Consider the following 55637-nt stretch of genomic DNA (forward strand, 5'->3'; position numbering starts at 1 on the left):
CCCGGCCGGATCGACAGCATCATCCCGTAACCTCGGCGCGTGCCCGAGCTCGAACCGGTGATCGACACCGCCCTCAGCCCGGCGGACCGGCTCGCCCTGCTCGACCAGGCCGCCGCGCGGCACGTCGAGGGGCAACGGCCGCCCAACACCCTCAAGGCCTACGCCCAGGACTGGCAGGTGTGGCAGGACTACACCGCCGAGGCCGGGATCCCGCCGCTGTCGGCGTCCGTCGGGGCGCTGACCGGGTTCGTCGTGTGGCTCGAGCGCGGCCGGACCCTGCGTCCGGACGAGCGCGCGGTGCCCGAGGTGCCGGAACGGGCCGCGCCGGCGGCGCCGTCGACGATCGAGCGGCGGCTCACCGGTGCCCTCGCCGGGCTGCGGCACCACAAGGTCGTCGTCGATCCCGAAGCGAGCCGTGCCGCGTGGCGGGCCCTCAAGGGCTACCGGCAACGGCTGGCGCGCGAGGGGATCCAGCGCGGCCGGGGCAAGGCCACCATGGTCACCCTCGCCGACCTGCGCGCGATGTCGCGGGCCTGCCCGGACACCCTGTCCGGTGCCCGCGACCGGGCGATGCTGCTCATCGGGTTCCCGATCGCCGCCCGGTGCTCCGACCTGGCGAACCTGCTGGTCACCGACGTCGAGCCGGTCGACGATCGCGGGCTCCGCGTGACGGTCCGGCACGGCAAGAGCACCGGCGACATGGTCGTCCCGCGGCGCGAGAACGCCGACACCGACCCGGTGCGGGCCTGGCACGCGTGGCGCTCGGGGGCGGGGATCGCCGAGGGGCCCGCGTTCCGGCGGGTCGACCGGCACGGCAACGTCGGCGCGCCCGCGCTGACCACGACCGGCGTCAACCAGATCCTTACCCGCGCCGGGACACGGGCGGGCCTGCCGTACCCGGTGACCGGCCACTCGCTGCGGTCCGGGTTCGCCACCGAAGCCCGTCGCGCCGGCGCGGACGACGTCGCCATCGCCGACCAGGGGCGCTGGGTGCGCGGCAGCCGGGCGCTCTACGAGTACATCCGCCGGGTCGACCAGTGGGACGACAACGCGGCGGGCGTGCTCGACCTCTGAGTCACCGGCTCAGCCGAGCCTTCGTGGCGCCGACGACCTCGCCGTCGAGCCGGGCGAGCCAGCTGCCGCAGACGCAGCGCACGTAGTCGAGCCGGTGGGTGACGGGCTGGGCCGCGCTCGCCGGCAGTTCGGCGAGCGGCCAGCCGCAGCGGGGGCAACGGTTCCGGTCCATGCCCCGATCGTGGTGTAATGACTTAGTGCACTTCAACCCTTACGGCGGTCCGGCCGCGCTCGTGGCCGCCGACCTGGTGAACGCGGGCTCGGCGAGCGAGCTGCTCGACGGGATGGTCCGCAACGGCATGTCCATCGCGGCGCTCACCGACGACGAAGCCACCCGCATCGGCGAGTGGGCCCGGCGGCTCGAGCCGGTGTTCGCGGCCGGCGCCGACGCGCGCCCGGCCCTGGTCAACGACCTGCTGGCCGAAGCGGCGTGCCGGCCGTACATCGCCACCCACGACGGCAAGCCGCCCCACCTGCACTACTCGGCCGAAGACGCCGGGCCGGTCGGCCGCGTCCGCGCCTTCACCGCGGGCGGGCTCGCCCACCTGGTGTGCGAAGCACCGGACCGCCTGGGGATCTGCGGCCGCGAAGGCTGCGAGACCGCGTACGTCGACACATCTCGCAACGGCCGCCGCCGGTTCTGCTCGACACGCTGCGCGACCCGGGTCCACGTCGCCGACCACCGGGCCCGGCAGGTCACCGCCTAAAGCAGGGCGCGTACCGCGTCCGCGAACTCCGCGGGCGCCTCCTGCGGCACGTTGTGCCCGGCGTCCGGCACGACGCGGTGCTCGTACGGGCCGGTGAAGTACTCCCGGTCGCCGGCCGCACTCGGCCCGGCGATGCCGTCGGCACCGCTCTCCAGGACCACGGTCGGCACGGTGATCTCCGGCTCCGCCGCGATCAGCTCCTCCAGCCGGTCGTAACGCGGATCGCCCGCGGCCAGGCCGAAGCGGTGGCGGTAGGAGTGGATCACGACGTCGACGAAGTCCGGGTTGTGCAAGCTCGGCGCGCTGGCCGGGAACGCCTCGGCCGCGCCGGCCCACGTCGGGGACCACGTGCGCCACAGCAGCTCGCACAGCTCGTCGCGGTGGCGTTCCAGGCCCCGGCGGCCGCGTTCGGAGTGGAAGTAGAACTGGTACCAGTAGGTCCGCTCCCACTCCGGCGGTGCCGGCTCGCCGGAGTAGGCGAGGTTCTGGACGTTGTAGCCGTCGACCGACACCAGCCCGCGCACCCGCTCCGGCCACAGCGCCGCGGCGATGCAGGCCGCGCGGCCGCCCCAGTCGAAGCCCGCGACGATGGCCTGCGGGATGTCGAGGGCGTCCAGGAAGTCGAGCAGGTCCTGGGCCAGCGCCGCCTGCTGGCCGGAGCGCGTCGTGTCCGCCGAGCGGAACCGCGTCCCGCCGAACCCGCGCAGGTACGGCACCAGTACGCGGGCCTCGGGCAGGCGTGCGGCGACGTCGTCGTAGCACCGGACGTCGTACGGGAACCCGTGCAGCAGGACCACCGGTACCCCGTCCGGTGCACCCGCCTCTTCGCCGGCGATGTCGAGCAGTGGCGTGGTCGTGGTGAAGCGCATGGGCGTGATCCTTCCACCCGGCGGCCCGCTTAGACTGCAGACATGAGCAAGCGCTTAGTGGTCATGGGGGACTCGTTCACCGAAGGCGTCGGGGACGACGACCCGGCCGCCCCGAACGGCGTCCGGGGCTGGGCCGACCGCGTCGCCGAACAGCTCGCGGCGCACGAGCCGCAGTTCCGCTACGCCAACCTCGCCATCCGCGGCAAGCTGCTGCCGCAGGTGCTGGCCGAGCAGCTCGAGCCGGGACTCGCCCTGGGCCCGGACCTGGTGTCCCTCTACGCCGGCGGCAACGACCTCATGCGGCCCAAGGTCGACATCGACGCGCTGCTCGCCGACTACGAGACCGCCGTCGCCCGCGTCCGCGAGACCGGAGCCCGCCTGATCCTGTTCACCGGGGTCGACGGGGTCGAAGACCCGCTGTTCCGCGCGATCCGCGGCCGGGTGGCGATCTACAACGAACTGGTGCGCGGCATCGCCGCCCGCCACGGCGCGCTGCTGGTGGACCTGTGGTCGATGCGGCAGCTGTGCGACCGCCGGTTCTGGGCGGCCGACCGCCTGCACCTCAACTCGCTCGGGCACACCGAGGTCGCCATCGAGGTGCTGCGCGTCCTCGGCGTCGAGCACAGGCTGACGAACCCCGTGCCGGCGCCGCGCGAGGTGCTCAGCCCGGCCGAGCGCCGCAGCCAGAACCTGCAGTGGGCGCGGGAGCACGCGCTGCCGTGGGTGCGGCGGCGCGTCAGGGGCGAGTCGTCCGGGGACACGCTGGCCCCGAAGCGCCCGACGCTGGAGCCGGTGGCCTCAGCGCCGCTCCCCCGCTGACGGGCGGAGGCCGTCGAAGAGGATCGACACCGCCCGGTCGCGCAGCCGTGCGTCCGGACCGGCGTATTCGGCGGCCTTGGCCACGCCGATGATGATCGTGATCAGCTCGCCGGGCACGAGGTCCTCGCGGACCGCGCCCGCGGCCTGGGCCCGCGACAACAGGACACCGAGCGCCCGGAGCAGCCGGGCGCCGATGTCGGACTTCTCCTTCGGCATGGTGATCCCGGCGGCGGTCAGCGCCTCGAAGTAGGCGTTCTTCGCACTGGACATCTCGATCCAGCTGGTGAGGAACGTGAAGAACGCGGCACCCGGGTCGGCGGACTCGGCCGCGGCGACCGACTCGGCTTCGTCGGCGAACCGGTGCAGCCGGGCAACCAGTACGGCTTCGAGCAGGGCTTCCTTCGTCGGGAAGTGCCGGAACACGGTGCCGATGCCGACGCCGGCGGCGCGGGCCACCTCCTCGGTGGGCGCTCCGGTGCCCTTGGCGGCGAACACGCTCTCGGCCGCGTCCAGCACGCGCGCCCGGTTGCGCCGGGCGTCCGCGCGCAGGGGTTTCGGATCGGTGCGATCAGGGGCGGCGGGGGTCACCTTCCGATCGTAACCGGGCCGGGTCGTCGAGGGTGTCCAGCAACCGGGCCAGTGCGCGCGGCACGTGGGAGCGCCAGCCGCCGCCCATGATCCGCCGTGAGACGCGCTGGAACTCGTCGTCCGGGTCGAACCCTTCGTGGCTGAGGAAGAGCCGGGTGCCGGTGCCCTCCGGCACCAGCCGCCAGGTGACCGTCCACTGCGGACCCCAGCGGATGCTCAGCTTGCGCTCGGGCTCGACCTCGAGGACCTCGCAGTCGACCGGGCCGCCGGCGAACCCGGCCGCCGGAACCGGCTCGGCCAAGAGGCGGAACCGGTGTCCCACCACGGGTTTGATGTCGTTGGGCATGCTGATCCAGCGCTCGAGCAGATCGGGCTCGGTCAGCGCGCGCCACACCTTGCGGGCCGGGTGGGCGAGGAACTGGTCGACGTGGATCGCCGTCGGGTCGTCGTCGGTCATCGGTCGTCCTCTTCGTCGAGCAGGTCACGCAGGTTGGCCAGCTTGCTCCGCCAGAACCGCTCGTACGGCGTGAGCCAGTCGGCGACTTCTTCGAGCGGGGCCGCGTCGAGCCGGTAGACGCGGTGGCGGCCCTGCCGCCGTTCGGCGACCAGGCCGGCCTCTCGGAGCACCCGCAGGTGTTCCGAGAGGCTGGGCCGGGCCATCTCGAACCGCTCGGCGATCGCGCCGGCGGCCATCGGGCCGTCCAGCAGCAGCCGCAGGACCTCCCGCCGGGCCGGGCTGGCCAGCGCGGCGAACACGTCGTCGTTGACCGGCATCAGCGGGGCACGTTCCCGAAGTCCGTGGTGTGCCGCTGGTCGGTGAGGACCACGCCGGGCTGCGCGCCTTTCGGGGCGGCGTCGGGCAGGGTGAGGAACTGGACGTGGGTGATCGTCATGCCGCGACAATACGTAGGCGATCTCCTACATGTCAACGGGGCTGCCGAACCACCGTTCGAGCGCGGTCCGCAGCGCCTTCCGCTCGGTGTCGTCGGGCTCCTTCGCGTCGGACGCCCAGGCGACGTAGCCGTCCGGGCGGATCAGCAGCGCGGTCGCCTCCCCCGAGGCCTCGCCGCACACGAGGTCGACGCGGTCGGTCCAGCCGCGCAGCTCGGCGCCGAGCGCGCCGGTGAAGTCCAGCAGCAGCGGCCGGGCCGTCCTGGTCAGCTCGGCCAGGCGGGTACCGTCGGCCAGCACCAGGTCCGGGGCCCACCGGCCGTCGAGCGGGTGGCCGGTGCCCGGCTCGTACCGGACGTCGGCGCCGGACATGAGGTCGGCGATGTGCCCGACGACGTCCGGTTGCCGGAGCAGCTCGCCGAACAGCGTGCGCAGCGCCGTGACGTCCCGGCCCGGCGCGACCAGCGCGGACTGCGCCTGGGTGTGCATGACGACGCGCTCGGCGACCGGGCGGCGTTCGCTCTCGTAGGTGTCGAGCAGGCCGGCCGGGGCCCAGCCGTGCACCTCGGCGGCGAGCTTCCAGCCGAGGCCGACCGCGTCCTGCAGGCCGAGGTTCAGCCCGGGCCCGCCGATCGCGGAGTGGACGTGCGCCGCGTCGCCGACCAGCAGCACCCGGCCTTCGCGGAACCTGTCGGCCAGGCGGGTGTTGCGGCCGCGCAGCCGGCGCAGCAGGTGCGGCCCGTCGCCTTCCGGCGGCCCGATCGGCAGGTCGAAACCGAGCACGCGCTCGATACTGGCGCGCTGGTCGTCGAGCGTCATCGGGGGCTCGTCCACGGGCTCCTCGCCCTCGACCCATTCCGTGGTGGTGACGAGCGCCCCGGTCGGGAACGGTGCGTGGACGAACAACCCGGTTTCGGTGCGGTAGTGGAAGAACGGCGGGATGACGCCGTGGCCGGGCACGTTCAGTCCCCCGGACTGGGGGTCGACGAACTCAGCGGGGACGGTCGCGTGCGACGTGCGGGAAAGTGTCCGGTCCTCCGTGACGCCGGGGAAGCCGATCCCGGCGAGCTTGCGCGTGACGCTGCGGCCGCCGTCGGCGCCGACGAGGTAGCGGGTGGTGAGCCGGCCCGGGCCGGCCGGGCCGGTGAAGTCGACGGTGACGGCGTCGGCGTCCTGGGTGAGGCCGGTGAGCTCGTGGCCGTGGCGGACTTCGACGCCGAGTTCGGCGGCGCGTTCGGCGAGCATCGCCGCGACACGCCGTTGCGGCACGCCGAGGATGGTGAGGGAGTTGTGCTCGGGCAGCGTCAGGTCGAGGCGCATGCCCCCGAAGACGAACGCGGGCACGGGCGGGCCGATCGGGCCCGCGAGGCGGTCGTGCAGGCCGCGGCGGTCGAGCAGCCGGACAACCTGGCCGACCAGGCCGTTGGCGCGGTTTTCCGCGGTCGGCTCGGGCAGTCGTTCGAGCACCAGCGGGCGGATGCCGGCCAGTGCGAGCTCGCACGCGAGCATCAGGCCGTTGGGCCCGGCACCCGCGATGACGACGTCTTCCATGGCGGAACTCCTTGCGGTGGCAGGAAAAGGGCACGACGAACCAGCCCGGCGGGTGCCGGGCGCCCCAGGGTTCGGTGAAGGTCAGCGCGGTTCGGGCAAGCCGGCGGCGAGCCGGGCGAACACGTCCCGCAGGAGGGTGCCGAGCGGCAGCGGCGGTTCGGTGCTGAGCCACTGCTGCGTGACGACGTTGAGCGCGGCCGCGACGACGCCGGCGACGAGCCGCGGGTAGATGTCCTTTTCGACGTCGGTGCCGGTGCGTTCGGCGACGACGCGGGCGATCTCGGCTTGGCCCGCGGCCCCGGCCTTGTGGAACTCGCCCTGCAGTGCGGGTTCCGCGACGAGGAGCCGGACACCGGCGAGCCACGCCCGGTCGGGGACGTGCCCCTCGGTGACCGGTTCACCGAGCGCGAACCCGGTCACCGAGGCTTCGGTGACGGCGTCCCAGATCGGCTCACCGGCCGGACGTTCCCGCAACGCCGCGGCGATCGCCCGGGCCCGGTCGTGGTGGCGGGCGACGATGGCCTCGCCCTTGCTGCCGAAGTAGTTGCTGAAGGTCCGGGTGGACACCCCGGCTTCGGCGGCGATGTCCTCGACCCGGATGTTCTGGTAGCCGCGCTCGACGGTCAGCCGGATCGCGGCCCAGCTCAGCGCGGTCCGCGTCTCGTGCTTCTTGCGCTCCCGGAGTCCGGCGCCGTCGGTGTCCACGACCCCACCGTACCGAAACTTGCCGAATCTGCAAAGTTGCTGAATCTGCAGTCTTTACGGGCGCGTGCAGCCGGGCACGGAGGCGGTCTTCCGGGCGAGAGTTCACGCCTCGGTAGCGATCCGCGTCAGAAATCGCCGAATTCGTCGACGAGCGTCACACTGTTGTGTGACATCAGTCACCGGAGGTGTTGCGAGATGGTCCTGGGCGACAACAACGTCACTCACAAGGTCGAACCGGACAGTAAGTCCGGGCGAGTGCAGGTCCGGCGAGCCGCGCTGGCCAGCGCTATCGGTACCACCATCGAGTGGTACGACTTCTTCCTCTACAACACCGCGGCGGCGTTGGTCTTCCCGCACCTGTTCTTCCCCGCGTCGAGTGCCTACGCCGGGGCCATGCAGTCCTTCGCGACCTACGCGGTCGGGTTCGCCGCGCGGCCGGTCGGCGCCGCGATCTTCGGGCACTGGGGTGACCGGATCGGCCGGAAGGCGACGCTGATCGTCACGCTGCTGCTGATGGGTATCTCCTCCGGCGTCGTCGGGGTGCTGCCCGGGACGTCGGCCATCGGGTTCGCCGCCCCGCTGATCCTGGTGCTGCTGCGGCTGGTCCAGGGCATCGCGATCGGTGGCGAGTGGAGCGGCTCGGTGCTGCTCGCGATGGAGTGGGGTGACCAGCGCAAACGTGGCCTGCTCGGCAGTTTCGCGCAGATCGGCGTGCCGGTCGGGCTCGTGCTCGGCACCGGCGGGATGACCCTGCTGTCGGCGACCCTCTCCCCCGACGCGTTCGACTCCTGGGGCTGGCGGCTGCCGTTCCTGGTCAGCCTCGTGCTCGTCGCCGTCGGCCTGGTGATCCGGCTGAAGATCCTCGAGACGCCGATGTTCGCGAAGCTGATCAAGAACCAGCAGACCGCGCGGACGCCGGTGCTCGACGCGATCAAGCACCACTGGCGCGAAATCCTGCTCTCGGCGGGCGTGCGCTTCAGCGAGCAGATGCCGTTCTACCTGTTCACCAGCTACGTGCTGATCTACGTCGTGGCGCGGCACGAGTTCAGCAAGACGTTCGTGCTCAACGCGGTCCTCGTCGGCGCCGCGCTCGAGCTGGCGATGATCCCGTTCTTCTCGATGCTCTCGGACCGCATCGGCCGGAAGAAGGTGTACCTCGCCGGGGCGGTGTTCACCGGCGTGATCGCGTTCCCGTACTTCACGATCCTGGCGCACGGCGACCACGCACTGGTGTTCGTCGCGGTCGTGGTGTCGTTCATCCCGCACGCGCTGCAGTACGGCCCGCAGGCGGCGTTGATCGGCGAGAGCTTCCCGACGCACTTGAGGTACGGCGGCGCGGGGCTGGGCTACCAGCTGGCCTCGGTGTTCGCGGGCGGGCCGGCGCCGCTGCTGGCGACGTGGCTGCTGCACGCGACCGGGACGCCGTACTCGATCTCCGGCTACATCGTCCTGTCCGCGGTGGTCACGATCCTGTGCGTGATCTTCCTGAAGGACCGGTCGAAGGCCGACATCGACGACGTCACCGTGTACCAGCGCGCCTGAACGCCGTGAAGGCCGCCTTGATCCTCAAGGCGGCCCTCACGGACGGACGCGTCAGCGGCGCGGGCCGCCGAACGGGGGTTGCTGCGGGAACGGGCCGCTGCCCGGGTTCTGCTGCGGGCCGCCGAACTGGCCCGGCGGCGGGGACTGCGGCGGCGGGCCCTGGTACTGGCCGCCCGGGGGCGGGCCGGCCGGCGGCTGCTGCGGCTGGGGCAGGGGCTGGCCGCTCTGCGGGGTCGGCGGCTGCTGCGGCGACGGCGTGACCTCGGTGCCGCGTTCCTCGTCCGCTTCCGGCTCGGGCTGCTGCTGCACCGGACGCGGGATCGACGGCCGAGACGGCGTCGACGACGCACCGATCGCCGGGACCTCCTTGCGCGCGACGGCTTCCGCGGCCGCGACCGCCTCGGCGACCTTGGGGTCGCTCTTCGTCTCGAACCAGCTGGAGACCTCTTCGTCCTCGAGGTCGGGCTTCTCCGGGACGTCGTCGTCCTTCGGCGGCTCGTAGCGGAACACGCCGTCGTCGCCGGGGGCCCCGAGCGCACGGGCGAAGCCTTCGAGGGCCTTGCCGTAGTCGCTGGGGATCATCCAGACCTTGTTCGCGTCGCCCTGCGCCATCTGCGGCAGCGTCTGCAGGTACTGGTAGGCCAGCACCTCCGGGGTCGGGCGGCCGGCCTTGATCGCGGCGAACACCTTCTCGATCGCCTTCGCCTGGCCCTGTGCCTGCAGGTACCGCGCGGCCCGCTCACCCTGCGCCCGCAGGATCCGGGACTGCCGCTCGGCCTCGGCGGCGAGAATGGTCGCCTGGCGGGCACCTTCGGCGGCGAGGATCTGGCTCTGCTTCTGGCCTTCCGCCGTCTTGATCGCGGACTCCCGCTGACCTTCCGCGGTGAGGATCATGGCGCGCTTCTCACGGTCGGCGCGCATCTGCTTTTCCATCGAGTCCTGGATGGACGGCGGCGGGTCGATCGCCTTCAGCTCGACGCGCGCGACGCGGATGCCCCACCGGCCGGTGGCCTCGTCGAGCACGCCGCGCAGCTGGCTGTTGATCGAGTCGCGCGAGGTCAGCGTCTGCTCGAGGCTCATGCCACCGACCACGTTCCGCAGCGTGGTGGTGGTCAGCTGCTCGACACCGACGATGTAGTTGGAGATCTCGTACACCGCGGCACGCGAGTCGGTGACCTGGAAGTACACGACGGTGTCGATCGACACGGTCAGGTTGTCTTCGGTGATCACGGGTTGCGGCGGGAACGAGACGACCTGCTCGCGCAGGTCGATCCGGGCCCGCACCTTGTCGAGGAACGGCACCAGGAAGGTGAGGCCCGGCGACGCCACCGTGCGGAACCGGCCCAGCCGTTCGATCACCGCCGACTGCGCCTGCGGCACGACCATGATCGCCTTGGCTACCGTGATGATCACGAAGAGAGCCAGTAAGACGACCACGACGATCGCTACTGTGGTGGTCAAGAGATCTTCCCCTTACCTAGTACCATTCTTGCGCGGTTGACGGTGTTCCGGGCGCCGCCGGCGGGCTCACCGAGAGCTTCAGCTCCTTCGTGGTGATCCCCCAGCGGCCGGTGGTGTCGTGCAGGACCGTCCACACTGTACGGTGCAGGTCCTCCGGCGCGGTCACGGCGCGCTCGGCGGTCGTGAGGCTCCCCTCCTGCCGCAGCGCGGTGGTGGTCAGCTGGTCGATCGCGATCGCCGGGTTGGCGATTTCGTAGGTCGCCAACCGTGGATCGGTGACCGCGAAGACGACTTCGAACTCCGCGAAGACCTCTTTGCCGTCGCCGGTTTCGATCGGTCGCGGCGGCGCGGACAGGATCTGGTCGCCGAGGTCGACACGGGCGCGGACGCGGTCGGCGAACGGCACCACGAAGTGCCGGCCGGGGCCGAGCACCGCGCGGAAGCGCCCGAGCCGTTCGATCACCGCGGCCCGGCCTTCGGGGACGGCAACGAGGCCGAGGCTCACGGTTCGGCCGACACGACGGCGGTGGCCCCGGAGATCTCGACGACGGTGACCGAGGTTCCGGGCTGGATCGGCGGGTGGTTCTCGGAGAGGCTGCGGGCCGACCAGACGTCGCCCGCCAGCTTCACCTGCCCGGCCTCGAAGTCCACTGTGGACAGAACAACGGCTCTGGCGCCGATCAGCGCGTCGATGCCGGTGTGGTGGGTCGGCCCGGCGAGGAAGCGCCGCTTGAGCGCGGGCCGGACCAGCACGAGCATGCCGACGGAGGCGACGGCGAACACGGCGACGTCGACGAAGACGTTCCCGGTCAGCACGTCGGCCCCGGCGCCGAACAGGGCGCCGACGCCGAGCATGATCAGCACGAAGTCCCCGGAGAGGACCTCCGCGATCATCAGGGCGATGCCGACGATCAACCAGACCAGTGCCCAAGCCATGGCTTCATGCTCTCAGATCGCGCCGGTTCGCACCGGCGCCGTGACGGGACGTGACCTTCGCGTGACCTTGGACAATTCGGACATTCAGCCCTCTTCCGTCGGCTCGGTGACGAAGTCGATGAGCCGCTCCACGGCCCCGATGAGCGGGGTCTCGAGGTCGCGGAAGCTGCTCACTCCGCTCAGGACACGTTGCCAGCCTTCGAAAGGTTGCCCCCAGCCGAGCGCGTCGCAGATCCCCTGCTTCCACTCGGTGCCGCGCGGGATCTTCGGCCACGCCTCGATGCCGACCGCTTCCGGCCGCACCGCTTCCCAGACGTCGATGTAGGGGTGGCCGGTGACCAGCACGTTCTCGTCGCGGATCGCGTCGACGAGCCGGGACTCCTTGCTGCCGGGCACGAGGTGGTCGACCAGCACGCCGAGCCGGCGGCCGGGGCCCGTGCCGAACTCGGCGATCCGGTCGGCGAGCACGTCGACGCCGTCCAGGGGCTCCACGACGACGCCTTCGACGCGCAGGTCGTGCCCCCAGACGCGTTCGACGAGCTCGGCGTCGTGCTTGCCCTCCACCCAGATGCGCGAGTCGCGGGCGACGCGGGCCTGCAGTCCCTGGACCTTCACCGAACCGGACGCCGAGACCTGCCGGACCGGGGCCCGCACCGTCTTCACCGGCACCAGCGTGACGGGCTTGCCTTCGAGCAGGAACCCGGCCGGGGCGAGCGGGAACACGCGGTGGCGGCCCTTGGCGTCCTCGAGCACGACGTTGCCGTACTCGATCTTCACCACCGCGCCGCAGTAGCCGCTGGCCGGGTCCTCGACCACGAGACCGGGTTCGGCGGGGACCTCCGGCACCTTCTTGCGGCGGGGGCCGGCGAGCACGTCGTCATACGAGTGGGAGCGCACGACCAAGAAAGTAGCAGCGAAGCGCAGCTTCTCCGTTGAGGGCGGCGGTGGGGCATGGATGGATCAGTGGGGGTCGGCACCCGGGCGGGTGGTGCCACGCCGGTCAGCGGGCCAGTTCGAGGACCGCGTCGGTGAACGGTGACGGCTCGCCGCGGCGCAGCGGCGCGAGCGCGATCAGCGGAGCCATCGCGACGCACCACGCGCGGACGCGGTCGGCGTCGAAGTCCGTCACGTGCGGGGCGAGCGCGGCGATGCCGTCGTCGATCGTGCCGCCGGCGGCCACCGGCACGAACATCCAGTCCAGCGCGTCCAGCGACGGGTCGCCGAGGCCGGGACGCGGGTCGATGGCGACGGCGCCGCGGCCGGGTCCGGCGTCGAGGACGTTCGCGGGGTGCAGGTCGCCGTGGATCAGCGTGACCGGTCCGCTGGTGGCGAGTTCGAGGGCCCGCTGACGGCCCCTCTCAAGGACTTCGGCGCTCAGGTACTCCGCGGCCGCCGTTTCGCGGCGACGGCGTTCGGAGAGGGTGAAGATGAACTCGATGCCTTCGGCCAGCCGCCGGACCTCCCCGCGGGGTTCGGCGCCGTGCAACTGGTCGAGCATCTCGCCGATTTCGGGCCACGGGACGTCGGCGTCCACCTGGGTGCCGGGGACCAGACCCTCGAGGAGGATCGCGTTGACGTCGAGGTCGGCGTCGAGGACCTGGACGACGCGGGAGCAGCCGGCCCAGGCGCTGAGCCCGGTGAACTCCAGCCGGGCGACTTCGGGGTCCGGCGTGAGCTTCAGGACGCGCAGGTCACCGCCGGGGCCGGTGCAGAGGAGCGTGCGGCCGGTGTTGCCGGGGCGGGCCTCGCGGACTTCGAGGTGCCAGCGAGCGGTCAGCCGGCCGACCAGGTCCGGGAGCGCGTCGCACCAGGGTTCGGCCAGTTCCGCGCCGAAGCGGTCGACCAGGCGGGCCCGGGCCGCGGCGTCGATCAGAACAGCGGCCACGGGATCGCGCGCCAGTCGTCGCCCGGCTCGGGGAAGATGCCCTCGGTCAGCAGCAGGTCGGTGCGCTCGGCCAGGGCCCGGATCTCGAACTTGGTGATGTGCTCGGACAGCGTCTTGCCGAGGCCGCCGTCGATCTCCGACCGCAGCTTGCGCAGCTTCTCGACGGTGTCCGGCGGCACCGGCTCGCCGATCCAGCCCCAGAGCACGGTCCGCAGCTTCGGGTCGGTGTGCAGGCAGATGCCGTGGTCGCAGCCGTAGACGCGGCCGTCGGGGCCGGGCAGCAGGTGCCCGCCCTTGCGGTCGGTGTTGTTGACGACGATGTCGAGCACCGCGAGGTCGCGCAGGCCCGGGTGGTCGGCGTGGGCCAGCACCGCGGGCTCGCCGAGGCGGTCGTGGGCGTGCAGCACCGGCCGCCAGCCTTCGGGGACCTCGTCGGGCGGGAGGACGTCGACGAGGTCGTCGTCGGTGGTCTCGACCCACAGCTGGACCATGCCGGGCCCGAACGGGCCGTCGCGCAGCACGGTCGGCGGGATCGCGCCGATGCCGGCGGCTTCGCTGACGATCGCGGTGGCGACTTCGCGGCCGGCCAGGGTGCCGTCGGGGAAGTCCCACAGCGGCCGCTCCCCCGACACCGGCTTGTACACGACGCGGCCGGTGACGCCGTCGAGCTCGATCGCGCAGAACAGCGTGACGTTGGAGGCGTCGACGAGCCGGCCTTCGACGTCGATGCGGCCGTGGGTGACGAGTTCGCGGGACGCCGGGTCCGCCGGGTCGGGCTGGCTGGCGGGGGTGCTCGCCATGGTCAGTCTTCGTCCGCGTCGGTTTCGCGCCGGTAGCCGTTCTGCCGGGGGCAGATGTGCCCGTTCGGGTCGAGCGGCTCCCCGCACAGCGGGCACGGCTTGCGGCCGGCGTTGACGACGCGGTCGGCGCGTTCGGCGAAGGCGCGGGCGGCGGCCGGGCTGAGGAACACGCGGACGGCGTCCGGGCCCTCCTCGGTGTCGTCGAGCACGACCGTCTCGTCTACCTCGCCTTCGGTGATGGCGAGCAGCTCGATGACGACGGCGCTGCTGTCGGCGTCCCAGCCCAGGCCCATCGTGCCGACGCGGAACTCCTCCTCGACCGGCACGGTGAGGGGGTCGACGTCGACGAGGTCGTCGGGGACGTCGTCGGGCACGTCGGCACCGAAGCGGCTGGCGACTTCCTCGAGCAGTGAGCTGAGGCGCTCGGCGAGGACGACGACCTGCTGCTTTTCGATGGTGACGCTGATGGTGCGCACGTCCTCGGACGCCTGGAGGTAGAACGTGCGATCGCCGGGCTCGCCGACGGTGCCGGCGACGAACCGATCCGGCTGGCGGAAGACGTGGATTACGCGAGACATAGCACTGTCGACCCTAGGCCACGGGCGCATGATCGGCATCCGCCGCCCCACCTTCACAGGCCGCTAGCCTCTGGGGGTGTCTCGGATCTCCCCGTACGGAACCTGGTCCTCGCCCATCACCGCCGCCGAGGTGGCCGCCGCCGGCGGCGGCCCGCAGTGGCTCGACGTCGTCGGGGACGAGGTGTGGTGGGCCGAGGCGCGGCCGGGTGAGCAGGGCCGGGTCGCGCTGGTGAAGGCCGTTCCCGGCGGGACCGAGGACGTGCTGCCGCCGCCGTGGAACGTCCGCAACCGGCTGCACGAGTACGGCGGCCGGCCGTGGGCGGTGGCCGGCGGTGTGGTGGTGTTCACGCACTGGGCGGACCAGCGCGTGTACGCGCTGAGCGAAACCGGAGTCGTGCCGCTCACACCGGAGCCCGCCGAGGCCCAGAGCGTCCGCTACGGCGACCTCCGGGCCGGGCGGCCGGGCGAGGTGTGGGCCGTGCGGGAGCGCGGTGTCGGACCGCGGCCGACCGACGTCGAGCGGGAGCTGGTGGCGATCGCCCTCGACGGTGGCGGCGAGCGGGTGCTCGCGGCGAGCCACCGGTTCCTGACCGTGCCGAAGCCGTCCCCGGACGGGCGGCACGCGGCGTGGTTCGGCTGGGACCACCCGGCGATGCCGTGGGACGGCACCGAACTGTGCGTCGCTCCCGTCGGCGAGGACGGCTCGTTCGGGCCGCACCGGGTGCTCGCCGGCGGCCCCGACGTCTCGGTGTGCCAGGTCGAATGGGAGACGCCCACGGCACTGCTGGCGCTGCTGGACCCGGACGGCTGGTGGAACCTGCACCGGATCGGCCTGGACGGGACGGTGGCGAACCTCGCGCCGGTCGAGCAGGAGCTGGGCGGTCCGCTGTGGAAGACCGGTTCGCGGTGGTTCGTCCCGCTCGGGGGCGGGCGGCACGCGGTCCTGGCGTCCGGACGGCTGGCCGTCCTGGACGAGGCCGACGGCTCGGTGACGCCCGTGGCCGGCGAGCTGGCGGCGTGGTCGAGCACCGGGTTCGCGGCGCACGGCGGCGGCGTCGTGGGGGTCGCGGGTGGCCCCCTGCGCGAAGCCGCGGTCGTGCACGTCGGGCTCGACGGCGCGGTAACGGACCTGACGCCGCAGCCGGAGCTGCCCGCCGCGTACCTGCCGGTGCCGGAGGAGCGGATGTTCACGACGGCCGATGGAGACGTCGTGCCGGTGGTCTTCTACCCGCCGTCGAACCCGGACTTCGCGGCGCCCGAAGGCGAGCGTCCGCCGCTGCTGGTGCACGTCCACGGCGGGCCGACCGGCCAGTACCTGCCGGTGCTGGACCTGGAGCTGGCCTACTTCGCCAGCCGCGGCATCGCGGTGGCGGCGGTCAACTACGGCGGGTCGACGGGGTTCGGGCGGGCCTACCGCGAGCGGCTGCGGGAGCAGTGGGGCGTGGTGGACGTCGCGGACTGCGTCGCGGTGGCCGAGGCGCTGGTGGCGGCGGGGCTGGCCGACGGCGAGCGGCTGGCGGTCCGGGGTGGCAGCGCGGGCGGGTTCACCGCCGCGGCGTTGCTGACCACGACGAAGACCTACCGGGCCGGGACGGTGATGTACCCGGTGCTGGACCTGGCCGGCTGGACCGGCGCCGAGGGCGACACGCACGACTTCGAGTCGCGGTACCTGGACGGACTGGTCGGGCCGCTGCCGGCGGCGAAGCAGCGGTACGTGGAGCGGTCGCCGCTGGCGAACGCCGGGGCGCTGGCCGGGCCGGTGCTGTTCCAGCAGGGCCTGGAGGACCGGATCTGCCCGCCCGAGCAGGCCGACCGGTTCGTGGCCGGGCTCGCCGGACGCGGGATCCCGCACGCCTACCAGCGGTTCGCCGGTGAGCAGCACGGGTTCCGGCAAGCTACGACGGTCGTGGCGACCTTGGAGGCGGAACTGTCGTTCTACGGGCAAGTGCTGGGGTTCGAGACGCCGGGCGTGGCGCGGCTGGAGCTGTCCCGGTGAGGCCGCCGCGGCTGCGGGCCGGGGACACGGTGGCGCTGGTGGCGCCGGCCGGGCCGGTGCCGGCGGACCTGCTGGAGAAGGCGCTACCGGTGCTGCGCGGCTGGGGCGTCGAGCTGCGGATCGGGCCGTGCGTGCGTGCGGAGGCGGGTGCGCCGCCGTACCTGTCCGGTTCGGACGCGGCGCGGGCGGCGGAGTTCACCGAGGCGTGGCTGGATCCGGGCGTGCGGTGCGTGCTGGCGGCCCGCGGCGGCTACGGCGTGCAGCGGATGCTGGACCTGGTGGACTGGGCGGCGCTGCGCGAGGCGGGCCCGAAGGTGCTGGCCGGGTCGTCGGACATCACGGCGTTGCACCGGGCGGTGGATGTCCACTTGGGACTGTCCAGTTTGTTCTCCCCGATGCCGGCGAGCGTGCTGTTCGACGACTTCGCGGTGGAGCACCTGCGGCGGGCGTTGTTCGAGCCCGAGCGGAACGTGGTGGTGCGGGGCGGCGGGCCGCTGGTGCCGGGCCGCGCGTCGGGGACGTTGACCGGCGGGAACCTGTCGCTGCTGGCGGGCGGGATCGGAACGCCGGAGCACGGTTCGGCGCGGGACGCGGTGGTGCTGCTGGAGGACGTCACCGAGAGCGTGTACCGGCTGGACCGGATGGTGACACAGTTGCTGCGCAGCGGCTGGTTCGACGGGGTCCGCGGGATCGTGCTGGGCTCGTGGGCGGCGTGCGGCGACCCGGCGGACGTGCGCGCGCTGATGGTGGAACGGCTGGGACCGTTGGGGGTGCCGGTGGTGGAGGACTTCGGCTTCGGGCACGTGGCGTCGTCGCCGACGTTGCCGCTGGGGGTGCCGGTGACCCTGGACGCGGACCTGGGGACGCTGAACTTCGACTCCCCCGCGCTGACGTGAAGCTGTCGTCTTCGGAGGCGCGTTCGCGCTTCGCGGCTTCGCGAGTGGCGCGGCTGGCGACGGTGTCGGCGGCCGGGGTGCCCCACCTGGTGCCGGTGACGTTCGCGGTGCGCGGCGACCGGGTCGTGTTCGCGGTGGACCACAAGCCGAAGTCGTCGACGTCGTTGCGGCGGCTGCGCAACATCGCGGAGAACCCGGCGGTGTGCTTCCTGGCGGACGAGTACGCCGAAGACTGGTCGCAGCTGTGGTGGGCCCGCGCGGACGGTTCGGCCCGGGTGCTTTCGCCGGGCGCGGAGCCGGTTTCGTGGCTGGTCGACAAGTACGCGCAGTACCGGTCACGGCCGCCGGAGCACGCGGTGGTCGTGACGGAGGTCCACACGTGGAGCGGCTGGGCCGGGAGCTGAGGTTCAGTCGCGGAGGAACTTCTCCGGGCGGCGCCAGGCGTCGATCAGGCCCAGCGGGTCCGGGCGCAGGAGGGACGCCGCCGAGTACAGGCTGGCCACCACGACCAGGGCGATGAACCACCAGTCGTAGAGGGCCTGCTCGCCCGTCGGGTAGTACACCAGCGTCACGAACACCGAGACCGCCACCACGAGGGCGAGGTGGCGGGGCTGCCACTTGAACGCCGACAGGAGCACGAAACCCCAGGTCAGGTACCACGGCAGGGTCGGCGGCATGAGGATCGCGACCGCGAGCAGCGAGATCCCCGCGCGGTACACCGCCTCGGTGCCGCCGTCGCGGGCCAGCCACCACTGGCGGATGCCGAAACCGATCAGCAGCAGCATGCCCGCCGCGCGGGCGACCGTGACGAACGGCGAGACCTGGACGTCGACCACCAGGTGCACCAGGTTGTAGAACACCTCGCCGATGCCGGTGGGGATGTTGAGCCAGTTCGCGATGAGCTGCGGGGCCTTGAGCCCGGACCACCAGCCGAGGTTGAGCGAACCCAGCGAGATCCACGTGCCCGCGACGAACACCGGCAGGAACAGGCCCACCGAGGCCGCGCCGGCGCGCAGGAAGTTGCGGACCTTCGACTCGCCTTCGAGGTGGTTGGCCCAGATCCAGACCAGGAACGGCAGCGCGATCGCCGCCGTCGGCTTGATCAGCATGCCGATCGTCACCAGGACCACCGCGACGACGTGCTTGCGTTCCAGGGCGGCCAGGACGCCGATGGTGAGGAACGCGAGCATCATCAGGTCGTTGTGCGGGCCGCCGAAGAGGTGGATGACCATCATCGGGCTGGCCACCGCGAGCCACAGCGCGACCGGGAGCTTGCCGCCGAGGTGCTTGACCAGCCGCGGGAGCGCCCAGAGCGTCCCGGCGAGGCCGGCCAGCAGCACGACGCGCATGAGGATGACGCCGAGGATCATGTTGTCGCCGGTGGTGGCGACGACGCCCTTGGAGATGAGCAGGAACAGCGGCCCGTACGGCGCCGGGGTGGTCTGCCAGAGCGGGTGGACGTTCTGCACGACGTTCGGCAGCACGCCGAGCTCGGCGGGGCCGTTGGCGTACGGGTCGAGCCCGTAGAGCAGCTGGGCGCCCTGGCCGAGGTAGGAAAAGACGTCGCGGGTGAACAGCGGCGGCGAAACGATCAGCGGCGCCATCCAGCAGCCGGCGGCGATCAGGATCGGGCGGCTGCCGATGCGGCCGGCCAGCACGTAGCGGCCGAGCCGGACCCAGGCCCAGACGACGAGGCCGAAGCCGGTGTAGAGGACGGCGTTGGCGAGCATGCGCCCGTGGCCGTAGCGGACCCAGGACAGCGGCCCGTGGCCGAGGACCGGGTCCTTGATCAAGATGCCGCCGGCGCCGAGCGCCGCGATCATCAGCAGGGTGCTCCCGACCGTGCCCATCGCGATCGTGCGATACGGGAACCGCGAGGGCGTGAGGAGCCGCTCGGCCAGCCTGGTCGAGGGCGTCTGCGTGGGGTCGGTGGTGGTCGCCATTTCCGTTCGGAGGTTACACACCGCGCCTGAGTGAGCTTCCCGCAGTGCCGGGTTTCCGGCCCGTACCGCGTCAGCTCCCGACGGTGCGGCGCTGGGCGGTGCCGCCGGGCAGGGCGGCCAGCAGGGACTTCGTGTACTCGTGCTGCGGGTCGAGCAGGACCTGTTCCACCGTCCCGGTTTCGACGAGCTCGCCGCGGTACATCACGGCGACGCGGTCGGCGATGTTCCACGCCAGGCCCAGGTCGTGGGTGATCACCAGGCCGGCGAGGCCCAGCTCACGCCGCAACCGCAGCAGCAGGCCGAGGATCTCACCGCGCACGGACGCGTCCAGGGAGGCGACCGGCTCGTCGGCCACCACGACCGACGGTTCGAGGGCCAGCGCCCCGGCGATCACGACGCGCTGGCGCTGGCCGCCGGAGAGCTCGTGCGGGAGCCGGTCGGCGTACTTCTCGGCGGGCCGCAGCTCGGCGGCCTCCAGGGCCCGGTGGACGACCGCGCGTTCGTCGGGCAGGCCGTGGATCCGGGGGCCCTCGGCGACGGCCTCGTAGACCGTGTGGGCCGGGTTGAGCGCGCTGGTCGGGTCCTGCAGGACGAGCTGCACCTGACGGCGGTAGGCCTTGAGCCCGGCGCCGCCCGCCGGGACCGGTTTCCCGGCGTAGCGGACCACGCCGGAGTCGGGTTTCTGCAGGCCGAGCAGGGTGCGGGCGAGCGTCGTCTTGCCGGAGCCGGACTGGCCGACCAGCGCGACGATCTCGTCGCGGGACACCGTCAGGTCGACCCCGGCGACGGCGTCGATGCGCTTGCCGGTGCGGTCGCGGAAGGAGACGCGGAGGTTCTCCGCGGCCAGCAGGGGCTCGCCGGCGGCCCGTGCTTCCGGTTCCGGCGGCAGCGGGGTGCTGGTGGCCGGGGCGAACCGGGACACCGGGTCGCCGACGGTCGGGAACGCCGCGGCGAGCGCACGCGTGTGCTCGTGCTGGGGCGAGCCCATCACGTCGGTGCTGGGGCCTTCTTCGACGATCTCGCCGTCGTACATCACGGCGATGCGCCGGCAGGTGGCGGCGAGCACGGACAGGTCGTGGCTGATCATGATCAGGCCGATGTCCTGCTCGGCGACCAGCCGCGAGAGCAGGGCGAGGACCTGGGCCTGGACGATGACATCGAGGGCGGTGGTCGGCTCGTCGGCGATGATCAGCCGGGGCGAGCAGGCCAGGGCCATGGCGATCATGACGCGCTGCTTCTGCCCGCCCGAGAGCTCGTGCGGGTAGGCACCGGCCCGGCTCGGGGGCAGGTCGACCTGGGTGAGCAGCTCGGCGACGCGCGCGTCGACCTCGGCGTCGGTGAGGGCCTTGCCGCCTTCGGGCGGGTGCAGCCGCAGCGGCTCGGCGATCTGCTCGCCGATCTTGCGGACCGGGTTGAGCGCGTGCATGGCGCCCTGGAACACCACGGACGCCTCGGCCCAGCGGACCGCGCGCAGGCGGCCCCACTTCATCGCGGTGACGTCCTCGCCCTCGAGCAGGATCTCGCCGCTGATCTTCGCCGATCGCGGCAGGAGCCGCAGCACGCTCATCGCGACGGTCGACTTGCCCGACCCCGACTCCCCCGCGACGCCGAGGGTGTCGCCGGGGTCGAGGGTGAGGTCGACCCCGCGCACGGCGGGGACGTCGCCGCCCGCCGTGGTGTAGGTGACGGTGAGGTCCTTCAGCTGCAGCAGCGGGGTCACTTCTTCAACCTCGGGTTGAGCACGGTCTCCAGTCCCCGGCCGACCAGGGTGAAGCAGAGGACGACGAGCACGATGGCGATGCCCGGCGGGAGCAGGTTCCACCACGCGCCGCGGGTGACGGCGCCGTTGTTGAGCGCGGTCTCGAGCATCGCGCCCCAGGAGACCGCGTTCGGGTCGCCGACGCCGAGGAAGGCCAGCGTGGCGTCGGCGATGACGGCGTTGCCGACGACGAGCGTGGTGTTGGCCAGCACGAGCGGCAGCACGCCGGGCAGGACGTGCTTGCCGACGACGTGCGCGTGTCCCCCGCCGAGGGCCCGGGCGCGCTCGATGTACGGGCGGCTTTCGATGGTGAGGGTCTGGGCGCGGACCAGCCGCGCGGTGCTGGGCCAGGCGGTGAGGCCGATGGCGACGATGACGGTGAAGACGCCGTGGGGCAGCACGGCCGAGAGCGCGATCGCGAGCACCAGTGACGGCAGCACCAGGAAGAAGTCGGTGAAGCGCATCAGGATCGTCGACGTCCAGCCGCCGAAGTGCGCGGCGGTGATGCCGATCAGCGTGCCGATGAGCACCGAGAGGATGGTGGCGGAGAAGCCGACGAGCAGGGAGATCCGGGCACCCCAGAGCGTCATCAGCAGCACCGACCGGCCGTCGATGTCGGTGCCGAGCCAGTACTTGCCGCTGGGCGGGCTCAGCGCGCCGCCGTCGGCCTTGGTGACGTCCAGGCCGCCTTCGTCGCTGACGAACGGCAGCAGCAGCGCCAGCACGACGGTGACGGCGAGCAGGATCAGCCCGGTCAGCGCGCCCTTCTGGGCGGCGAACTCGTGCCAGGTCTTCGCCACGGCCTGACGGCGCCGCCGCCAGGCGATCGCGCGCGGCGATTCGATGGTCTCGGCGGTGGTCATGAGGTCCGCACCCTGGGGTCGAGCACGCGGTAGAGCAGTTCCGCGAGCAGGTTCATCAGCACGACGGCGCCGGCGAGGACGACGAAGACCCCCTGCAGCACCGGCAGGTCCGGGCCGTGCAGGGACTGGTAGGTCAGCTGCCCGAGGCCGGGCCAGCTGAACACGGCCTCGACCGAGACGGCGCCGGAGACGACCATGCCGAACTGCATGAACACCAGCGTCGTGGTGGGCAGCAGCGCGTTGGGCACGGCGTGGCGGCGCCGGACGAGGTCGTCGCGCAGGCCCTTGGCGCGGGCGGTGGTGAGGTAGTCGGCGTTCATCTCCCCCAGCAGCGACGACCGCATGATCAGCATGTACTGGGCGTAGAACACCGCCAGCAGCGTCACGCACGGCAGCACGAGGTGGTGCAGCACGTCGAGGGTCTGGGGGAAGAAGCCGGGCGCGGCGTCCGGGGAGTGCATGCCGCGGCTGGGGAACAGCCCGTTGGTCGCGACGAGCAGGATCAGGCCGAGCCAGAACTGCGGCACCGACCACAGGGTCAGCGCGATGCCGGTCTGGGTGCGGTCGAACGCGCTGTCGCGGCGCCACGCGGCCCGGGTGCCGAGCCAGAGACCGAGGACGACGGCGAGCACGGTGGCGCTGCCGACGAGCAGGACGGTCGGCCAGAGCCGTTCGGCGATCATGTCGCCGACCGGGCGGTTCTCCAGGTAGGACGTGCCGAAGTCGCCGTGCAGCAGCTTCCCGACGTAGTCGCCGAACTGCTGCAGCACGGGCTTGTCGACGCCGAGGCGTTCGCGCAGCTCGGCGACCTGCTGCGGGTCGGTGGGCCGTTCGCGGACCATGGTCGCGACCGGGTCGCCGGGCAGCATCCGGAAGAGGAAGAAGAACAGCACGATCACCAGCGCGATGCTGACGACGGCTTCGACGAGCTTCTTGAGGACGAACCGGGCGGTGCCGGTCCCGCCGCGGTGCTCGTCGGGGTCGACGAGCACCGCGGCCTGGTCGGGCGTGGTCATCGTTACTCGCGGTCTTCCGAGGTCTTGTTCCGCCGGCTGATGATGATGCCGCCGCCGACGAGGATCACGACGACGATGGCGCCGACGACGATCCACACGACGGTGCCGCTGCTGCCGGAGTCGGCCGTGGCCTCGCTGCCGGCCGGGGTGGCGCCGTAGACGCCCCAGTAGCCGGACTGCTCGAGGATCGCGCCCTCGGGCTGGGGCTGCTTGGTGAAGCCGGAGAACTTGTCGGAGCGGTAGGCCTCGAGCGAGTTCTGGTAGTCGAGCACGACGTTCACGGCCTGGCTCGCGAGCCGGGCCTGGGCCTGCTTCACCGTCTCGGCGCGCTGGGTGTCGTCGGTCTGGGTGAGCTGCTTGGCGCGCAGGGCGTCGAACGCGGGGTCGCAGAAGAACGTGTCCGTCGTGGCGCCCTTGCCCTGGGCGTTCGGCCGGGCCGCGCAGGTGTGCAGCTGCAGTGCGGAGTCCGGGTCCGGGTTGGTGGCGTAGCCGGAGACGGCGAGGTCGTAGTTGCCCGCGTTGGTGCGGTCGTTGAGCTCGTCATCGGAGACGAGCTCCTGCTTGACCGTGATGCCGATGTCCTTGAGCCAGCCGGAGACGTACTGCGCGAGCCGCTGGTCGTAGGGGCGGTTGGCGTGCCCGGTCAGCCGCAGCTCGAGCTTCGCGCCACCCGGGGCGACGCGGACGCCGTCGGCGCCCTTGGCGTAGCCGGCCTGGTCGAGCGCGGTGTTGGCGGCGGCGATGTCGAACTTGACCTGGTCGGCCCCGGTGGGCTCCCAGTGGTAGGTCTTGTAGATCGGCGGGACGATGCCGGTGCCGGGCTGGGCGTGCCCGCCCGCGACGCGGTCGACGATCGTCTGGCGGTCGATGGCCTGCACGATCGCCTTGCGCAGCCGGATGTCCTTGAGCACGGGGTTGCCGTTGCCGATCGGCTGGTTTTCGCTGTTCTGGACGCCGAAGTTGAGGTTGATCTCGTCGTAGCGGCGGCCGGGCGCGGCGTTGGTGGCGATGTTCGGCTGGCCCTGCAGGGAGTCGAACTGGGTCGGGGTGAGCCGGTTGATGACGTCGACCTCGCCCTGGCGCAGGGCGTTCACCGCGGCCTCGGCGTCCTTGAACACCAGCAGCTGCAGCTCGTCGACCTGCGGGGCGCCGCGCCAGTAGTTCTTGTTGGCCTTGAACTTGACGTACTCGTTCTGCTTGTACTCGGTGAGCTGGTACGGGCCGTCCCCGACGCCGACGACCGAGATGTCGTCGGTCTTGGGGTCGTTGAGGTCCTTGATCGGCGCCCAGACGTGCTCGGGGACGATCGGGACGTCGAGGAGGTTCATGTCCGATTGCACGGTCTTGGTCTTGATGACCAGGGTGGTGTCGTCGGGCGCGGTGACCGTGTCGAAGTTGGTGACGTAGCTGCCGTTGGCGGTGCGGGCGTTCTCGTCGGTGAGCATCCGGTTGAACGTGAACGCGGCGTCCTTGGCGGTGACCGGCTGCCCGTCGCTCCACTTGGCGCCGGAGCGGATCTTGAACGTCCAGGTCAGCTTGTCCGCCGAGGGCGTCCACGACTCGGCGAGCGCGGGCGAGGCCTGCGCGGTCTCGGCCGAGGGGATGGTGAGGAACTCGTAGACGAACCGGCCGACCTGCGTGGACGCGGCGAGCGACGCGGTGAACGGGTTGAGGTGGTCGATGCCGGTGGTGAGCGCGACCCGCAGCACCTTGCCCTGCTGGGCCTGGGCCGGGACGGCGAGCGGGATCGCCGCCAGCGTCGCGGCCGCCACGACCGCGCCCACGCGGCCGAACCGCCCGACTCTGCGTTGGAAATGCACCGGAAACCACCCCATCGTTCGCACTGTGAGCCTCCCCAAGGACGAGAAGTAACCACATATCGGGACAACCGCGCAATATGTTGCCGCCCTGGCAGGTGTCCGATCGTTATCGATCAGGTTTGGTCACGCGGTGTGACCGGGGAGCGTGCGGCCGGGCGGGGCGCGGGCTGGTTAGAGTGCCGGGCATGCGCATCATGATCTCGGCGGACATGGAAGGCGCCACGGGCGTCACGTGGACCGACGACGTCGTGCCCGGATCGCCGCAGTGGGACCGCTTCCGGCGGCTGTTCACCGGCGACGTCAACGCGGTGCTGGCGGGGCTGTTCGACGGCGGGGCGAGCGACGTGCTGGTCAACGAAGCGCATTCCTCGCAACGGAATCTGCTGCTGGAAGACCTCGACCCGCGGGCGCGGATGCTCACCGGGCGGCACAAGCCGCTGTCGATGATGCAGGGCATCGACTCCGGTGTGGACGGTGTGGTGTTCCTCGGCTACCACGCGGGCGCCGGGTTCGACGGGGTGCTTTCCCACACCTATCTGGAGAACCAGATCACCGGGGTGTGGCTGGACGACGTCCCGGCGAGCGAGGGCCGGCTGAACGCGGCGGTGGCCGCCGAGTACGGCGTCCCTGTCCTGCTCGTTTCGGGTGACGACAAAACATGCGACGACGCCCGTGACTACGCTCCGGAGTCGGAGCTGGTGCCGGTGAAGGAGTGCGTGAGCCGGTACGCGGCGATCTGCCTGCCGCCGGCGCGCACGGCGGAGCTGCTGACGGGCGCGGCGGCCGACGCGATCGCGCGGGCCGGACGTGAGGAGCGGCAGGTCGGCGGCCACCGGATCGAGGTGGAGTTCGACGCGAGCCACCTGGCCCAGGCGACAGCGGTGATCCCGACGGTCGAGCAGATCGGCACCCGGCGGGTCGGGTTCGACGCGCCGAACATGACCGAGGCGATGAAGGCGTTCAAGGTGGTCACGGCGATCGCGGGCGGGGCGGTGCAGGGCATCTATGGCTGACGTCGTCGAGCTGTGCGCGGACCTGATCCGGTTCGACACGACCAACCGCGGGAACAACGACGCCCGGCCGGAGCGCCCGGCGGCGGAGTACGTGGCGGCGTTCCTCGACGGCCTCGGTATCCCGTCGCGGATCCTGGAGGCCGCGCCCGGGCGGGCCAGCGTGCTCGCGCGCGTGCCGGGGACGGACCCGTCGCTGCCGGCGCTGCTGGTGCAGGGGCACCTGGACGTCGTCCCGGCGGACGCGGCGGACTGGTCGGTACCGCCGTTCGCCGGCGAGGTCCGCGACGGGTACCTGTGGGGCCGCGGCGCGACCGACATGAAGGACTTCGTCGCGATGGTCCTGGCCGCGCTGGCCGGCGGGGTGCGGCCGCGGCGTGAGCTGGTGCTGGCGTTCGTCGCCGACGAGGAGGACCGCGGCGAGTGGGGCGCGCACTGGCTGGTCGCGACGCATCCCGAGCTGTTCGAAGGCTGCGAAGCGGCGATCAGCGAGTCGGGCGGCTACACCTACCACGTGCCGGCGGCGGACGGCCGCGACGTGCACCTGTACCCGGTCGGGACGGCGGAGCGCGGGACGGCGCACCTGCGGCTGACCGCCCGCGGCCGCGCCGGGCACGGGTCGCGTCCGAACGACGAGAACGCGGTCACCCGGCTGGCCGGCGCCCTGCACCGGATCGCGTCGCATCGCTGGCCGGTTTCGCTGACGCCGGCCGTGCGGGCGTTCCTGGACCGGACCGGCGCCGCGCTGGGGGTTCCGGTGGATCTGTCCTCTTCGGACGGCGTGGACGCGGCGGTGGCGGCCCTGGGCCCGGCGGGCGGTCTGGTGCTGCCGACGATCCGGAACAGCACCACGCCGACGATGCTGGACGCGGGCTACAAGGTGAACGTGATCCCGTCGACGGCGACGGCCCAGGTGGACGTGCGGGTGCTGCCCGGGACCGAAGACGCGTTGTTCGCGGTGCTGGACGAGCTGCTCGGCGAGAGCGTGACGCGGGAGTTCGTCGCGCACCAGCCGCCGGTGCAGGCGCCGGTGGACTCGCCGTGGTTCTCGTCGATGGCCGCCGCTCTGCGGGCCGAGGACCCCGAAGCCGTGGTGGTGCCGTACTGCCTGGGTGGCGGGACGGACGCGAAGGCGTTCGCGCAGCTGGGAATCGCGAACTACGGGTTCGCGCCGCTGTGGCTGCCGAAGGGCTTCCCGTACCGCGCGATGGCGCACGGGGTGGACGAGCGGGTGCCGGTGGAAGGTCTGCACTTCGGGACGCGCGTGCTGTCGCGGTTCCTCGCTAGCGCGTGAACTCCGCCCAGTAGCGCAGGCCTTCGCGGACCGTCTCCAGGCTGACCAGCTTGACGCCGTCCTGGGCGACCGACTCGATCTCCGCGCGGCTGAACGGCCACGGCGGGCCCGCCTCGAGCTCGGTGTTCTCCTCCGCGACCTCGGAGACCACCAGGGTGCCGCCGGGGGCGAGGAAACCGGCCAGTGAGGCAATCGCCGTGGGCCGGAAGTCGCGGGGCATCGACTGGATGTTGATGATTTCCACGACCAGGTCGAACGCGTGGCGCCACTCCCCCGGCGGGCTGAGCAGGTCCGCCACCACGTAGTCCACTGTGGACTCCGGGAACCGCGCGCGGGCTGCTTCGACCGCCGCCGGGGCGACGTCGAAGCCCGTGACCGTCCAGCCCGCCGAAGCCAGCAGCTCCGAGTCGTCGCCCAGGGCGCTGCCGACGACCAGTGCCCGGCGGCTGTCGCCGGGGGTGATCCAGGCGGCCAGGTCCGGGTTGGGGGTGCCGCGGGTCCACGGCACCTCGGCTTCGCCCCGGGCGGCCGCGGTGTACAGCTCGTCGAACCAGCGGGTCGGGCTGCCCTCGGCGAGGGAAGCGCGGGACAGGACGCGGTCGGCGGGCTCCGGTGTCGTCATGATCGTGACCTTAGCGACGACGCCGGAGCCGCGTGACGCCTTTTACCAGGCGACCGGGCCCGGCAGGAAGTACAGGCCGTCGCCGGCCCAGCCGACGACGTCCCGGACCGGTGACGCGGGCGGGGCCGGGCGGAAGTTCGCCGCGTCGTCGACGCTGCCGGTGCCGTCGTAGACCGCGCGCTGCGGGTAGGTGAACACCGGCCGGGTCCGGGTGACCGTCCCGGCCGCGTCGCGACCGGTGGCCGTCACGACCGTGGGTGTGGTGCCGCGTTCGACCCAGGCGACCAGCTGCTTGAGCGGGTCGAACTCGGTGAGCGTGGTGCCGCCGCCGCAGTGGTAGAGCGACGGGACCATGAACAGCCGGACCCAGTCCTGGGCCTGGCCGCGGGTGAGCCGCTGGTAGTAGTCCAGCGTGCCGGCCGGCGGGATGGCTTCGTCGGCCCAGCCGTGCCAGAGCACGAGCTTGCCGCCGCGCCGCTGGAACGCCGAGAGGTCGAGGCTCATCGCGTTGTAGCGGACGCCGACCGGGGTGAGCCGGTCGAACTCGCGCCGGGTGAAGGCGAAGGTGTCGACGGTCGAGGCCGGTGCGCCGATCGGGTAACCGAGGTAGCGCAGGTAGTTGTCGGCGAGGCTGCGGGCGAACGAGACGCCGCCGGTCTCCGGGGTGGGGATGATCCAACCGGCCCAGGACAGCTCGGACCCGGGCAGCTCGCCGCCGGGGTAGAGCAGGGTGCCGTGGGGGTCGGTGGGCGGCGAGTAGATCCTGCGGGTCGCGGCGACCTGCGCCGGGGTGAGGCACGACGGGGTGTCGGCGCCGTGGCAGGTGAGCTTCGCCGGGTCGAAGCGGCACGCGCGGGGGTCGTCGAGCTGGCTGTCGGCGAGCCCGTCGAGGCGGTCACAGGCGGCGAGCACGGCGGCGTGGAGCGCGGGCAGCTTGGCGGCGGTGAGGATCGGGCTGCCGTCGGCGGCGGTGTTGCCCCGGGCGAGCCAGGCCTGGAACGCCAGCAGGGGCGACCAGTGGTTTGCGGGCGCGCCGGCGACGATGCCGTCGAAGTCGGCCGGGTAGCGCTGGGCCAGCTGGAGGCCTTCGCGGCCGCCGTCGGAGCAGCCGGTGAAGTAGGACTTGCGCGGCGGGGAGCCGTAGAAGGCCTGGATGATCGCCTTCGAGGCGCGCGAGACGACGTGGGGTGCGCGGAATTCGAAGTCGTTGCGCGCGGCCTGGTCGTTCGCACCCCAGCTGCCGTCGTCGACGACCGCGGGGGTCTTGCCGACGTGGCCGTCGTCGGTGGCGGCGACCGCGACGTCGCCACCGTGGGGCAGGCCGCAGTCGGCGAACTCGGGCGGGTTGACGATCCCGCAGAAGCCGCCGCAGCCGTACTGCAGGTAGCGGCCGGCGTAGGTCCTGGTGGGCAGCCGCAGTTCGAACCGGACGGCGGGCTCGACGTAACCCTTGACGCCGCAGTATTCGGGGTCGGTGCCGGTCGCGGCGACGACGGCCGCGGCGGTGACGTGCGTGGTGGCGCCCGGCAGGGCGTACCCGCGGACGAGGTCGCCGCAGGTGGTGGTCGGCCGGACGGGGGATTCCGTGTCGGCCGCGGCGGCCACCGGAACCGATCCGGTGGTCACGAGCAGGAGTGCGGTCAGGGCGGTGAAGATCCGGACTGGTCTCATCGGGTTCCCGTTCCCTCGGTTGTCCAGTTCTGGCCAGGTTTGCCGACCGGTCTTGACATCGATGTCACCCGCGCGTTTCGCTCTCTGGGCGCCGCCGGTCCCCCGTCCGTCGGTCCCCAGTTCACCCTCCAGAGCTTGGAGCAATGATGCCCCGAAGCGCCAGACCGCCGGTCGCTTTCCTGGTGACCGCCGCCGTGGTCGCCGCCGGCCTGGTCGCCCTCCCCGCCGCGGCCACCGCCGCCGACGAAGCCCTGCCCGCCGACTTCTCGTCCTCCTTCGAGCCCGGTGACGTCCAGCCGACGTGGACCGACACCGTCGACACCGACGCGGCCGGCAAGCCGCGCGCGTACGGCGTGAACGGCGCGAACGGCACCGCCATCCCCGGCGACATCCGGGGCAAGGTCACCGAGAGCAGCGCCAGCAGCGAGAACACCGACGGCGGCGAGGTGGTGTCGAACCTGTTCGACGGCACCACCGACACGAAGTGGCTGTCGTGGGACCCGACGGCGTGGGCGCAGGTCACGCTGTCGGAGGGCACCTCGATCACGCACTACGCGATCTCCTCGGCCAACGACTTCGACAACCGCGACCCGAAGGACTGGACGCTGCAGGGCTCGAACGACGCGAGCGCCTGGACCGACCTGGACAAGCAGACCGACCAGGCGTTCACCGCCCGGTTCCAGCAGAAGGACTACAAGCTCGCCGCGCCGAGCGCCGCGTTCAAGTACTACCGGCTGAACGTCACGCGCAACAACGGCGGCCCGATCCTGCAGATGTCGGAGCTGCTGCTGGCCAACGACGACCCGGCGCCGCCGCCGCTGCCGAACATGCGCAGCTTCGTCGACTCCGGCCCGACCAGCGGGTACACGAACAAGAACCGCGTCGGCTTCACCGGGCTCAAGGCGTTCCGCTACTCGGGCAGCCAGACCGCGACCGGGCACGGCTGGTCGTACAACAAGATCTTCGACGTGAACATCCCGGTCGTCGACTCGACCGAGCTGTCGTACAAGGTGCAGCCGCAGTTCATCACCGGCGACCTGAAGTACCCCAGCACGAACGTCGCGATCGATCTGGCCTTCACCGACGGCACCTACCTGCGCAACCTCGGCGCGACCGACCAGTACGGCTTCCCGCTGACGCCGGAAGGCCAGGGCGCCTCGAAGGTGCTCTACGCCAACCAGTGGAACCTGGTGCGCTCGGCGATCGGGCAGGTGGCCAAGGGCAAGACGGTCGACCGGATCCTGGTCGGCTACGACAACCCGAACGGCCCGGGCTCGCTGCAGGGCTGGCTGGACGACGTGAAGATCTCGGCGACGCCGACCCCGCCGTCGAGCACCCGCCCGAGTGACAACGTGGTCACCACGCGGGGCACGATGGCCAACGGCACGTTCTCGCGGGGCAACAACTTCCCGGCCACGGCGGTGCCGCACGGGTTCAACTTCTGGACCCCGGTCACCGACGCCGGCTCCAGCAGCTGGCTGTACAACTACAGCACGCAGAACAACGCGCAGAACCTGCCGCAGCTGCAGGCCTTCGCGGTGAGCCACGAGCCCAGCCCGTGGATGGGTGACCGGCAGAGCTTCCAGGTGATGCCGTCCGCGGCCGCCGGGGTGCCGGACGCCAACCGCGACGCGCGGGCGCTGGCCTTCAAGCACAGCGACGAGACGGCTCGGGCGCTCTACTACGGCGTCCAGTTCCAGAACGGGATCAAGACCGAGATCGCGCCGACCGACCACGCGGCGATGTTCCGGTTCTCCTTCCCGGGCACCGACTCGAGCCTGATCTTCGACAGCGTGAACAACTCGGCCGGGCTCACGCTCGACCAGGCCACCGGCACGCTCTCGGGCTACACCGAGACCAACGTGTACGCCGGTGCCGGCCGGATGTTCGTCTACGCGCAGTTCGACAAGCCGGTCACCGCGGGCGGCAAGCTCACCGGGCAGGGCCGCGACAACGTCACCGGCTACCTGCGGTTCGACGCGGGCGCCGACAAGACGGTGAACATGCGGATCGCGACGTCGCTGATCAGCGTGGACCAGGCGAAGAAGAACCTGGCCCAGGAGATCGCCCCCGCGGCGACCTTCGACTCGGTGCGCGACGCCGCGCAGAAGGCGTGGGACGACCAGCTGAAGGTGATCGAGGTCGAGGGCGCGTCGAAGGACCAGCTCACGACGCTCTACTCGAACCTGTACCGGCTGTTCCTCTACCCGAACTCGCAGTCGGAGAACACCGGCACCGCCGACAAGCCCGCGTACAAGTACGCGAGCCCCGTCTCGCCGAAGACCGGGACGGACACCGCGACCCAGACCGGGTCGAAGGTGGTCGACGGCCAGATGTACGTCAACAACGGGTTCTGGGACACCTACCGCACGACATGGCCGGCGTACTCGCTGCTGACCCCGGACATGGCCGGGAAGATGGTCGACGGGTTCGTGCAGCAGTACCGCGACGGCGGCTGGATCGCGCGCTGGTCCTCCCCCGGCTACGCCGACCTGATGACCGGCACGAGCTCCGACGTCGCGTTCGCCGACGCCTACCTCAAGGGCGTCAAGAACTTCGACGTCAAGTCCGCCTACGACGCGGCGCTGAAGAACGCCACGGTGACTCCGCCGAACTCGGCGGTCGGCCGCAAGGGCCTGGACCAGGGCATCTTCCTCGGCTACACGCCCAACACCGCCAGCGAGGGCTTCTCGTGGGCGATCGAGGGCTACGTCAACGACTTCGGCATCGCGAACCTGTCGAAGAAGCTGGCCGACGAAGCCGCGCCGAACGACCCGCGCAAGGCGGAGTACCAGGAGAACTACGAGTACTTCACCAGCCGTGCCCAGCAGTACGTGAACCTGTTCGACCCGAGCGTCGGGTTCTTCCAGGGCAAGGACGCGAACGGCAAGTTCACCAAGACCAAGGACCAGTACGACCCGCGCTCGTGGGGCGGGGACTACACCGAGACCGACGGCTGGGGCATGGCGTTCACCGTGCCGCAGGACGGTCAGGGCCTGGCGAACCTCTACGGCGGCAAGGCCGGGCTGGCGACCAAGCTGGACCAGTTCTTCGCCGACCAGGAGACCGCCACCTTCCCCGGCTCCTACGGCGGGGTGATCCACGAGATGCGGGAGGCGCGGGACGTGCGGATGGGCCAGTACGGCCACTCCAACCAGCCGGCGCACCACCTGCTCTACATGTACGACTACGCGGGTCAGCCCGCGAAGACGCAGGCGAAGGTCCGTGAAGCGCTGTCGCGGCTCTACAACGGCAGCGAGATCGGCCAGGGCTACGCGGGCGACGAGGACAACGGCGAGATGTCCGCGTGGTACATCTTCAGCTCGCTGGGCTTCTACCCGCTGCAGATGGGCAGCCCGAACTACGCGATCGGGTCGCCGCTGTTCAAGAAGGCCACGATCCACCTGGCCGGCGGCAAGGACCTGGTGATCAACGCGCCGAAGAACACCGCGAAGAACGTCTACGTCCAGGGTGTGAAGGTCAACGGCAAGGCGTACTCCTCGACGTCGCTGCCGCAGGACCTGATCGCGAAGGGCGGCACGATCGACTTCGACATGGGCCCGAACCCCTCGAACTGGGGCACCGGCCCGAACGACGCGCCGACGTCGATCACCAAGGGCGACGCGGTCGCGACGCCGCTGCACGACGAGACCGGCGCGGGCAAGGGCACGCTGTCCACTTCGGACGGTTCCGACGCCGCCGCGCTGATCGACAACACGTCGCGCACCCAGGCCGCCGTCACCGGCGCCCTGCAGTACCAGCTGAACAACACCGACGAGGCCGTCACGCACTACACGCTGACGTCCCAGACCGGTGCGGGCGACCCGAAGAGCTGGACGCTGAAGGGCTCCTACGACGGCAAGACCTGGGCGGTGGCCGACCAGCAGACGAACCAGGCGTTCAGCTGGCGGCAGCAGACCCGCGCGTTCAAGGTGGCCAACCCGGCGCACTACGCCTACTACAAGCTCGAAGTCACCGCGACCAGCACCGGCACCCCGGCGCAGCTGGCCGAGTTCGAGCTGCTGGGCAAGCCGGACGCCTCCTGCACCAAGACGATCACCGGTGCCTCCAACGGGCCGCTGTCGGTCTCCTCGGGCACGGTGTGCCTGCAGGACGCGACGGTGTCCGGCCCGGTGACCGTGTCGAACGGCGCGTCGCTGGTCGTCCGCGGCGGTTCGGTCAACGGGCCGCTCTCGGCGACCGGTGCCGGCCAGGTCGTGCTCAACCGCACCAAGGTGGGCGGCCCGGTGGCGATCACCGGGACGACCGGGACGGTCTCGATCGAGCTGACCCAGATCGGCGGGCCGGTCGCGCTGACCGGCAACCACGGGCCGGTGCTGACGTCGAGCACGGTCGGCGGCCCGCTGGCCTGCGCGGCGAACTCGCCGGTCCCGACGGACTACGACCTGCCGAACACCGTCCGCGGCCCGGCCGCCGGGCAGTGCGCGACGATCTAGTCCCGCGGTAGGCAGGTCCTGGTGAAGGCCTCCTCGCCGGCTCTTGCAGCCGGTGAGGAGGCCTTCCCTGTTACAACCCTGATCACCGGCGCCGCAACGCCGCCAGCGTCGTGGACAGGGCCGGGGCGAAGGCGTCCACGTCGGACTCGAAGCCGCGGTGGCCGCCCGGGAAGCGGGTGTAGCGGCAGGCCAGGTGCTCGGCCTGGACGCGCGCCGACCGTTCGAGGCAGGTGTCGCGGCTGACCTCGCCGGCGGCCGTGACGACCGGGATCCCGGTCCGGCGGACCGCGTCGAGGTCCGGGGTGTGCAGGACGACCGCCGGGAACTCGCGGGCGAGGAAGAGCTCAGCGGCCGCCGGGTCCGGGAAGTCCGCCGGGGCGAGGCCGGCGAGGGCGAGGGCCGCGTCGAGGCCGTCGCGTTCGTGGGTGGCGCGGACCTCGCGGGCGAGCGCCAGCCACTTCGGGGCGTCCGGCAGCAGCGTGATCGCCGGGGCTTCGTGGACGACCAGCTCGGTGACGGTGTCGGGCAACTGCGCGGCCAGTTCGAACGCGACCGAACCGCCGCCGCCCTGGCCGAAGACCGCGGCCCGGGGTGCGGCCGGGCGGGCGGCCGCGATCACGGCGGCGGCGTCGCGGGCCTGCTGTGCGAGGTCGAAGTCGGGGTCGGGGCCCCGCCGGTCGTAGGTGAGCACAGTGTGGTGGCCGGACAGCCGCTCCGCGAGCCGGGCGTACTGGGCGCCGTCGCCGCCACGGCCGGCGATCAGCAGCAGCAACGGGCCCTCGCCACGCTGTTCGAAGCGCAGTTCGGCACCCTCGTGCCGGACGGTGTGCGTGCTCACCCGAGACCTCCCCTCCCCCGCGTCGAGCACACGCTACGCCGTTCGGCCGATACGGTGGGCGCATGTCCGACGCCGTGTTCTCCTCTTCGTTCGAAACCGGTGACCCGCAGCCGGTGGACCCCGCCCTGCGGGTCGACAGCGGCCCGGACCGGTCCCCCACGGCGAAGACCGGCGTCGGCTTCACCGGGGCCAAGGCCCTGCGCTACACGGCGCGCCCGCGCAGCGTCCTGTTCGAACTCGACGTCCCGGTCAGCGGGAGCACCGAGCTGTCCTATGTGGTCTTCCCGAAGTCCGACGGCGAGATCCCCGCCTACCACGCCACCTGGGTCAGCCTCGACGTCGAGTTCGCCGACGGCACGACGGCCGGGTTCGACCCCGTGGACGACAAGACGCTCTGGGTGGACCAGTGGAACCCGGTCCGCCGCCCGCTCGGGGCGTTCGCCGGGCGCCGGATCAGCCGGATCGTGCTGCGCACGGCGTCCCCCGACGGCGAGATCACCGGCTGGATCGACGACGTCCGCGTGACCGAACGCCCCCGGGAGCGCCGGGACCCGGTCGACTGGGTCCGGACGACCCGCGGCACGCACTCCAGCGGCGAGTTCTCCCGCGGCAACAACTTCCCGGCCACGGCGGTGCCGCACGGGTTCAACTTCTGGACCCCGGTCACCGACGCCGGCGTCACCAACTGGATCTACTCCTACCACCGCCACAACGACGAGCGGAACCGCCCGGCGCTGCAGGCACTGGCGCTGAGCCACCAGCCGAGCCCGTGGATGGGCGACCGGCACACCTTCCACGTCATGCCCGGCACCGGCCCGGTCGAACGCGACCGCCGCAAGCGCGCCCTGGCGTTCTCCCACGACGACGAGACCGACTCGCCGCACCACTACGGCGTCCGGTTCGCCAACGGCATGACCGCCGACCTCGCGCCGACGTCCCACGCGGCGATCATGCGGTTCACCTTCCCGGACAAGCACGGCTGGCTGCTGTTCGACAACGTCCGCAACCGCGGCCGCCTGCGGCTCGACGCCGACACCGGGGTGATCTCGGGGTACACGACGGTCCGCAGCCGCCTCTCCGCCGGCGCCCGCCGGATGTTCGTCTACGGCGTCACCGATGCTCCGGCGACGCGGGGGGCCAAGGTCCACTGGCCGCCGTGGCGGCGCGTCACGGGCTACTTCGAGTTCGACGGCCCCGACGCGACGCTGCGGATCGCGACGTCGCTGATCAGCCTGGCGCAGGCCAAGCGGAACCTCGAGCTGGAGATCCCCGCGGGGACGACGGTCGAGCAGGTCCGGGCCCGGGCTCGGGAGCTGTGGCAGGAGCAGCTCGGCCGCGTCGAGGTCGAGGGCGCCACCGAAGACCAGCTGACGACGTTGTACTCCAACCTCTACCGGCTGTTCCTGTACCCGAACGTCGCGCACGAGAACACGCCCGAGGGCATCCGGCACGCGAGCCCGGTCCGGCCCCGGCGGTGGCCGAGCACCCGGCGGCGCACCGGCGCGAAGGTCGTCGACGGCGAGATGTACGTCAACAACGGCTTCTGGGACACCTACCGCACCACCTGGCCCGCGTACGCCCTGCTGACGCCCGCGCACTGCGGGCGGATGGTCGACGGGTTCGTCCAGCAGTACCGCGAAGGCGGCTGGATCTCGCGGTGGTCGTCGCCGGGTTACGCGGACCTGATGACGGGCACGAGTTCGGACGTCGCGTTCGCCGACGCCTACCTCAAGGGCGTCCGCACCTTCGACGTCGAGGCCGCCTTCGACGCCGCGCTGAAGAACGCGACCGTCACCCCGCCGCACCGCGCGGTCGGCCGCAAGGGCCTGGACCAGTCGATCTTCCTCGGCTACACCCCGACGTCCGTTCACGAAGGACTGTCCTGGGCCCTGGAAGGCTGCATCAACGACTTCGGCCTGGCCAACCTGGCCGACGCCCTGTCCCGGGAAAGCGACGGTGAGCGGGCCCGGATGTACGCCGACTACGCCGCCTACTTCCGCGAGCGCGCGAAGCACTACGTCCACCACTTCGACCCGGAGATCGGGTTCTTCCAGGGCCGCAACCGCGACGGCAGCCGCAAGTTCGGGCCCGCCGGCTACGACCCGGCCGCGTGGGGCGGCGACTTCGTCGAGACGAACGCGTGGAACACCGCCTTCACCGCACCCCACGACGGCCCCGGCCTCGCCGCGCTGCACGGCGGCAACGAAGGCCTCGAAGCGAAGCTCGACGAATTCTTCGCCACCCCGGAGACCGGCCGCCGGCCGGGCGCGTACGGCGGCCTGATCCACGAGATGACCGAGGCCCGCGACGTCCGCATGGGCCAGTACGGCCACTCGAACCAGCCCTCGCATCACATCCCGTACATCTACAACCTCGCCGGCGCGCCCGCGAAGGCCCAGCGCGTCGTGCGGGAAGTGCTGCGGCGGCTCTACCTCGGCAGCGAGCTCGGCCAGGGCTACCCCGGCGACGAGGACAACGGCGAGATGTCCGCCTGGTGGGTGTTCGGCGCCCTGGGCTTCTACCCGCTGCAGATGGGCAGCCCGCGCTACGCGATCGGCTCACCGCTGTTCGAGAAGGCGACGGTCGACCTCGGCGACGGCAAGAAGCTCGTCATCCGCGCGCCCGGCAACACCGAGGAGACCGTCTACGTCCGCGGGCTCACCGTCGACGGCGAACCGCACGACGCGACGTCCATCGCCCACGCCACGCTCGCCGGCGGCGCCGAGCTGGTCTTCGACCTCACCACCGAACCGACCGGGTGGGGCGCCCCGCCACCGCCGGCCGAGCGCCCGGCCCCGGTCTCCGACCTGACCGGCACCGCGACCGCGTCCGACGGCACCGCGGTGGCCGCGCTCTTCGACGACACCACCCGCACCCAGGTCACCTTCCGCGACGCCACCCCGGCGATCGGGTTCGCCGTCACCGGCGAACCCCGCGAAGTCACCATGTACACGCTCACCTCCGGCGCCCGCCGCGGCGACCCGAGCGCGTGGGTCCTCGAAGGGTCCGGCGACGGCACGACGTGGACCACACTGGACGAACGGCGGGACGTCCTGTTCCGCTGGCGCCGCCAGACCCGCCCCTTCGTGCTCGCGACGCCGGCGGCGCACCCGCACTACCGGCTGCGGATCACCGCCACCCGCGGTCGCCGCACCACCCTCGCCCAGTGGGAGCTGCTCGCCCGATGAACCAGTTCCGCACCGCCGCCCTCGACCGGCTGGCGGCGGCCGACCCCGGGCTGGTCCGGCTGCGCCTGGCCGGATCGGCCGTGCTCGGCATCGTCCTCGCCGTGGCCGCGCTGCTGCCGGCGCACCTGCCGCTGACCGTGATGCTCGTCGGCGCCATCGCCGCGATGATGACGGCCTTCACGGTCAACGACCCGACGCCCGGCGGTCAGGCCGTGACCCTCGTGCTGGCGTTCCTCACCGGGGGCGCGTCGATCACCGTCGCCAGCCTCGGCTCGGCCCTGCCGCCGCTGGACAGCGTCGTGTTCGTGCTGCTCATCTTCGTCGCAGTCTACGCCCAGCGCTTCGGCCCCCGCGGCACCGCGCTCGGCTCGATCGGCTTCTTCCTGTTCTTCTTCCCGATGTTCCTGCAGGCCCACTTGGCGCAGGTGCCGCAGCTGCTGATGGCGCTCGGCGTCGGCGTCCTCGCCAACGCCGTCGTCCGGTTCGTCCTGCTGCGCCACAAGCCCGAAGCCGAGTTCCTCCGGGTCCGCCGCGCCTTCCGCGCCCGCCTCGGCGCCGTCGTCCGCGCCACCGAGGCGTACCTGGCCGTGGGCGGCAGCGAGCGCACCCGCAAGCAGCTGCGCAGCGCGCTGGCCCGGCTGCACGAATGCGTCCTGCTCATCGAGGACGCCGCCCCCGACGTCGTCGACGCCCGCGCCGCCGATCGCCTGCGCCGCCGCGCCATCGAGGTCGAGCTGGCCGTCCAGTGGCTCGCGATCACCGTGCAGCGCACCTGTTCCGACCAGCTGACGACCGAGGTCCGCGACGACCTCATCGCCCGGCTCGCCCGCTTCCGCGCCCTGATGGAACGCGACCCGCGCGAGCTGCCGCTGATCAGCCAGACCGGCGAATACAGCCGGCTGCTCGTGGAGGGCAGCCGGATCGACTCCCACGCCGCCCCCGGCGACGGCGTCCGCAAGGCCCTCGCCGAGCTCGCGCTGGCCGACGACCGCGCTCAGCGCGCCGCCACCCCCGAGTCCACAGTGGATCCGCTCGACGACGATGACGAAGACGACGACGAGCCGATCCCGGCGTTCGCCTACGACAACCGGACCCGCAGCGCCATCCAGGCCGTCGTCGGCGGCGGCCTCGCCGTGCTCGGCGGCGAACTGGTCTCCCACCAGCGCTGGTACTGGGCCGTGCTCACGGTGTTCGTCGTGTTCATCGGCGCCTCCAGCGCCGGCGCCACGTTCGTCAAGGGCGTCCGGCGCCTCGGCGGCACCCTCATCGGCATCGTCAGCGGCGTCCTGCTCGCCTCGCTGGTCGCCGGCAACACGCCGGCCACGCTCGCGCTGATCCTGGTGTGCGTGTTCGGCATGGTCTACACCGCCCGCGTCTCCCAGGTGACGATGGCCTTCTTCATCACCAGCATGCTGGGCCTGCTCTACAGCATGCTCGGCACCTTCAGCGTCGAGGTGCTCTGGATCCGCGTCGCCGAGACCGCGGTCGGTGCCGCCGCCGGCATCCTCGCCGCGGTCGTCATCGTCCCGGTGCGCACCCGCTCGGTCATGCTGGACGACATCTCCGCCGTGCTCGACGAGCTGGAGGAGTTCCTCGAGCACGCGGGCGGCCTGCTCGCCGGCGAGGAGAACGTCAACATCATCGAGCTCTCCCGCGACCTCGACCGCGCCGTCGAACAGGTCCGGACCACCATCGAGCCGTTGACGCACCCGGTCAACCTCCGCACGGCCCGCCGCGACTACGGCTGGCACGTGCTCACCACGCTCGAAACCATCGCGTTCCGGGCCCGCCACGTCGCCGCCCGCGCCCAGCCCGGGATGCTCGCCGGCCCCGACGCCGACCGGCTCCGCCTGTTCACCGGCCGGCTGCTGGCCAACATCGACGTCCTCCGCAAAGCGCTCGACGCGCCGGGTGGCCCCACACCCGGCACGCTCGTGCGCGACGACGGCACCCCGGTCGCCGACCGCGTCGAGCAGGCCGAGACCCGTGCCGTCCTCTCCAGCCTCAGCCACCTGGACGAGGCCCTCGTCTCCCTCGGCCGCGTCTTCGACGTCCAGGCCACCGACCCGCGGAGCCCGGCGAAGAAATGAGCGGCCGGGGCGGCGCGCGCCCGGGCCGCGCCGCCCCGTTTTCCCGGTGCTCAGCTCACGGACAGGACAACCACGCGAAGTGGTACACCGTGGTGATGCTGCCGTCTGTCGAGTCCATCGTGACGAAGCTCGTCGTCTTCTTCGGATCCGACGTGCCGGCCGCGGCCCGCAATTCCGTGTTGATGTTCAGATTGCGTTCCTCGCCACACGGCTTGAACACGATCGCACCGACGTCGGTCGAATCCGTGAAATGCCAGTCGTCTTCGAACGGCCCGGCGAGCGGATGCTGCACGTAAGCAGTCGGAGAATTTCCCTGGAAATAGTAGTTCGCTCTTTCCAGTCCGGTCGCGCCGCGTTCCAGGTGCGCGAAACCGCGGTAGTCGGCCTGCGCGATCCCGTAGGTGAAGCCCTGTGGTACGTGCACGCGCAGGCCGATTTGGCAGTTCTTGCGGCCGTCCAGCGGGCCGGCGCCCACGCCGACCAGCGCCGTGTAGGTGCTGTAGGTCACGGTGAACGCGGTGTTGTCCTGGGAAACCGCCACCGCGGCCGTACCCGGCGGGCACCCCGTTCCGTTGGCGTTGACGACGTCGATGACGATTTTGTCGGGTGGCGGCGGAGTGTTCCACGAATGCGGGGTGACCACAGAGGACAGCGCCATCACGGCAGCAACGACCGCAGAAAGCATTGGAATCCTTCCCAATACATTCGAATTGGGTACGGGGGCGCCGACCATGGTAGCGAAAGGATCATGGTCCGAAACCCCGCTGAACGGAGCAACACGCAGTAGCCGTCCCACCACGCGGTATACGGATAATTCCGCGTATTCATTCGCGACGATCACGAAGAAATGGTGCAGGAAAACGATTTCGCGCCCCCGGTCCGCCGCCCGGCGCCGACGATCACCGCGCGACGTCCGGGCTTGATCGTTTCACCCCGCGCCCCCGGCGGCTCCGGTTAGGACCGTGCCGCGCCTGACCACGGCCACGCGGTGATGACGACCGCGTGGCCGATCCCCACGCCGCGAAGTCCAGCGTCACGCCGTTCGCCGGCCCGTCGGCGGGTTCGGCGCACGGGCCCAGGATCCCGGTCGGTGACGCACACGATCGGGGTGGTTCAGTTCCACGCTCATCGCCCGGTCGCCTCGGAGGCGAACGGCGGTGGACCGCCGATCGGGCTCAGGTGGATGCCGGCCAGGCGCCAGCGGTCGTCGTCGCGGACCAGGACGTGCGTGGCGCGGAACCGGCCGTTCGCCGGGGTGCCCTGGTGCCGGGCGGCCTGTGCGTGGATGCCGATCGCGATGGCGGTCGCGCCGAAGTCGCGGACCTCGACCTCGGTCCAGTCCAGCTTCTCGGTGACCAGGGCGCCGCTGCCGTAGCGCGCCAGCCACTGGTCGCGGTCCAGGACGAAGCCCAGGGGGCCGACCAGGCGGAAGCCGTCGACCGTCAGGCCGGCCAGGGTGTCGGTGTCGCCGCGTTCCTCGGCCGCGGCCCAGACCCGGCCGAACTCGCGGACCTGCTCTTCGGTGCTCATCGGGTTCCCCTTCCGTTCGATGCACGTAACGTTAGATATCTAATCATTAGATGTCAAACGCTTAGATCCCTCTGCTTCTGCGGTACGGTGACCCCGTGCCCGCACCAGCAACCACACCCATCGGGGTCGTCCTCGCCCGCACCGCCAAGACCGCCGGCCGCGCCTTCGACCACGCGCTCGCCGCCGCGGGCGGCTCCCAGCCCGTCTGGCAGATCCTCATCTCGCTCAAGACCAAACCCGTCGCCAACCAGCGCGAACTCGCCGACGCCGTCGGCATCCAGGGCGCGACCCTCACCCACCACCTCAACGGCATGGAAGCCGCCGGCCTCGTCACCCGCCGCCGCGACCCGGACAACCGCCGCGTCCACCTCGTCACCCTCACCCCCGACGGCGAACAGCTCTTCCTCCGCCTCGCCTCCGCCGCCATCGCCCACGACGAGCGCATGCGAAAAGGCCTCACCGACGCCGAGGTCGCCCAGCTGGCCGACCTCCTGCACCGCCTCGCGGGCAACGTCACCGACGACCCGGGCACCCGATAGAACCCCCTGTGGCGCACCGGAAGACCGGCCTTCGGGCAACCGCTTGACGATCATCACCACCGCCCCCGATGGTCGGCACATGACCGCACAGACCGCCACCTGGGCACCCACCGGCGACCTCCCCTGGCCCCGCGCGTGGGACCACCCCTACGAAGGACCGGTCCTCCTCCACGACGGCCGCGTCCTCGCCGCGGGCGGAGGCGACGCCCGCGGCGCCAAGACCTACGCCGACACCGCCCTCCACGACCCCGCCACCGGCCAGTGGACCGTCACCGGCGCACTCGCCACCAGCCGCCGCGCCCACACCCTGACCACACTCCAGGACGGCCGCGTCCTCGCCGTCGGCGGCGGCCACGGCCACCCGTCGATCACCCCGTGGGCCCTGGCCACGGCCGAGCTCTACGACCCGGCCACCGGCAGCTGGACGCCCACCGGCTCGCTCGGCCAGAGCCGCCACGGCCACTCCGCCACCCTCCTGCCCGACGGCCGGGTCCTCGTCGCCGGCGGCGCGACCGACCAGCCACCCCTGCCCACCCAGGTGATCACGAACACCGCCGAGCTCTACGACCCCGCCACCGGCACCTGGACCACCACCGCCCCGATGCTCCACGCACGGGCGTCCTTCCCCGCCGTCCCGCTGCCCGGCGGCCACGTCATGGCCGTCTCCGGCGTCGTCGAAACCGGCGCCGACCTCACCGGCCTCACCTTCTGCGAAACCTACGACCCCGCCACGGGCACCTGGACACCCGCCGACCCGATCGGCACCCCGGTACCCGGCGAGACCGGCCTGCCGCGGGTCTTCGCCCAGGCGGTCGCCCTCGACGACGGCTCGATCCTGCTCACCGGCGGCCACCAGGGCGGCCCGCTCCAGTGGAGCTACTCACCCTTCAGCCTCGCCGACGCCGAACGGTACGACCCCGTCACCCGACGCTGGGCGCCGGTCGCCCCGATGGGCATCGGCCGCGACGAACACCGCCTGATCAAGCTCGACTCCGGCCAGGTCATCGCCATCGGCGGCCTCGAATACGGCGGCTACGACACCGGGTACCAGCACTCCGAAACCTACGACCCCGCCACCGGCCGGTGGGGCCCGAGGACCGGCCTCTCCGCACCCCGCGCCAAGTTCGGCGCCGTCAAGCTCGCCGACGGCCGGGTCCTCATCGCCGGCGGTGCCGCCCAGCTCGGCGGCGCCAGCCCCACCGGCGACCACGTCCTGATCACCGGCACCGACCTGTACACCCCGTAATCGATCCAGCGAGAGTGACTGGACGCACCCGAACGGCGACCACGAGGAGGGATAGGCTCCAAGGCACTAGCCAAAGTCGTCTCAAGCTGGAGAACCGCAATGACCCAAGCCCCTGTCAACGTGACCGTCACCGGCGCCGCCGGCCAGATCGGCTACGCGCTGCTCTTCCGCATCGCGTCCGGTCAGCTGCTCGGCAGCGACGTCCCGGTGAAGCTGCGGCTCCTCGAGATCCCGCAGGCGGTCAAGGCGGCCGAGGGCACCGCCATGGAGCTCGACGACGGCGCGTTCCCGCTCCTGGCCGGCATCGACATCTTCGACGACCCGAAGCAGGCCTTCAGCGGCACCAACATCGCCCTCCTGGTCGGCGCCCGCCCCCGCAGCAAGGGCATGGAGCGCGGCGACCTCCTCGAGGCCAACGGCGGCATCTTCAAGCCCCAGGGCGAAGCCATCAACGCCGGCGCCGCCGACGACGTCAAGGTCCTCGTGGTCGGCAACCCGGCCAACACCAACGCCCTCATTGCCCGCTCGCACGCCCCCGACGTGCCCGCCGACCGCTTCACCGCGATGACCCGCCTCGACCACAACCGCGCCCTCGCCCAGCTGTCCAAGAAGCTCGGCGTACCCGTCACCGAGATCAAGAAGCTCGCCATCTGGGGCAACCACTCGGCCACCCAGTACCCCTCGGTCCAGCACGCCGAGGTCGCCGGCAAGGCCGTCGACGTCGACCAGGCCTGGCTCGAGAGCGACTTCATCCCGACCGTCGCCAAGCGCGGCGCCGCGATCATCGAGGCCCGCGGCCTCTCCTCCGCCGCTTCGGCCGCCTCCGCCGCCATCGACCACGTCTACACCTGGGTCAACGGCACCCCGGCCGGCGACTGGACCTCCGCCGCGGTCGTCTCCGACGGCTCCTACGGCGTCCCCGAGGGCCTCATCTCGTCCTTCCCCGTCACCGCCAAGGACGGCAAGTACGAGATCGTCCAGGGCCTGGAGATCGACGACTTCTCCCGCACCCGCATCGACGCCTCCGTCGCGGAGCTCGTCGAGGAGCGCGACACCGTGCAGAAGCTCGGCCTCATCTGAGCCTGACCCACGCGAAAGGGGCCACCGTCCACGCAGGACGGTGGCCCCTTCTTGCTGTCAACCGGTCTTCAACGGCCCGGCGACCTCGTACGTGCTGAGCAGGACGCCCGACGGCGTCGGCGTCGTCCCGGCGAAGTCGAACGTCTGCCCCGGAGAGCCCTCCGCGAACAGCCGCTTGCCCGTACCCACCAGCACCGGGTAGACGACCAGCACCACCTCGTCCGCGAGCCCGTGCTCCAGCAGCACCGACGTCAGCGTGGAACTGCCCGTCAGCACCAGCCCCGGACCGTCCTGCGCCTTGAGCCGCTGCACGCCCGCCACGGGATCCGGCCCGACCCCCTCGGCCGGCCCCCAGCCGAGATCGTCCGGACGGTGCGTGACGACGTACTTCGTCGCCGCGTTCAGGCGATCCGCCATCGGCAGGCCCGTCACCGTCGGCCAGAAGCCCGAGAAGATGTCGTAGGTGCGCCGGCCGAGGAGCAGGTCGAACCGATCGCCATGAGCGGACAACATCGCCCCCGCACCGGCCGGAGTCCGGTACGGCCCGGTCCAATCGGGGTACGGGAAGCCGTCCCCGTCGGCCGAGTTCTGGATCACGCCGTCCAGCGACACGTGCTCGATGATCTTCAGCGTCCTCATCCGGCCAGCACCTCGTCGAGCTGGGGCATCGCGGCGCGCAGGCCGGCTTCCATGCCCGGGGTCGTCCGTTCCATCGCCGCCAACCCGGAAAACCGGGTGACGCACGTCATGCGCGACCCCGACGGCGTCGTCTCGAACGCGAACGTCATCGACGCCGGCATGTCCTCGTCCTCGGCGTTGTCCTCACCGTCGTCCGCCGCGAACGAGTCGATCGGGTTCACCGCCGTGAACCTCCACGCACCACTCCACTTCTCCCCGTCCGCCCCGGTCAGGAAGTACTCCGCGCGGCCCCCGACCCGGAAGTCGTGGTGGGTGAACGTCGCGGGCGCGGCCGGCGGCCCCCAGAACCGCTCCAGCTGCCGCGGATCGGCCCAGGCCTCCCACAGCCGCCGCTGCGAGACCGGGAAATCGGCCACCAGCGTCAACGTGAGCGCCTCGGGATCTTTCGTCACCGACGTGACAGGCATAGTCAGTCTTCCTTCCCCAGCAGCACCTCATCGAGCTGCGCCACCCGCTGACGCCACACCGCCTCGAAGGAGTCGAGCAGCTCACCGGCCCGCCGCAGCCGCTCCCGGCTCGCCGAGACCCGCTGCTCCCGCCCGTTCGCCCGCTTGCGCACCAGACCCGCCCGCTCGAGCACGGCCACGTGCTTCTGCACGGCCGCGAAGCTCATCTCGTAGTGCGCGGCGAGCTCGGACACCGACGGCGTCTCCGTGATCGAGCGCGCCAGGATGTCGCGGCGCGTGCCGTCGGCCAGCGCCCGGAAGAGCTGGTTGAGCGACTCCTCGGTCTCTCCCTCAAGTACAACCATGTCGTTGTACGTTAGCCGGGGCCGGCCCCGGTGACAAGACTCCGCTCCCAGCGAACTCCGCACGCTCACAGCGAAACCACACCCCGGCCCGCGATCTTCCGCCCTACCTTCGGGCCATGACACTCTCCGCCGTGCCCGCGATGCAGGCCCCGAACCAGTCCCCCGACGACTCGGTCTACCAGCAGCTCCTGCGCGACCGCATCGTCTTCCTCGGCTCCGAAGTCACCGACGAGGTGGCCAACCGGATCATCGCCCAGCTCCTCCTGCTCGCCGCCGACGACCCGGCGAAGGACATCACCTTCTACATCAACTCACCCGGCGGCTCCGTCACCGCCGGCATGGCCATCTACGACACCATGCAGCTCGTCAAACCCGACGTCTCGACGTACGGGCTCGGCTTCGTCGCCTCCATGGGCCAGTTCCTGCTCTCCTCCGGCACCCCCGGAAAGCGCTACCTGCTGCCCAACACGCGGATCGTCATGCACCAGCCCTCGGCCGGCATCAGCGGCGCCGCCACCGACATCGCCATCCAGGCCGAGGTCTTCGGCCGGATGAAGCGCCGCATCGCCGAGATCACCGCACGCCAGACCGGCCAGACGGTCGAGCGCATCACCGCCGACGCCGACCGCGACCGCTGGTTCGACGCCGACGAAGCTCTGACTTACGGCTTCGTCGACCACATCGTCGCGGGCGAGCAGAGCGCCACGGCCTGAGCGGCCTCCCGTGTCTTGGCTTGTCTTTGTTCCCCGAACATGACTGTGGGCCCGGTATTTTCAACACCGGGCCCACAGTATAGGTCGTTATACAGTTGAAGACTCAGACTCCGTCGAGCCCTCGGCGGGCCAGCAACGGCTCGATCTCCGGGTCGCGGCCGCGGAACGCGCGGAAGGCGTCCATCGGGTCGATGCTGCCTCCCCGGCCCAGCAGGGTGCGGCGGAAGTGGTCGCCGTTCTCGCGGGTCAGTCCCCCGCTCTCCCGGAACCACTGGACGGTGTCGGCGTCGAGCACCTCGCTCCAGATGTAGGAGTAGTACCCGGCGCTGTAGCCGCCGCTGAAGATGTGGGCGAAGTACGTGGTGCGGTAGCGCGGCGGGATGGCTTCGACGGCCACGCCGGCCTTCACCAGGGCGTCCGTCTCGAACCGCTGCACCTCCCCCACCCGGTCGTCGACGCCGAGGCCGTGCCAGGCCTGGTCGAGCAGTGACGCGGCCAGGTACTCGGTGGTGGAGAAGCCTTCGCCGTACTGCTGGCTGGCGAGGAGCTTGTCGACCTGCTCCTGGGGCAGCGCCTCGCCCGTCTCGTGGTGCTTGGCGTAGTTGGCCAGCACCTCCGGCCACAGCATCCACATCTCGTTGACCTGCGAGGGGTATTCGACGAAGTCGCGGGGCACGTTGGTGCCCGAGAACGTCGGGTAGCGGACCGCCGAGAGCAGGGCGTGCAACGCGTGCCCGAACTCGTGGAACGCGGTGACGACCTCGTCGAAGGTCAGCAGGGTCGGCTCACCGGCCGGCGGCTTGCCGACGTTGAGCACGTTGACCACGACCGTCTTGCGGTCCAGCAGCTGCGACTGGTCGACGAAGGTGTTCATCCACGCGCCGCCGCGCTTGGCGTCACGGGCGTAGAGGTCGAGCAGGTACAGCCCGAGCGGCGTGCCGTCGGCGTCGAACACCTCGAAGGTCCGGACCTCCGGGTGGTACTTCGGGAGGTCGGTCCGCTCGGTGAAGGTGAGCCCGTACAGCTTGGTGGCGGCGAAGAAGACGCCGTCGGCGTACACGCGGTCCGCCTCGAAGTACGGGCGCAGGGCCTCGGTGTCGACGTCGAAGCGTTCCCGGCGGACCTGCGTGGCGTAGTACGGCCAGTCCGACGGCCGCAGCGTCGCGCCCGGAACGTCGGCTTCGAGCAGTTGCTGGAGCTCCGCCGCCTCGGTGCGGGCGTTCGCCACCGCCGCCGGGGCGAGGCGTTCCAGGAGCCCGGCGGCGGCTTCGGCCGTCTTCGCCGTCTCGTCCGCGATGACGTACGCGGCGTGGTTCGGGTAGCCGAGCAACGCGGCCCGCTCGGCGCGCAGCCGCACGATGTCCGCGACGACGCCGTTGTTGTCGTAATCGTTGCCGCGGTTGCCCCGCGCCATCGACGCCGTGTGGATCCGCGCGCGGACTTCGCGGTCGCGCAGGGTCTCCAGCGGGGACGCCTGGCTCGTCGGCAGGGTCAGCGGGATGACGTACTTGCCGTCCTCGCCGCGGGCCGACGCCGCTTCGGCGGCCGTGGCGATCGCGCCGTCGCCGAAGCCCGCCAGTTCCGCGCGGTCTTCGATGACGACCGCGAGCTCGTTGGTGTCCTTGAGCAGGTTCTGCTGGAACTTCGTCTGCAGCGTGGACAGCTCACCGTTCAATTCCCGCAGGCGAGCCTGCTCGGCCTCGCCGAGCCCGGCACCCGCGCGGCTGAAGTCGAGGTGCTGGCGTTCCAGCAGGCGCCGCGACTCCTCGTCCAGGCCAAACTCGTCACGCTTCGCGTGGAGGGCGTCGATCCGGGCGAACAGCTTCGGGTTCAGGTGGATCGCGTCGTGGTGCGCGGCCAGCTTCGGCGCGAACTCCGCCTGGATGGCCTGGATCTCGTCGGTGCTGTTGGAGCCGGACAGGTTGTAGAACACGCTCGCGACCCGGCCCAGCAGCTCACCCGAACGCTCGAGGGCGACGACGGTGTTCTCGAAGGTCGGCTCGGCGTCCTGCGCCGCGATCCGCTCGATCTCCGCCGAGTGCTCGGCCAGGCCCGCCTCGAACGCGGGCCGGTAGTGCTCGTCGCCGATCCGGTCGAACGGCGGCAGGGCGTAGGGCAGTTCGCTGGGTGCGGCGAACGGGTTGTCCGGCGAAATCATCGGCGCAGGCTCCTGGTCGGGGTGCAACTCGTGCAACTCTCGGTCCCGCCACCCTACGGGTTCCGCAGGGGCGGATGTCAGCGCTTTCCGGAGGTGGCCAACCTCACCGGCCGGTGGTACCGCCCACGACGGCGTCGCTGCTCGACGCGGCCTTCTTGCCGCGCTTCGGCTTGGGCGCCGGCGGCACGATCCCGCGCAGGTCGCCGCCGTGGTCGTTGACGCGCATGACGAAAGGCCGCGTCTCGGTGTAGCGCACCACCGAGATCGACGCCGGGTCGACGACGATCCGCTGGAAGGCGTCGAGGTGCTGGCCGAGGGCGTCGGCGAGGATGGACTTGATCACGTCCCCGTGGCTGCACAGCAGCCAGACGGCGTGGTCGCCGTGCTCGGCGGCGATCCGCCGGTCGTGCGCGCGGACGGCCGCCACCGAGCGCGCCTGCATCTGGGCGAGCCCTTCGCCGCCCGGGAACACCGCCGCCGAGGCGTGCGCCTGCACGACCCGCCAGAGCGGCTCCTTCGCGAGGTGCTTGAGCTCCTTGCCGGTCCAGTCGCCGTAGTCCACTTCGGACAACCCGGGCTCGACGAGCTTCTCCAGACCGCGCGCGGCGGCCAGCGGCCCGACGGTCTGCTTGCACCGCAGCATGGGTGAGACGACGAGCCCCGAAAGGGGCACGCCGTCCAGCCGCTCGACCAGCTTCTCCGCCTGGGCGCGGCCCGTGTCGTCGAGGTTGACCTTCGGGGACCGCCCGGCCAGGACACCGGAGCCGTTGGCCGTCGACTTGCCGTGCCTGAGCAGAATGACCGTACTCACGAAGCCCACCCTACGTGGACGCGATCAGTGGCTCACGGGGCCCGCGTTCGGGTCCAGCACGCCGGTGAAGATCAGCACGAACAGCAGCACGCCGAGCGCGAGCCGGTACACCACGAACGGGACGAAGCTGCGCTTCTTGATGTAGGCCATCAGCCAGGCGATCACGGCGTAGCCGACGCCGAAGGCGACCAGGGTGGCCAGGATCGTCGGGCCCCACTGGGCCGGCACGCCGCCCGAGCCGATGTCCTTGAGCTTGTACACGCCCGAGCCGAACACGGCCGGCAGCGCCAGCAGGAACGAGTACTCCGCCGCCTCGGCGCGCGTGTAGCCCAGCAGCAGGCCCGCGCTGGTCGTGCCGCCCGAGCGGGACACCCCCGGGATGAGCGCCAGCGCCTGGGCGAAGCCGAACCCGAGCCCGTGCGGCACGGTCAGGTGGTCCAGGGTCCGCTCCTGCTTCCCGACGCGGTCGGCGTACAGCAGGATCAGGCCGAACACGATGAGCACGGTCGCGGTGATCCGCAGGTCGCGGAACGCGCTGTCGATCTGGTCCTGCAGCAGCAGGCCGAGCACCACGATCGGCAGCGAGCCGACGATGATCAGCCAGCCCAGCCGCGCGTCCGGGTCCTGGCGCCAGTCCTTCTTGTACAGCGAGAAGAACCAGGCCTGCAGGATCCGGCCGATCTTCTTGCCGAAGTAGATGATCACCGCGAGCTCGGTGCCGATCTGGGTCACCGCGGTGAACGCCGCGCCCGGGTCGTCCCAGCCGACGAGCGCCGCGACGATCCGCAGATGCGCGCTCGAGGAGACCGGCAGGAACTCCGTCAGGCCCTGGACCAGGCCCAGCACGAGTGCTTCGAACCACCCCACGTCAGGCCACCCCCGCCGTCTCGAGGGCTTCGACGGCGGTGCGCAGCGCGCCCGCCGCGTCCTCGGTGTACGGCGACACCGACAGGGTCGTCACGCCGGCCTCGGCGTATTCGGTCATCTTCTCCGCGATCCGTTCTTTCGGGCCCAGCAGCGACGTCGCGTCGAGGAACGCCGGCGGCACCGCCGCCATCGCCCCCGCCCGGTCGCCGGCCAGGTACTTCTCCTGTACTTCCGCGGCTTCGGCTTCGAAGCCCATCCGGCAGGCGAGCCGGTTGTAGAAGTTCTTCTCCCGGCTGCCCATGCCGCCGAGGTAGAGCGCCGCGTAGCCGCGGACGGCGTCCGCGCAGGCCGTCCAGTCGTCGCCGGGCACCAGGGGCACGCTCGGGGCGACGTCGAAGCCGTCCAGCGTGCGGCCGGCCCGCCCGGCGCCGGTCCGCAGCTGCGCGAGCTGCTCCCCCGCGTGCGCCGGCGAGAAGAACACCGGCAGCCAGCCGTCGGCGAGCTCGCCGGTCAGCTCCAGGTTCTTCGGGCCGATCGCGGCCAGGTAGAGCGGGATGTGCTTGCGGGCCGGGCGGACGGTCAGCCGCAGTGCCTTGCCCGGGCCGTCCGGCAGCGGCAACGTGAAGTGCTCGCCGTCGAACCTCAGCCGTTCGCGCCGCAGGGCCGACCGCACGATCGTGGCGTACTCGCGGGTGCGGCCCAGCGGCGAGGCGAAGCGGACGCCGTGCCAGCCCTCCGACACCTGCGGCCCGGAGACGCCCAGCCCGAGCCGGAACCGGCCGCCCGAGAGCGTGTCCAGGGTCGCGGCGGTCATCGCGGTCATCGCCGGCGTCCGGGCCGGGATCTGCAGCACGGCGGCGCCGACGTCGATCCGCTTCGTGTGCGCGGCGATCCACGTCAGCACGGTGACGGCGTCCGAGCCGTAGGCCTCCGCGGCCCACACGACGGCGAAGCCGAGCTCCTCCGCCCGGGTCGCCAAGGCCAGGTTCGCGGGGTCGTTCCCCGCGCCCCAGTAGCCGAGATTCAGTCCGAGTCGCACGGGGCCAGACCCTAACGGGGGCCCTTGGGGGCGACACGACTCACCTTGGTCAGGTCCGGACGGGTGAGCCCACTAGGCTCGGCGGTCGTGGAAAAGCGACTGCTCGGCCGCTCGGGACTGCGCGTCTCGCGGATGGCGCTCGGCACCATGACCTGGGGTGGCGACACCGACGCGGAGGAGGCGGCCAGCCAGCTGGTGGCCTTCGTCGACGCCGGCGGCACCCTGGTGGACACGGCCGACATCTACGGGGAAGGCGAGAGCGAGCGGGTGCTCGGCTCGCTGCTGGGCGACCTCGTCCCCCGCGACGACGTGGTGCTCGCGACCAAGGCCGTCGCCAAGCGCACCGACGGCCCGTTCGGCGGCGGCGCCTCCCGCGGCGCGCTCCTCACCGCGCTCGACGGCTCGCTGAAGCGGCTCGGCACCGACCACATCGACCTCTGGCAGCTGCACGCGTGGGACAGCTGCGTGCCGATCGCCGAGACCCTCGCCGCCCTCGAGTACGCCGTGACCAGCGGCAAGGTCCGGTACGTCGGCGTCTCGAACTACGCGGGCTGGCAGCTGGCGACCGCCGCCGCCGGGGCCGCGGCCGTCGCACCGATCGTCTCCACCCAGGTCGAATACTCGCTGCTGGAGCGCGGCGTCGACCGCGAGGTCGTCCCGGCGGCCGAACACCACGGCATCGGGCTGCTGCCCTGGGCGCCGCTCGGCCGCGGCGTGCTGACCGGCAAGTACCGCTCCGGCACGCCCGCCGACTCGCGCGGCGCGAACAGCGCGTACGCCGGCTACGTCGAGCACCACCGCACCGACCGGGCCGCCCGGATCGTGCAGGCGGTCGCCACCGCCGCCGACGGGCTCGGCACGTCGCCGCTGGCCGTGGCCCTGGCGTGGGTCCGCGACCGGCCCGGCGTGGTCGCCCCGGTCGTCGGGGCCCGCGACACCGGCCAGCTCACCGGTTCGCTGACGGCGGAGGAGATCACCCTGCCGCCGGCGATCCGCTCGGCACTGGACGACGTCAGCGCGATCGAGGCCGGTTACCCCGAACGCTGGCCGCGGTAGGTGTCTGTTGGGTGACACGTACGTGACGGCAAAGGGATCGAGGAGCATGCTGGTGAAGACCATCCGCCGAGGGACACCAGGAGGCACGAACGTGCGTCGGCTCGCCGCCGTGGCGTGGATCGCGGTCCCGCTCGCCGGTGCTCTGGTGCTCTCGGGCTGCTCTTCGGCCAAGTCCACCGGCGACGACCTGCAGATCGTCGCGAACCCGGTCGCCGCGCGCCCCGCCGTCTCCCCCGCGGTGACCGCGAAACCCGCTGGTCAGACCCTCACGACCGGGTCGGTGTCGGCTTTGGCCGTCGATCCGAAGACCTCGACGCTCGTCGTCGCGGTTTCCGAGCCGCCGTCGTTGCGGCTGTACGACCTGAACGCGCTCGCGTCCGCCCCGGTGAATATGCCGTTATACGGCAAGGCCGGGAAGCTGACCGTGACGCCGGGGCGGGTCGAGATCGCGGAGCCGGCGCAGGGTGTGGTGCAGCAGCTGACGTTGCCGGACCGGAAGCTGACCGAGACTAAGACGGGCGGGCAGCCGGCGTCGAGCATCGCCTACGGCGCCGACCGGCTGGTCGCGATGGGGGCGGCGAAGGACATCCAGGTGCTGCCGGCGGCGGGTCCGGCGCGGACGATCGGCGGGCAGCTCTACAGCGCCGACGACGTCGTGGACACCGGGAAGGGTGTCGTGGTGCTGGACCGGCTGCGGACGGCGGTGTTCTCGGTCGACGTCGCGGCCGGGAAGGTCAACGAGGGCCTGCGGGCCGGGGACGGCGCGGCCAACGCCGTGGCGGACTCCTACGGGCGGGTGCTGGTGACGGACGCGCGGGCGGGGGCCCTGCTGGCGTTCTCGGCGGGCCCGCTGATCCTGCGGCAGCGCTACCCGGTGCCGGGCGGCGTGTACGGGATCGCCTACGACGCGCGGCGGAGCCTGGCTTGGGTGACGCTCACCGAGCGGAACGAGGTGGTCGGGTTCGACGTCCGCGGCGGCGAGCCCGTCGAGAAGTACCGGTTCCCCACCGTGCGCCAGCCGGACTCGGTCGGGGTCGACGAGAAGAGCGGCCGGGTGTTCGTCGGCTCGGCCGCCGGAGAAGGGACCCAGGTGATCCAGCCATGACAGCGGTCAGCGAGGCGGTGGTCGAAGGGGATTGGGAGTACCGCCGTCTGCACCTCCCCCCGGGTGTGTCCCGGCGTGCGGCGGCGATCCAGCTCTCCATCCACGCGGAGTTCGCGGGCTGGGAACTGCGTACCGTGCGGCTCTACGCCGACGGCACGCGGCGGGTGTGGCTGCGCCGCAAGAAGACCTCGGCGAGCCTGCCCGGCGCGCTACCGACCTAGCCGCCTGATCTCGTACTCGACTTCGGTCTGCCCGTCGCCGCCGGAGGCGAACTCCCGCACGAACGACATCCCCGCGGCGGTCGCGGTCGCGCGCGAGGCGGCGTTCGCCGCCGCGGTCTGGGCGAAGACGCGGTCGAGCCCCAGTTCGGTGAAGCCGTACCGGATCAGCTCCCGCGCCCCCTCGGCGGCGTAACCGCGACGCCACCGGCTGCGCCGCAGCCGGAACCCGAGATCGGCCTCGCCTTCGACGGGCGGCTGGTCCGGCCCGTGCGGCGGCCGCAGCAGCCACCAGCCGACGAACTCGTCGCCGGCGAACCCGGCCCAGTACCCGAATCCCTCCCCCGCGGCGGCCAGCCGGCGTTCGTGCGCGGCTTCCGCCTCCGCCCGGGTCAGCGCGCGGCCACCCAGGTACCGCATCACCGCCGGGTCGGCGTCGAGCTCGACTTCCAGCTGCCGGTGCTCGTCGGCGAGCGGCACCAGGGTGAGCCGCTCGCTGCGCAACGTCGGTTGGCCCATGACTCCGATCATCGCAGCGGCGGCAACCGGTTTGGCCGACGCCGTCCAGCCGCTCGGCGGTCAACCGAGCACACGGTCCAGCCAGTCGCCCCAGGCCTTCTCCGCGACCTCGGCGTCCGCTCCCGGGCCGAAGAGGTGGTGGGACGCGACCATCGGGCCGTGGAAGCCGCGCAGGAACCGGATCATCGCGTCCGGTGTCCGGATCCCGGCGTTCTGGTCGTTCACCGCGTAGACGACGCCCTCCCGCGTGACGCCGTCCTCGAGCGTGAACCGGACGCGGTCGCCCTGGGCCGGGCGCGCGGGAAGACCGAGGGCCGCCCCCAGCCGCGTCCACGCCCCGGGCCAGTCCCCCACCGGTGGTCCGAACGCCGTCACCGGCACCGCGGTGCGGCCGGCGAAGTGTGTGACGTACTCGACGAGCGTGCGGAAGAACATCGCGCCGCCCGCGGTCATCGCCTCGAACTCGTCCTCCCAGTCGTCGCCGGGCAGGAAGCCGCTGGTCACGCAGCGGACGACCGAGCTGCCGGCGTCGCGGCCCTCGACGAGGAACTCGTAGGCGATCGTCCGGCCGTCCGGCGCGGGTTCGCTGCCGTAGACCAGCTTCTCGAGCGGGTCCCACTCCCGGATGCGGTACTCCGGCCGGTAGCCGCCGAACGCGCCGCGGACCACGCCGCCGGTGCCGCCCTCGACCTCGGTGCGCCCCATGAACCAGGAGTCGATGCCCGGGCCGGTGGCGATGGCTTCCCACACCTGTTCCGGCGTGGCGTCGACCTCGGCGGTCTCGGTCAGTTCGAACTCATGCCCCACTGGCGGTCTCCTCGGGAACGCTGGGGTGGACGGCGACGACCACCCGGTGCGGGCGGCCCTTCTCGGCCGTCTCGTCGTGGTACTTGCCGACCAGGGCCGTGACGGCCGCGGTCAGCTCTTCGGCGAACGCGGCCCGGTCGGCGGCCGAGGCGAAGCGGATCTCGCCGTCGAGCGCGAAGGTCGCGACGCGCTGCTTCGCCTTGGCCGAGCCGGTGATCAGCAGGCCGACGTCCCGCACCAGGCGACCGGCGACGGCGAGCAGCCACCGGGCCGAAAGCCGATCGGGTGACTGCGCGGGATCCGGCTGGACGGCGGCCAGCGCCGTCGGCGAAATGACGTACGAGGACGCCGTCGCCCGCATCATCCGCTCGGTGACGTTGCCCTTGCGGCGCTCCTCGACCAGCTCCACCAGGCCGTGCTGCTCCAGCGTCCGCAGGTGGTAGTTGACCTTCTGGCGCGGCAGGTCGACGCGCGCCGCCAGCATCGTCGCCGACGCGGGCTCGGCCAGCTCGGCGAGCAGCCGGGCGCGGACCGGGTCCAGGGAGACCTCGGCCGCGGCCGGGTCTTCGATCACCGCCACGGGGAACATGCGCCCAGCATCATGCCGAACAGAGAAGTTGTCAAGAACTC

Annotated in this window: 54 protein-coding genes (1 of these 54 only partly in view); 19 read left to right on the forward strand and 35 right to left on the reverse strand. The window is 71.8% G+C overall.

Annotated elements, in window-relative coordinates:
- Nucleotides 1-39: 39 nt before the first annotated feature.
- Nucleotides 40-1074 carry a site-specific integrase gene (locus tag ACWEN0_RS13690; RefSeq protein WP_451972799.1) on the forward strand — a complete coding sequence of 345 codons (1035 nt, stop codon included), beginning with the start codon at nt 40-42 and terminating at the stop codon, nt 1072-1074.
- Nucleotide 1075: 1 nt separating this feature from the next.
- Here the strand turns inward: ACWEN0_RS13690 and ACWEN0_RS13695 are convergent, their stop codons facing one another.
- Nucleotides 1076-1246, reverse strand: a complete 171-nt coding sequence (locus tag ACWEN0_RS13695) for a hypothetical protein (protein WP_451972801.1) — start codon at nt 1244-1246, stop codon at nt 1076-1078.
- A gap of 25 nt (nt 1247-1271) precedes the next feature.
- Between ACWEN0_RS13695 and ACWEN0_RS13700 the strand changes: the two genes are divergently transcribed.
- Complete coding sequence (locus tag ACWEN0_RS13700; RefSeq protein ID WP_451972803.1) at nt 1272-1781, forward strand: CGNR zinc finger domain-containing protein; 510 nt, start codon at nt 1272-1274, stop codon at nt 1779-1781.
- Here the strand turns inward: ACWEN0_RS13700 and ACWEN0_RS13705 are convergent.
- Nucleotides 1778-2650: an alpha/beta fold hydrolase gene (locus ACWEN0_RS13705; protein ID WP_451972805.1), complete on the reverse strand. Its 873-nt coding sequence runs from the start codon at nt 2648-2650 to the stop codon at nt 1778-1780. The genes ACWEN0_RS13700 and ACWEN0_RS13705 overlap by 4 nt on opposite strands.
- Nucleotides 2651-2692: 42 nt before the next feature.
- Here ACWEN0_RS13705 and ACWEN0_RS13710 point away from each other — a divergent pair, with 42 nt between their 5' ends.
- Nucleotides 2693-3469: an SGNH/GDSL hydrolase family protein gene (locus ACWEN0_RS13710; RefSeq protein WP_451972807.1), complete on the forward strand. Its 777-nt coding sequence runs from the start codon at nt 2693-2695 to the stop codon at nt 3467-3469.
- Here the strand turns inward: ACWEN0_RS13710 and ACWEN0_RS13715 are convergent.
- The 5 genes from ACWEN0_RS13715 to ACWEN0_RS13735 all read right to left on the reverse strand — a co-directional run bounded on the left by ACWEN0_RS13715 (nt 3449) and on the right by ACWEN0_RS13735 (nt 7204).
- Nucleotides 3449-4057 (reverse strand): TetR/AcrR family transcriptional regulator, encoded by a 609-nt coding sequence (locus ACWEN0_RS13715; protein ID WP_451972809.1) that lies wholly within the window; start codon nt 4055-4057, stop codon nt 3449-3451. The genes ACWEN0_RS13710 and ACWEN0_RS13715 overlap by 21 nt on opposite strands.
- Entirely contained in the window at nt 4038-4514 is a 477-nt protein-coding gene (locus ACWEN0_RS13720) for an SRPBCC family protein (protein ID WP_451972811.1), read from the reverse strand. The genes ACWEN0_RS13715 and ACWEN0_RS13720 overlap by 20 nt, the downstream gene beginning before the upstream one ends.
- On the reverse strand, nt 4511-4831 hold the full coding sequence (locus tag ACWEN0_RS13725) for a metalloregulator ArsR/SmtB family transcription factor (protein WP_451972813.1): 321 nt from the start codon (nt 4829-4831) through the stop codon (nt 4511-4513). The genes ACWEN0_RS13720 and ACWEN0_RS13725 overlap by 4 nt, the downstream gene beginning before the upstream one ends.
- Before the next feature lie 144 nt (nt 4832-4975).
- Nucleotides 4976-6499, reverse strand: coding sequence for an FAD-dependent monooxygenase (locus ACWEN0_RS13730; protein ID WP_451972815.1), 1524 nt, complete (start codon nt 6497-6499; stop codon nt 4976-4978).
- Between the two features lie 81 nt (nt 6500-6580).
- Nucleotides 6581-7204 carry an acyl-CoA-like ligand-binding transcription factor gene (locus ACWEN0_RS13735; RefSeq protein WP_451972817.1) on the reverse strand — a complete coding sequence of 208 codons (624 nt, stop codon included), beginning with the start codon at nt 7202-7204 and terminating at the stop codon, nt 6581-6583.
- Nucleotides 7205-7399: 195 nt separating this feature from the next.
- Between ACWEN0_RS13735 and ACWEN0_RS13740 the strand changes: the two genes are divergently transcribed.
- Entirely contained in the window at nt 7400-8746 is a 1347-nt protein-coding gene (locus ACWEN0_RS13740) for an MFS transporter (RefSeq protein WP_451972819.1), read from the forward strand.
- Between the two features lie 51 nt (nt 8747-8797).
- Here ACWEN0_RS13740 and ACWEN0_RS13745 read toward each other — a convergent pair whose 3' ends face one another.
- The 7 genes from ACWEN0_RS13745 to ACWEN0_RS13775 form a co-directional block, all read right to left on the reverse strand.
- Entirely contained in the window at nt 8798-10132 is a 1335-nt protein-coding gene (locus tag ACWEN0_RS13745; RefSeq protein ID WP_451973312.1) for an SPFH domain-containing protein, read from the reverse strand.
- A gap of 91 nt (nt 10133-10223) precedes the next feature.
- A complete protein-coding gene (locus ACWEN0_RS13750; protein ID WP_451972821.1) occupies nt 10224-10712 on the reverse strand; it encodes an SPFH domain-containing protein in 489 nt (162 codons plus the stop codon).
- Nucleotides 10709-11143 (reverse strand): NfeD family protein, encoded by a 435-nt coding sequence (locus tag ACWEN0_RS13755; protein ID WP_451972823.1) that lies wholly within the window; start codon nt 11141-11143, stop codon nt 10709-10711. The genes ACWEN0_RS13750 and ACWEN0_RS13755 overlap by 4 nt, the downstream gene beginning before the upstream one ends.
- A gap of 84 nt (nt 11144-11227) precedes the next feature.
- On the reverse strand, nt 11228-12040 hold the full coding sequence (locus ACWEN0_RS13760; RefSeq protein ID WP_451972825.1) for a DUF3097 domain-containing protein: 813 nt from the start codon (nt 12038-12040) through the stop codon (nt 11228-11230).
- A 103-nt stretch (nt 12041-12143) separates the two neighbouring features.
- The gene (locus ACWEN0_RS13765) at nt 12144-13028 is read right to left on the reverse strand and encodes an aminoglycoside phosphotransferase family protein (protein ID WP_451972827.1); all 885 of its coding nucleotides are present in this window, start codon (nt 13026-13028) and stop codon (nt 12144-12146) included.
- Nucleotides 13013-13828 carry an SCO1664 family protein gene (locus ACWEN0_RS13770; protein WP_451972829.1) on the reverse strand — a complete coding sequence of 272 codons (816 nt, stop codon included), beginning with the start codon at nt 13826-13828 and terminating at the stop codon, nt 13013-13015. Before ACWEN0_RS13770 ends, ACWEN0_RS13765 begins: the two co-directional genes overlap by 16 nt.
- Nucleotides 13829-13830: 2 nt before the next feature.
- A complete protein-coding gene (locus ACWEN0_RS13775; RefSeq protein WP_451972831.1) occupies nt 13831-14406 on the reverse strand; it encodes a DUF3090 family protein in 576 nt (191 codons plus the stop codon).
- A 76-nt stretch (nt 14407-14482) separates the two neighbouring features.
- Here ACWEN0_RS13775 and ACWEN0_RS13780 point away from each other — a divergent pair, with 76 nt between their 5' ends.
- Genes ACWEN0_RS13780 through ACWEN0_RS13790 form a run of 3 tightly spaced genes read left to right on the forward strand, consistent with a single transcriptional unit; the run spans nt 14483 to nt 17702 of the window.
- Nucleotides 14483-16402: an alpha/beta hydrolase family protein gene (locus ACWEN0_RS13780; protein ID WP_451972833.1), complete on the forward strand. Its 1920-nt coding sequence runs from the start codon at nt 14483-14485 to the stop codon at nt 16400-16402.
- A complete protein-coding gene (locus ACWEN0_RS13785; RefSeq protein ID WP_451972835.1) occupies nt 16399-17298 on the forward strand; it encodes a S66 peptidase family protein in 900 nt (299 codons plus the stop codon). The genes ACWEN0_RS13780 and ACWEN0_RS13785 overlap by 4 nt, the downstream gene beginning before the upstream one ends.
- Nucleotides 17299-17300: 2 nt before the next feature.
- Nucleotides 17301-17702 carry a TIGR03668 family PPOX class F420-dependent oxidoreductase gene (locus ACWEN0_RS13790; RefSeq protein WP_451973314.1) on the forward strand — a complete coding sequence of 134 codons (402 nt, stop codon included), beginning with the start codon at nt 17301-17303 and terminating at the stop codon, nt 17700-17702.
- A 3-nt stretch (nt 17703-17705) separates the two neighbouring features.
- On the opposite strand, the gene mptB is transcribed toward ACWEN0_RS13790, so the two are convergent.
- From mptB to ACWEN0_RS13815, 5 genes are all read right to left on the reverse strand, one after another.
- Entirely contained in the window at nt 17706-19241 is a 1536-nt protein-coding gene (gene mptB, locus ACWEN0_RS13795) for a polyprenol phosphomannose-dependent alpha 1,6 mannosyltransferase MptB (RefSeq protein ID WP_451972837.1), read from the reverse strand.
- A gap of 70 nt (nt 19242-19311) precedes the next feature.
- Nucleotides 19312-20961, reverse strand: coding sequence for a nickel ABC transporter ATP-binding protein NikE (gene nikE / locus ACWEN0_RS13800; protein ID WP_451972839.1), 1650 nt, complete (start codon nt 20959-20961; stop codon nt 19312-19314).
- The gene (locus ACWEN0_RS13805; RefSeq protein WP_451972841.1) at nt 20958-21863 is read right to left on the reverse strand and encodes an ABC transporter permease; all 906 of its coding nucleotides are present in this window, start codon (nt 21861-21863) and stop codon (nt 20958-20960) included. Before ACWEN0_RS13805 ends, nikE begins: the two co-directional genes overlap by 4 nt.
- Nucleotides 21860-22879, reverse strand: coding sequence for an ABC transporter permease (locus tag ACWEN0_RS13810; RefSeq protein WP_451972843.1), 1020 nt, complete (start codon nt 22877-22879; stop codon nt 21860-21862). The genes ACWEN0_RS13805 and ACWEN0_RS13810 overlap by 4 nt, the downstream gene beginning before the upstream one ends.
- Nucleotides 22880-22881: 2 nt before the next feature.
- Nucleotides 22882-24714 (reverse strand): ABC transporter substrate-binding protein, encoded by a 1833-nt coding sequence (locus ACWEN0_RS13815; RefSeq protein ID WP_451972845.1) that lies wholly within the window; start codon nt 24712-24714, stop codon nt 22882-22884.
- A gap of 170 nt (nt 24715-24884) precedes the next feature.
- Here ACWEN0_RS13815 and ACWEN0_RS13820 point away from each other — a divergent pair, with 170 nt between their 5' ends.
- Both ACWEN0_RS13820 and ACWEN0_RS13825 read left to right on the forward strand, forming a co-directional pair.
- A complete protein-coding gene (locus ACWEN0_RS13820) occupies nt 24885-25712 on the forward strand; it encodes a M55 family metallopeptidase (protein WP_451972846.1) in 828 nt (275 codons plus the stop codon).
- On the forward strand, nt 25705-27003 hold the full coding sequence (locus tag ACWEN0_RS13825; protein ID WP_451972848.1) for a M20/M25/M40 family metallo-hydrolase: 1299 nt from the start codon (nt 25705-25707) through the stop codon (nt 27001-27003). Before ACWEN0_RS13820 ends, ACWEN0_RS13825 begins: the two co-directional genes overlap by 8 nt.
- Here the strand turns inward: ACWEN0_RS13825 and ACWEN0_RS13830 are convergent.
- Both ACWEN0_RS13830 and ACWEN0_RS13835 read right to left on the reverse strand, forming a co-directional pair.
- The gene (locus ACWEN0_RS13830) at nt 26993-27625 is read right to left on the reverse strand and encodes a class I SAM-dependent methyltransferase (protein WP_451972850.1); all 633 of its coding nucleotides are present in this window, start codon (nt 27623-27625) and stop codon (nt 26993-26995) included. The genes ACWEN0_RS13825 and ACWEN0_RS13830 overlap by 11 nt on opposite strands.
- Nucleotides 27626-27667: 42 nt before the next feature.
- Entirely contained in the window at nt 27668-29296 is a 1629-nt protein-coding gene (locus ACWEN0_RS13835) for a tannase/feruloyl esterase family alpha/beta hydrolase (protein WP_451972852.1), read from the reverse strand.
- A gap of 146 nt (nt 29297-29442) precedes the next feature.
- Here ACWEN0_RS13835 and ACWEN0_RS13840 point away from each other — a divergent pair, with 146 nt between their 5' ends.
- Nucleotides 29443-33753: a GH92 family glycosyl hydrolase gene (locus tag ACWEN0_RS13840; RefSeq protein ID WP_451972854.1), complete on the forward strand. Its 4311-nt coding sequence runs from the start codon at nt 29443-29445 to the stop codon at nt 33751-33753.
- Between the two features lie 82 nt (nt 33754-33835).
- Here ACWEN0_RS13840 and ACWEN0_RS13845 read toward each other — a convergent pair whose 3' ends face one another.
- Nucleotides 33836-34591 carry an alpha/beta fold hydrolase gene (locus ACWEN0_RS13845; protein WP_451972856.1) on the reverse strand — a complete coding sequence of 252 codons (756 nt, stop codon included), beginning with the start codon at nt 34589-34591 and terminating at the stop codon, nt 33836-33838.
- A 62-nt stretch (nt 34592-34653) separates the two neighbouring features.
- Between ACWEN0_RS13845 and ACWEN0_RS13850 the strand changes: the two genes are divergently transcribed.
- Both ACWEN0_RS13850 and ACWEN0_RS13855 read left to right on the forward strand, forming a co-directional pair.
- On the forward strand, nt 34654-37779 hold the full coding sequence (locus ACWEN0_RS13850; protein ID WP_451972858.1) for a GH92 family glycosyl hydrolase: 3126 nt from the start codon (nt 34654-34656) through the stop codon (nt 37777-37779).
- Nucleotides 37776-39869 carry an FUSC family protein gene (locus ACWEN0_RS13855; RefSeq protein WP_451972860.1) on the forward strand — a complete coding sequence of 698 codons (2094 nt, stop codon included), beginning with the start codon at nt 37776-37778 and terminating at the stop codon, nt 39867-39869. The genes ACWEN0_RS13850 and ACWEN0_RS13855 overlap by 4 nt, the downstream gene beginning before the upstream one ends.
- Before the next feature lie 55 nt (nt 39870-39924).
- Here ACWEN0_RS13855 and ACWEN0_RS13860 read toward each other — a convergent pair whose 3' ends face one another.
- Both ACWEN0_RS13860 and ACWEN0_RS13865 read right to left on the reverse strand, forming a co-directional pair.
- Nucleotides 39925-40554 (reverse strand): DUF4360 domain-containing protein, encoded by a 630-nt coding sequence (locus ACWEN0_RS13860; protein WP_451973315.1) that lies wholly within the window; start codon nt 40552-40554, stop codon nt 39925-39927.
- 440 nt (nt 40555-40994) lie between these two features.
- On the reverse strand, nt 40995-41399 hold the full coding sequence (locus tag ACWEN0_RS13865; RefSeq protein WP_451972862.1) for a nuclear transport factor 2 family protein: 405 nt from the start codon (nt 41397-41399) through the stop codon (nt 40995-40997).
- A gap of 95 nt (nt 41400-41494) precedes the next feature.
- On the opposite strand from ACWEN0_RS13865, the gene ACWEN0_RS13870 reads away from it, so the two are divergent.
- The 3 genes from ACWEN0_RS13870 (at nt 41495) to ACWEN0_RS13880 (ending at nt 44264) form a co-directional block, all read left to right on the forward strand.
- A complete protein-coding gene (locus tag ACWEN0_RS13870; protein ID WP_451972864.1) occupies nt 41495-41938 on the forward strand; it encodes a MarR family winged helix-turn-helix transcriptional regulator in 444 nt (147 codons plus the stop codon).
- A gap of 79 nt (nt 41939-42017) precedes the next feature.
- Nucleotides 42018-43184 carry a Kelch repeat-containing protein gene (locus tag ACWEN0_RS13875; RefSeq protein ID WP_451972866.1) on the forward strand — a complete coding sequence of 389 codons (1167 nt, stop codon included), beginning with the start codon at nt 42018-42020 and terminating at the stop codon, nt 43182-43184.
- A gap of 99 nt (nt 43185-43283) precedes the next feature.
- The gene (locus ACWEN0_RS13880) at nt 43284-44264 is read left to right on the forward strand and encodes a malate dehydrogenase (protein WP_451972868.1); all 981 of its coding nucleotides are present in this window, start codon (nt 43284-43286) and stop codon (nt 44262-44264) included.
- Between the two features lie 57 nt (nt 44265-44321).
- Here the strand turns inward: ACWEN0_RS13880 and ACWEN0_RS13885 are convergent, their stop codons facing one another.
- From ACWEN0_RS13885 to ACWEN0_RS13895, 3 genes are read right to left on the reverse strand one after another with little or no spacing between them, the layout of a single operon-like run.
- The gene (locus ACWEN0_RS13885; protein ID WP_451972870.1) at nt 44322-44903 is read right to left on the reverse strand and encodes a dihydrofolate reductase family protein; all 582 of its coding nucleotides are present in this window, start codon (nt 44901-44903) and stop codon (nt 44322-44324) included.
- On the reverse strand, nt 44900-45370 hold the full coding sequence (locus tag ACWEN0_RS13890; RefSeq protein WP_451972872.1) for an SRPBCC family protein: 471 nt from the start codon (nt 45368-45370) through the stop codon (nt 44900-44902). Before ACWEN0_RS13890 ends, ACWEN0_RS13885 begins: the two co-directional genes overlap by 4 nt.
- A 2-nt stretch (nt 45371-45372) precedes the next feature.
- Nucleotides 45373-45714: an ArsR/SmtB family transcription factor gene (locus ACWEN0_RS13895; RefSeq protein WP_451972874.1), complete on the reverse strand. Its 342-nt coding sequence runs from the start codon at nt 45712-45714 to the stop codon at nt 45373-45375.
- A gap of 116 nt (nt 45715-45830) precedes the next feature.
- Between ACWEN0_RS13895 and ACWEN0_RS13900 the strand changes: the two genes are divergently transcribed.
- Entirely contained in the window at nt 45831-46427 is a 597-nt protein-coding gene (locus ACWEN0_RS13900; RefSeq protein WP_451972876.1) for a ClpP family protease, read from the forward strand.
- Nucleotides 46428-46530: 103 nt separating this feature from the next.
- Here ACWEN0_RS13900 and ACWEN0_RS13905 read toward each other — a convergent pair whose 3' ends face one another.
- The 4 genes from ACWEN0_RS13905 to ACWEN0_RS13920 all read right to left on the reverse strand — a co-directional run bounded on the left by ACWEN0_RS13905 (nt 46531) and on the right by ACWEN0_RS13920 (nt 51302).
- A complete protein-coding gene (locus ACWEN0_RS13905; RefSeq protein ID WP_451972878.1) occupies nt 46531-48585 on the reverse strand; it encodes a M3 family metallopeptidase in 2055 nt (684 codons plus the stop codon).
- Nucleotides 48586-48688: 103 nt separating this feature from the next.
- The gene (locus ACWEN0_RS13910; protein WP_451972879.1) at nt 48689-49396 is read right to left on the reverse strand and encodes a histidine phosphatase family protein; all 708 of its coding nucleotides are present in this window, start codon (nt 49394-49396) and stop codon (nt 48689-48691) included.
- A gap of 24 nt (nt 49397-49420) precedes the next feature.
- Nucleotides 49421-50263 carry an undecaprenyl-diphosphate phosphatase gene (locus ACWEN0_RS13915; RefSeq protein ID WP_451972881.1) on the reverse strand — a complete coding sequence of 281 codons (843 nt, stop codon included), beginning with the start codon at nt 50261-50263 and terminating at the stop codon, nt 49421-49423.
- A gap of 1 nt (nt 50264) precedes the next feature.
- Nucleotides 50265-51302 carry an LLM class F420-dependent oxidoreductase gene (locus ACWEN0_RS13920; RefSeq protein WP_451972883.1) on the reverse strand — a complete coding sequence of 346 codons (1038 nt, stop codon included), beginning with the start codon at nt 51300-51302 and terminating at the stop codon, nt 50265-50267.
- A gap of 87 nt (nt 51303-51389) precedes the next feature.
- Here ACWEN0_RS13920 and ACWEN0_RS13925 point away from each other — a divergent pair, with 87 nt between their 5' ends.
- The 3 genes from ACWEN0_RS13925 to ACWEN0_RS13935 all read left to right on the forward strand — a co-directional run bounded on the left by ACWEN0_RS13925 (nt 51390) and on the right by ACWEN0_RS13935 (nt 53684).
- Entirely contained in the window at nt 51390-52358 is a 969-nt protein-coding gene (locus ACWEN0_RS13925; RefSeq protein ID WP_451972885.1) for an aldo/keto reductase, read from the forward strand.
- A 91-nt stretch (nt 52359-52449) separates the two neighbouring features.
- Nucleotides 52450-53463: a YncE family protein gene (locus ACWEN0_RS13930; RefSeq protein WP_451972887.1), complete on the forward strand. Its 1014-nt coding sequence runs from the start codon at nt 52450-52452 to the stop codon at nt 53461-53463.
- A complete protein-coding gene (locus ACWEN0_RS13935; protein ID WP_451972889.1) occupies nt 53460-53684 on the forward strand; it encodes a DUF5703 family protein in 225 nt (74 codons plus the stop codon). Before ACWEN0_RS13930 ends, ACWEN0_RS13935 begins: the two co-directional genes overlap by 4 nt.
- Here the strand turns inward: ACWEN0_RS13935 and ACWEN0_RS13940 are convergent.
- The 4 genes in view from ACWEN0_RS13940 to ACWEN0_RS13955 are tightly spaced (at most 60 nt apart) and all read right to left on the reverse strand, a layout consistent with a single transcriptional unit that may run on beyond the window.
- The gene (locus ACWEN0_RS13940) at nt 53673-54200 is read right to left on the reverse strand and encodes a GNAT family N-acetyltransferase (protein ID WP_451972891.1); all 528 of its coding nucleotides are present in this window, start codon (nt 54198-54200) and stop codon (nt 53673-53675) included. The two genes, ACWEN0_RS13935 and ACWEN0_RS13940, sit on opposite strands and share 12 nt — an antisense overlap.
- Nucleotides 54201-54260: 60 nt before the next feature.
- Nucleotides 54261-55007: an SRPBCC family protein gene (locus ACWEN0_RS13945; RefSeq protein ID WP_451972893.1), complete on the reverse strand. Its 747-nt coding sequence runs from the start codon at nt 55005-55007 to the stop codon at nt 54261-54263.
- The gene (locus ACWEN0_RS13950) at nt 54997-55596 is read right to left on the reverse strand and encodes an ArsR/SmtB family transcription factor (RefSeq protein ID WP_451972895.1); all 600 of its coding nucleotides are present in this window, start codon (nt 55594-55596) and stop codon (nt 54997-54999) included. Before ACWEN0_RS13950 ends, ACWEN0_RS13945 begins: the two co-directional genes overlap by 11 nt.
- A 31-nt stretch (nt 55597-55627) precedes the next feature.
- On the reverse strand, nt 55628-55637 hold the 3' end of the coding sequence (locus tag ACWEN0_RS13955; protein WP_451972897.1) for an alpha/beta fold hydrolase. Its footprint extends 884 nt past the window's final position; 10 of the gene's 894 nt are visible here — the last part of the coding sequence; the start codon falls outside the window, past its right edge; the stop codon is at nt 55628-55630.

Source organism: Amycolatopsis sp. NPDC004378 (genome assembly GCF_053602455.1).

Excerpts from the sequence above, each read along its gene's own strand:
- ACWEN0_RS13865 (WP_451972862.1), bottom strand. The coding sequence starts at position 41,399 with ATGAGCACCGAAGAGCAGGTCCGCGAGTTCGGCCGGGTCTGGGCCGCG.
- ACWEN0_RS13775 (WP_451972831.1), bottom strand. The coding sequence starts at position 14,406 with ATGTCTCGCGTAATCCACGTCTTCCGCCAGCCGGATCGGTTCGTCGCC.
- ACWEN0_RS13830 (WP_451972850.1), bottom strand. The coding sequence starts at position 27,625 with ATGACGACACCGGAGCCCGCCGACCGCGTCCTGTCCCGCGCTTCCCTC.
- ACWEN0_RS13875 (WP_451972866.1), top strand. The coding sequence starts at position 42,018 with ATGACCGCACAGACCGCCACCTGGGCACCCACCGGCGACCTCCCCTGG.
- ACWEN0_RS13835 (WP_451972852.1), bottom strand. The coding sequence starts at position 29,296 with ATGAGACCAGTCCGGATCTTCACCGCCCTGACCGCACTCCTGCTCGTG.
- ACWEN0_RS13720 (WP_451972811.1), bottom strand. The coding sequence starts at position 4,514 with ATGACCGACGACGACCCGACGGCGATCCACGTCGACCAGTTCCTCGCC.
- ACWEN0_RS13805 (WP_451972841.1), bottom strand. The coding sequence starts at position 21,863 with ATGACCACCGCCGAGACCATCGAATCGCCGCGCGCGATCGCCTGGCGG.
- ACWEN0_RS13950 (WP_451972895.1), bottom strand. The coding sequence starts at position 55,596 with ATGTTCCCCGTGGCGGTGATCGAAGACCCGGCCGCGGCCGAGGTCTCC.
- ACWEN0_RS13935 (WP_451972889.1), top strand. The coding sequence starts at position 53,460 with ATGACAGCGGTCAGCGAGGCGGTGGTCGAAGGGGATTGGGAGTACCGC.
- ACWEN0_RS13705 (WP_451972805.1), bottom strand. The coding sequence starts at position 2,650 with ATGCGCTTCACCACGACCACGCCACTGCTCGACATCGCCGGCGAAGAG.
- ACWEN0_RS13880 (WP_451972868.1), top strand. The coding sequence starts at position 43,284 with ATGACCCAAGCCCCTGTCAACGTGACCGTCACCGGCGCCGCCGGCCAG.
- ACWEN0_RS13810 (WP_451972843.1), bottom strand. The coding sequence starts at position 22,879 with ATGACCACGCCCGACCAGGCCGCGGTGCTCGTCGACCCCGACGAGCAC.
- ACWEN0_RS13695 (WP_451972801.1), bottom strand. The coding sequence starts at position 1,246 with ATGGACCGGAACCGTTGCCCCCGCTGCGGCTGGCCGCTCGCCGAACTG.
- ACWEN0_RS13825 (WP_451972848.1), top strand. The coding sequence starts at position 25,705 with ATGGCTGACGTCGTCGAGCTGTGCGCGGACCTGATCCGGTTCGACACG.
- ACWEN0_RS13840 (WP_451972854.1), top strand. The coding sequence starts at position 29,443 with ATGCCCCGAAGCGCCAGACCGCCGGTCGCTTTCCTGGTGACCGCCGCC.
- ACWEN0_RS13855 (WP_451972860.1), top strand. The coding sequence starts at position 37,776 with ATGAACCAGTTCCGCACCGCCGCCCTCGACCGGCTGGCGGCGGCCGAC.
- ACWEN0_RS13885 (WP_451972870.1), bottom strand. The coding sequence starts at position 44,903 with ATGAGGACGCTGAAGATCATCGAGCACGTGTCGCTGGACGGCGTGATC.
- mptB (WP_451972837.1), bottom strand. The coding sequence starts at position 19,241 with ATGGCGACCACCACCGACCCCACGCAGACGCCCTCGACCAGGCTGGCC.
- ACWEN0_RS13815 (WP_451972845.1), bottom strand. The coding sequence starts at position 24,714 with ATGGGGTGGTTTCCGGTGCATTTCCAACGCAGAGTCGGGCGGTTCGGC.
- ACWEN0_RS13730 (WP_451972815.1), bottom strand. The coding sequence starts at position 6,499 with ATGGAAGACGTCGTCATCGCGGGTGCCGGGCCCAACGGCCTGATGCTC.
- ACWEN0_RS13820 (WP_451972846.1), top strand. The coding sequence starts at position 24,885 with ATGCGCATCATGATCTCGGCGGACATGGAAGGCGCCACGGGCGTCACG.
- ACWEN0_RS13940 (WP_451972891.1), bottom strand. The coding sequence starts at position 54,200 with ATGGGCCAACCGACGTTGCGCAGCGAGCGGCTCACCCTGGTGCCGCTC.
- ACWEN0_RS13850 (WP_451972858.1), top strand. The coding sequence starts at position 34,654 with ATGTCCGACGCCGTGTTCTCCTCTTCGTTCGAAACCGGTGACCCGCAG.
- ACWEN0_RS13755 (WP_451972823.1), bottom strand. The coding sequence starts at position 11,143 with ATGGCTTGGGCACTGGTCTGGTTGATCGTCGGCATCGCCCTGATGATC.
- ACWEN0_RS13740 (WP_451972819.1), top strand. The coding sequence starts at position 7,400 with ATGGTCCTGGGCGACAACAACGTCACTCACAAGGTCGAACCGGACAGT.
- ACWEN0_RS13900 (WP_451972876.1), top strand. The coding sequence starts at position 45,831 with ATGACACTCTCCGCCGTGCCCGCGATGCAGGCCCCGAACCAGTCCCCC.
- ACWEN0_RS13895 (WP_451972874.1), bottom strand. The coding sequence starts at position 45,714 with ATGGTTGTACTTGAGGGAGAGACCGAGGAGTCGCTCAACCAGCTCTTC.
- ACWEN0_RS13745 (WP_451973312.1), bottom strand. The coding sequence starts at position 10,132 with ATGGTCGTGCCGCAGGCGCAGTCGGCGGTGATCGAACGGCTGGGCCGG.
- ACWEN0_RS13860 (WP_451973315.1), bottom strand. The coding sequence starts at position 40,554 with ATGCTTTCTGCGGTCGTTGCTGCCGTGATGGCGCTGTCCTCTGTGGTC.
- ACWEN0_RS13725 (WP_451972813.1), bottom strand. The coding sequence starts at position 4,831 with ATGCCGGTCAACGACGACGTGTTCGCCGCGCTGGCCAGCCCGGCCCGG.
- ACWEN0_RS13770 (WP_451972829.1), bottom strand. The coding sequence starts at position 13,828 with ATGGCGAGCACCCCCGCCAGCCAGCCCGACCCGGCGGACCCGGCGTCC.
- ACWEN0_RS13710 (WP_451972807.1), top strand. The coding sequence starts at position 2,693 with ATGAGCAAGCGCTTAGTGGTCATGGGGGACTCGTTCACCGAAGGCGTC.
- ACWEN0_RS13890 (WP_451972872.1), bottom strand. The coding sequence starts at position 45,370 with ATGCCTGTCACGTCGGTGACGAAAGATCCCGAGGCGCTCACGTTGACG.
- ACWEN0_RS13905 (WP_451972878.1), bottom strand. The coding sequence starts at position 48,585 with ATGATTTCGCCGGACAACCCGTTCGCCGCACCCAGCGAACTGCCCTAC.